The following is a 57671-nucleotide window of genomic DNA, read 5'->3' on the forward strand; positions in this document are numbered from 1 at the left end:
CAGTTCGCGCGCCCCGCTCAGCCGGTGCAGAGAAACAGGCTGCCGCCTGCGCAGTTCCGTTCGCTTCTCAAGCGGCAGTTTAACAAATAAAGACCATTCAATAAATCTAAATTATATATACAGTTAAAAATGAGGAGGAATTAACAATGGGAAGAGCATTGATCATCGGCTGCGGCGGTGTAGCCGGCGTAGTTATCCACAAGTGCTGCCAGAACAGCGACGTTTTTGAGGAAATTATGATCGCATCCCGCACCAAGAGCAAGTGCGACGCCATCAAGGAGAAGCTGGACGGTACGACTGCAACCAAGATCCGCACCGCCAAGGTGGACGCGGACAACGTGGACGAGCTGTGCGCGCTCATCGACGAGTACAAGCCGGACATCGTGATGAACATTGCGCTGCCGTATCAGGACCTGACCATCATGGATGCGTGCCTCAAGTGCGGCGTAAACTACATGGATACGGCAAACTACGAGCCGGAGGACACTGACGATCCGGAGTGGCGCGCCATTTACGAGAAGCGCTGCAAGGACGAGGGCTTTACCGCGTACTTTGACTACTCCTGGCAGTGGGCATACAAGAAAAAGTTTGAGGACGCCGGTCTGACCGCTCTGCTCGGCTCCGGCTTTGACCCGGGCGTAACGCAGGCGTACTGCGCTTACGCACAGAAGCACCTGTTCGATGAAATCGACACCATCGACATTCTGGACTGCAACGGCGGTGACCACGGCTATCCGTTTGCGACCAACTTCAACCCGGAGATCAATCTGCGTGAGGTATCCGCACCGGGTTCGTACTGGGAGAACGGTCACTGGGTTGAAATCCCGGCGATGAGCATCAAGCGCGAGTACGACTTCGATCAGGTCGGCCACAAGGACATGTACCTGCTCCACCACGAGGAGATCGAGTCTCTGGCGAAGAATATTCCGGGCGTGCAGCGCATCCGCTTCTTCATGACCTTCGGTCAGTCCTATCTGACCCACATGAAGTGTCTGGAGAACGTCGGCATGCTGTCCACCACCCCGATCGAGTTTGAGGGCCACCAGATCGTGCCGATCCAGTTCCTCAAGGCGCTGCTGCCCGATCCGGCAACGCTCGGTCCGCGCACCAAGGGCAAGACCAACATCGGCTGCATCTTCACCGGCAAGAAGGACGGCAAGGAAAAGACCGCCTATATTTACAACGTCTGCGACCACGAGGAGTGCTACCGTGAGGTCGGCTCGCAGGCCATCAGCTACACCACCGGCGTTCCGGCGATGATCGGCGCGGCGATGCTGCTGACCGGCAAGTGGAACAAGCCGGGCGTGTACACGGTGGAGGAGTTTGATCCCGATCCGTACATGGAGGCGCTGAACAAGTGGGGTCTGCCGTGGCAGATTAACGACAAGCCGGTGCTGGTGGACTGATATGAAATTTACTGAGCTTCCTACGCCCTGCTACCTGCTCGATGAAAACCGTCTGGTGCAGAATCTGGCCGTCCTGCGGGACGTTGCCAGACGCACCGGCGCGAAGATCCTGCTAGCGCAGAAGGCGTTCTCGATGTTTTCCGTGTACCCGCTGATTCGGGAGTATCTGGCGGGCACAACGGCCTCCGGTCTGTACGAGGCACGGCTCGGTCATGAGGAATTCGGCGGCGAGACCCATGTCTACGCGCCGGCCTACGCGGAGGGCGAGTTCCGCGAGATTCTGGAGTACGCCGACCACATTGTGTTCAACTCGTTCACGCAGTGGAAGGCCTACGGCAGCCTTGCCCGCGCGGCAGGGAAGAGCTGCGGCCTGCGGCTCAATCCGGAGTGCTCCACGCAGCCGAGCGACCACGCGATGTACGACCCGTGCGGTCCGGATTCGCGCCTCGGCATTACGATAGAGAATTTTCAGCCGGAGCTGCTCGACGGCATTGAGGGCTTCCATTTCCACACGCTCTGCGAGCAGAATTCGGACGATCTGGTGCGGACTGTCGCTGCATTTGAGCAGAATTTCGGTCAGTATATGGACGGCCTGAAATGGATCAACCTCGGCGGCGGCCACCATATCACCCGCGCGGATTACGATGTGGAAACACTGGTGCACTGCATTGATTATCTGCAGAAAAAGTACAAGGTGCAGGTTTATCTGGAGCCGGGCGAGGCCGTTGTGCTGAATGCGGGCTATCTGGTCGCCACCGTGCTTGAGGTGATGCACAACCATAAGGACATTGCGATTCTGGATACCTCGGCGGCGTGCCACATGCCGGACGTGCTCGAGGTGCCGTACCGTCCGCCGGTGTACCGCGGCGGCGAGCCGGGGAAAAAGGCGTTCACCTATCTGCTGACCGGCCGCTCCTGCCTCGCAGGCGATGTCATCGGCGAGTATTCGTTCGATGTGGCGCTCGGCGCCGGTGAGCAGGTCGTGTTCGAGGACATGGCGCTCTACACCATGGTCAAGACCAATACGTTTAACGGTATGCCGCTGCCGCTCATCGCGGTAAGACGCGCCGACGGCACGGATGAGGTCGTGCGGATGTTTGGGTATGAGGAGTTCAAGCGGAGACTTTCGTAAGTTCCTGCCGGGCGGGAGCCTGTTTCTCTGCACCGGCTGAGCGGGGCGCGCGAACTGCGTGAGCGTGTTCGCCCTTAACGGGCGGGGAGGGGTTCGTTGAACCTCAGCAGGGAGTGCGCCTACCCGGCGGGGGCACAAGAGGGTAGACACCTACGGTTTCCACCCTCTTGTGAATCACCCCTTTCCCTTGGAGGGTCTGGCGCAGATTGCCGACATGTGACCGCTGCGAAATAGGGGAACGGCAGTCGGGTTACCGAAGCGTGTCTTTCTCCGCCTTTTCGCAGTTCACAGACAACGTACTGCTACACATACGGTTTACTCTACGCAGGCGCGGCATAACCGTGCCGCGCAACTCTTTAACACGTTATACCGCATGGCACCTACGAATTAAGCGTTTGGTACAATTTATCTTCGCAGGCCCTGTCTATTATAACGTGCTGACGACTTGCGCGACACTGTTATGTCGCGCCTGCTTAGATGAAATCACATGTGTAGCAGTAATGTATCTGACACTGCGAATATGTTGAGAAAGACACGGAAGAAAAAATCCTCTGTCGTTCCCCTTTTCGAAGCGGTCACATATAGGAAATCTGCGCCAGATTAGGAAGCAAGGGAAAGGTAGGAGTTCAAAGAGGAAGGGAAACCGTAGGTGTCCCTTCCTTTTTGCCCCCGCGGCGGGCGCCGCAACGTCCCCGCCGTCCGCAGACGGCGAATCCCCTCACTGAGGTTCAGCGAAAAACCTGCCGCCCGGATAGGGCGAACACGCTCACGCAGTTCGTGTGCCCCAGTCAGCCGGTGCTGAAAAACCTGCCGCCCGGAAAGGGCGAACCCGCCTGCGGCAGTTCGTGTGCCCCAGTCAGCCGGTGCTGAAAAAAACTGCCGCCCGTTAGGGGCGAACCGCCCACGCGGTTCGCGTGCCCCAGAGGGTCGGTGCCGGAAAACAAGGGATATCCCTTGACAAACCCGGATTTAACAGCTATAATATTAAAGTTAATACACAAATGCAGTGAAAAAGAGGAGTATTTTTCCTTTGCGCGTTTAGAGAGGGTGCGGTCGGTGCAAGCACCTCGGCGGGGAAGAAGAAGGTCGCTTTGGAGCAGAACAGCCGAATGTTCGTTAAGCTGTTCCGTCTAACCCGCGTTACGGGGCAACGAGTGCGCGTCTTTACGCGAATTCAGGTGGTACCACGGAGCATACTTCGTCCTGTTGTCGGGATGAGTATGCTCTTTTTTGTTTACACAGAGGTATCCCGCATGTATATCGTAAATCAAATTGAAGGAGATAGATCAATGAGCGAACTGCCTAAGACCTACGACCCGAAATCGGTCGAGGACAAGCTGTACAAGTTCTGGGTCGATTCCGGCTTCTTCCACGCCGAGGTCAATCCGGACAAGAAACCGTACACCATCGTTATTCCGCCTCCGAATGTTACCGGCCAGCTGCACATGGGCCATGCATTCGACGAGACCCTGCAGGATATCCTCATCCGCACCAAGCGCATGCAGGGCTACGAGGCACTGTGGATGCCGGGCACCGACCACGCCGGTATCGCAACCCAGATCAAGGTAGAGGAGAACCTCCGCAAGGAGGAGGGTCTGACCCGTTACGACCTCGGCCGCGAGGAGTTCCTTAAGCGCGTCTGGGCGTGGAAGGACAAGTTCGGCAGCCGCATTATCAGCCAGCTCAAAAAGCTCGGCACCTCCTGCGACTGGGACCGCGAGCGCTTCACCATGGACGAGGGCTGCTCCAAGGCGGTCCGCGAGGTATTCGTAAACCTGTACAACAAGGGCCTGATCTACAAGGGCCACCGCATCATCAACTGGTGCCCGCACTGCGCGACTGCGCTGTCCGACGCCGAGGTTGAGTACGAAACCCAGCCGGGCAAGCTGTGGCACATCCGCTATCCGCTCGCGGACGGCTCGGGTGAGCTGGTGGTTGCGACCACCCGTCCGGAGACCTTCATGGGCGATACCGGCGTTGCTGTCAACCCGAACGACGAGCGCTACAAGCACCTCATCGGCAAGACCTGCATCCTCCCGATCATGAACCGCGAGATTCCGATTTTCGGTGACGAGTACGTTGATATGGAGTTCGGCACCGGCTGTGTTAAGGTTACGCCGTGCCACGACCCGAACGACTTCGAGATGGGCCAGCGCCACAACCTCGAGCAGATCCTCGTGTTCAACGAGGACGCGACCGTCAACGCAAACGGCGGCAAGTACGAGGGCATGGACCGCTACGAGTGCCGCAAGGCGGTTGTAAAGGACCTCGAGGAAGGCGGCTGGCTCGTCAAGATCGAGGACCACGAGCACAACGTAGGCACCTGCTACCGCTGCGGTACGACCGTTGAGCCGATGACCTCGGCACAGTGGTTCGTCAAGATGGCGCCGCTCGCCAAGCCCGCTATGGACGTAGTAAACGAGGGCAAGACCAAGTTTGTGCCCGACCGTTTCTCCAAGACCTACCTGCGCTGGATGGAAAACGTACACGATTGGTGTATCTCCCGTCAGCTGTGGTGGGGTCACCGCATTCCGGCGTTCTACTGTGAGGACTGCGGCGAAATGACCGTCTCCAAGACCGACGTATGCACCTGCCCGAAGTGCGGCGGCACGCATATCCATCAGGAGGAGGACGTACTGGATACCTGGTTCTCGTCCGCTCTGTGGCCGTTCTCCACGCTCGGCTGGCCGGACAAGACCAAGGAGCTTGACTATTTCTACCCGACCTCTACGCTCGTTACCGGCTACGACATTATCTTCTTCTGGGTTGCCCGCATGATCTTCTCCGGTGTGGAGCACATGGGCGAAACCCCGTTCGAGACGGTTTATATCCACGGTCTGGTGCGCGATGCACAGGGCCGCAAGATGTCCAAGTCGCTCGGCAACGGCATCGACCCGCTCGAGGTCATCGACCAGTACGGCGCGGATGCGTTGCGCTTTACCCTCGCAACCGGCAACAGCCCCGGAAACGATATGCGTTTCTCGGATGAGCGCGTGCAGGCGTCCCGCAACTTCTGCAACAAGATTTGGAACGCATCCCGCTTTATCCAGATGAACCTGACCATCGACAAGGATAAGGCAGTCCAGCTGCCCGCAGACCTTACCATCGAGGACAAGTGGATTCTCAGCAAGTTCAACACACTGGTTGCCGATGTTACCCGCAACATCGACCAGTACGAGCTGGGTCTGGCGGCTGCCAAGCTGAACGACTTCATCTGGGAGAACTTCTGCGACTGGTATATCGAGATTGCAAAGACCCGTCTGCAGACCGGCGACGAGAACGTACAGAAGGTGCTCTGCTATGTGCTGAGCGGCGCGATGCAGCTGCTGCACCCGTTCATGCCGTTCATCACCGAGACCATCTGGCAGGCGCTGCCGCATGAAGGCCCGTCCGTTATGGTATCCGCATGGCCGGAATACAAGGACGAGCTGCACTTTGCCGCGGAGGAGGCACAGATGGAGAGCCTGATGGACGCTGTCCGCGCCATCCGCAACCGCCGTGCCGAGATGAACGTACCGCCCTCCAAGAAGGCCAAGGTGCTCATCCTGACCGAGAAGAAGGATACGTTCTCCGCAGGCGCAGGCTTCTTCCCCAAGCTGGCATACGCTTCCGAGATTGAACTCATCGACGCCGTTCCGGCGGACGCTGCCAAGATGGCATCGGTTGTCACCGGCGACGCACAGATCTATATGCCGATGGGCGACCTCATCGACTTCGAGGCCGAGCGCGCACGCCTCGGCAAGGAGAAGAGCAAGGTCGAGGCGGATATCGACTTCGTTATGAAGAAGCTGAACAATCCGAAGTTTGTCGATAAGGCACCCGAGAAGGTTGTTGCAGCCGAGCGCGAAAAGGCCGAAAAGCTGCGCGAGCACCTCGCAAAGCTGGAAGAGTCGATTGCAGCGCTGAATTAAGCTGCATTAAGCTGAACTAAACATAAAAAGAGTGGAGTTTCTCCACTCTTTTTTCTTAACATTTTCCCCGAAAACACTTGACTGTAAACCCACTTTATCCCTTATAATGTAATCAATAGAAGGGAAGGTGATCGTATGAACATAGCGGAAGCAGAGCGCAGGACGGGATTATCCCGGGCGAACATCCGGTTTTACGAGAAGGAAGGCTTACTCAAGCCGACACGCGGCGAGAACGGCTACCGCGACTACACCGAGGACAATGTACAGACACTGCGGAAGATCATGCTGCTGCGGCGGCTGCGCCTGAGCGTGCCCGACATCCGCGCCATCGAGAGCGGCGAGAAAGCGCTGCCCGAGGCGGCGGCAGGCCAGCTCGACGTATTGCAGGGGGACATCCGCGAGAGCGAACTGGCGTATGCGATGTGCCGCGCCATCTGCGAGGACAGAGCGGAGTGGAACGGGCTGGATGTAGACCGGTACCAGTCCATCGTGCTGCCCGCAGACGACCCGCGCGAGAAAGACCGCATTCCGCCGGTCGGCTGTCCGTGGCGGCGCTTCTTTGCCCGCAATGTGGATGCCGGACTGTATGGGCTGCTGTGGTCGATGCTGGCACAGTGGGTGTTCCGCATCAATCCGGAGAATTTTATCCAGCTCACGGCGAGTCTGGCGTGGATGCTCGCGTGCGGGTATGTCAGCTGGCTGCTGACGTTCGTGTTCGAGCCGGTGCTGCTGCATTACTGGGGCACAACGCCCGGCAAGTGGATCTTCGGGCTGTCCGTCCGCGATGAGGACGGAGAAAAGCTGTCCATCCGCACCGCATATGCCCGTTTGTGGGGCGTGTTCGGCTACGGCAACTGCTATGCGCTGCCGGTCTTCGACTGGTACTACAAGTACAAGTGCTACCGCGCGTGCAAAGAAGAGGAGCTGCCGTGGGATTTGGAGAACGGGTGCAGCATCGTTGTCCGCGAGCGGGAGGTGCGCTGGTATCGCGTGGCGCTGTACCTGCTGGTGCTCGTGCTGCGAGCAGCCGCAGGTTACGGCATTGACCTGTACGCCAAGCTGCCGCCCAATCGCGGCGAGCTGACCCTTGCGGAGTATGTGGAGAACTGCAACGACTGCCTGCATTATAATCAAGGGATGGCAGCGTATGTCCGGCCGGACGGCAGCTGGAATAGCGACGTGGGAATGGGCGGCAGGTATTTCTTCTCGCTGGGCGATTCTGTATCCGATGTGACGGTCGAAACCGATGCGGACGGCTATGTGCAGTCTGTGACGGTGGTTTCGGATTCGCAGAACGGCTCGTGCGGCTATCAGGAGCGCATGACGGTGTATTACGCCTTTGCGGCCGCGTATGCCAAATGGAGCTGGCTGTATGCCGCCCACATGAGGGATGACATCATTGACGACGGCTGGGAATATGATGCACCGGATACGAAAAACGTCAAGGAGGCGCATCTCGACGGGCTGGATTTCCGGTACGAGTATGAATTCAGCGGCGCATCGCGCGATAACGCCGTGGACGGAAAGCCGATGCCGTATCATTCGGTGCTGACGATTGAGAAAGAGTGAGGAGTGGAGAGCGAAGTGCTCTCCACTCTCTGCTTTATTAGAAAATTGCTTTCTTATTTGCCCAAAGTGTGCTATACTAATCTCACAAAACCATATAGATAGAGGAATAGCCAATGAAAGGAATCATTCTTGCCGCCGGTAAGGGCTCGCGCCTGTACCCGATGACACGTCCGGTATGCAAACCGCTGCTGCCGGTATACGATAAACCGATGATCTACTATCCGCTGGCTGCGCTCCTGCAGGCCGGTATCCGCGATATTCTCATCATCATCCCGCCCGGAGAGGAAGGCCCGTTCTACCGTCTGCTCGGTTCCGGCGGCCGCTTCGGCGTCAACATCACCTACGAGGTGCAGGAGGTTGCACGCGGCATCGCGGACGCGCTGCTCATCGGCTCGCAGTTCATCGGGGATGACTCGGTTTGCCTTGTTCTGGGCGATAATATCTTCTATTCCCCCAATTTCCAGAGCTATCTGGACCGTGCCGTGCAGATGAAATCCGGCGCCTGCGTGTTCGGCTACTATGTCGATGACCCGCGTGCGTTCGGCGTTGTGGAGTTTGATGGTCAGGGCCGTGCTATTTCCATCGAGGAGAAGCCGCGCTATCCGAAGTCTAACTATATCATTCCGGGTCTGTATTTCTACGATAACTCGGTTATGGAGATTGCCCGCGGACTCAAGCCCTCGGCAAGAGGCGAGCTGGAGATTACGGATGTCAATATCGAGTACATGAAACGCGGTCAGCTGCACGTTGAAAAGCTCGAGCGGGATTTCGTCTGGCTGGATGCCGGTACCGCCGAGAATCTGCTCGAATCTGCACAGGTTGTCCGCCGCGTGCAGGATGAGAGCGGCCGCTACATCGCCTGTCTGGAGGAGATTGCGTACGCGCGCGGCTATATCAGCCGTCAGACGCTGCTCCGTCACGCCGCCGACCTCAGCAAAACGCTGTACGGCCGCTACTTAGAGTGCCTCTAAAGGAGAATCGCAAATGCCTGTTTATACCGAAACCAAAACCTACAAAACCAAGGCCCACATGGGCATGATCGACGTTACCGATGACTTCCGCGCAGCGGTGCAGAACGCCTGCCGCAAGACCGGCATGAAGTCCGGCACGATTACCGGCTTTACCACCGGCGGCGTTGCCGGTCTGACCACGCTCGAGTTTGAGCCGGGTATGGTCTACCATGACCTCAAGGCGGCGATGGACGTCTTTTCGCCCTACCGCGATGAGACCGGTGCGGTCATTCATTACCACCACCACGATACCTGGCACGATGATAACGGCTCGTCGCACATCAAGGCGGCGCTGCTCAGCCCGTTTATCGTTATCCCGTTCGTGAATGGCGAGATCACCATCGGCCCGTGGCAGAATCTGACCCTTGTGGAGTGCGATACCCGCAACCGCGTGCGGGATATTGTCTTTCAGGTGATGGGAGAATAAATCAAATTGAGAATGGAAAGTGGAGAACGGAAATGAGTTCCGTTCTCCATTTTTTGTGCAAAAAAATAAAAAAACGCCTGTAAAGGCGGTTGATTGACAGATTTCTGCAGGATATGCTATACTATAAGCGGATGTTGTTCCATTAGCGGTCAGATCTTCTTTCTTTCCTCAGTTCGAGGAGGAAAGGAGGTGGCGCGGATGCAGAAAAAGGCAGTACAGCTGTTGGTATGTGCAGTGATTTTGCTGTACATTTTCTGTATAAAAGCACGATGACCGCTCGGATTAGGGCCCGAACGGTCATCTTAGTTTAACTATGATACGGAAAGGTCTGGTTGCTTAGCAACATCCCTTGGGTATATTATACCCGCAGAACCTCGGTCTTGTCAAGCGACAGGGCCGGGGTTTTGTTGCGTCGCGGCTCTCAAACACGCCGCGCAGCCGGAAAGATTAGCGTCCGCTAACCAAATAGCTTTTCTTTTTTCGATAAATGTGGTATAATATAAGCGTTCGGAAAATTTAAGTACGGTTTGGGAATCCCTGTGCCGTGCATAGAAATGGAGCGACAAAGCATGACTAAAATTGATATTATTTCCGGTTTTCTGGGTGCCGGCAAGACGACTCTCATCAAGCGTCTGCTGGCCGATGCGCTCAAGGGTGAGCAGGTTGTTCTGATCGAGAACGAGTTCGGTGAGATCGGCATTGACGGCGGCTTCCTCAAGGATGCCGGCATTGTTGTAAACGAGATGAACGCAGGCTGCATCTGCTGCTCGCTGGTTGGCGACTTCGGCAAGGCGCTGCACGATGTTGTGGACCGGTACCATCCGGACCGCATCCTGATCGAGCCGTCCGGCGTCGGCAAACTGAGCGATGTTATCGCTGCGGTACAGAACGCGCACCTCGATGTACAGCTGAACAGCTTCGTCACGGTTGTTGACGCGCTCAAGGCCAAGATGTACCTCAAGAACTTCGGTGAGTTTTTCGAGAATCAGGTGGCGCATGCCGGTGCCATCCTGCTGTCCCGCACGGCTGAGTGCCCGGAGAAGCGCCTCGACGAGACCGTTGCCATGCTGCGCGGCTTGAATGAGCACGCCCGCATCGTTACCACCCCGTGGAAGGATTTGACCGGCGAGCAGCTGCTCTCCACCATGGAAGGCAGCCGCGACCTCGTTGCGGAGGTTCTCGAGGAGATCGCGCACGAGCCGCACCACGAGCATCATCATCACCACCATGACCACGAGCATGATGAGCACGAACATGAGCATGAGCATGACCACGAGCATGACCACGAGGAGCACGAGCATCATCACGAGCACGACGAGCACTGCACCTGCGGCTGCCACGATCACGACCATGAGCATGAGCATCACCACGATCATGACCACGAGCACCATCATCACGACCACGACGGTCACTGCTGCTGCGGTCACGACCACGATCACGATGCTGACGAGGTATTCACCTCCTGGGGCAAGGAAACGACCCGCAAGTACACCGAGGACGAGCTTAACGCGGCACTTACCGCGCTCGGTGATGTTACGCTCGGCACCGTACTGCGTGCAAAGGGCATCGTTCCGTGTGCAGACGGCGGCGAGTGGCTGCACTTTGACTACGTTCCGGGCGCACCCGAAATTCGCCGCGGCACTGCCGATTACACCGGCCGCCTGTGCGTCATCGGCTCCGAACTGGATGAGGAGCGTATCGCTGCTCTGTTCGGCGTAAACGAAAAGTGAGGTAACCAGATCATGGCTAACGAACCCATTCCGGTATACGTCTTTACCGGCTTTTTGGAGAGCGGCAAGACCAAGTTCATTCAGGATATTCTCGCGGACCCGAACTTTACCGAGAACGAGCGCACGGTGCTGCTGCTGTGCGAGGAGGGCATCGAGGAGTACGACGAGAAGTGGCTGCTGCACTACGGCACCGCGCTTGTGCCCATCGAGTCCGAGGACCGTCTGACGCCGAATATCCTCAAGCGCGTGGAGCAGAAATACCAGCCGGACCGCATTCTTGTTGAGTACAACGGCATGTGGAAGCTGGAAAAGCTGATGCAGGCGTTTCCTGCCCGCTGGGAGCTGTACCAGATTGTCACGACGGTCGATGCGACCACGTTTGAGCTGTATTCCAACAACATCGGCCCGATGATGTTCGAGCATATCACCACCGCTGACCTTGTTGTGTTCAACCGCTGCACGGACGAGCTGAAGGATATGCTGTACAAGAAGAACATCAAGGCGATGAACCCGCGTGCGGCAATCTATCTGGATGACGTGAACGGCAATTCCGAGGACTACGCCCGCAATATGCCGCTGCCGTTTGACGTGGATGCGGATATCATCGACATCCAGCCGGAGGACTACGGTCTCTGGTACATCGACGCCACCAGCGATCCGATGAAGTATGACGGCAAGACCGTCCGCTTTCTTGCCCAGGCCTACGTCGGCAAGGATGTGCCCGCCGGCAGCTTCGTGCCCGGCCGTTTCGGCATGGTCTGCTGCGCGGATGACGTCACCTTCCTCGGCTTCCTCTGCCGCTATCCCGACCGCGATCAGCTGCATAACCGCGACTGGGTCAAGGTAACGGCGTCCATCACCGTCGAGGAGCTGCCGCAGTACCGCGGTCCCGGTCCGGTGCTGCATGCCATCACGGTAGAACCCGCCGAAAAGGCGAAGGAAGATATCGTGTACTTTAACTGAATCTTCTCCATACAACGTAAAAAGAGACGAGCCTGCCTGGTTCGTCTCTTTTTCTGCTATAACAACAAAAACCGCCTGAAAGGACGGTTTATTGACAATATTCTGTCGTATATGCTATACTGTAAGCAGATGTTGTTCCGATAGCGGTCAGACCTTCTTTCTTTCCTCGGTTTGGGGAGGAAAGGAGGTGTCGCAAATGCAGAAGAAATTGCTTCGGCTTTTCGTATGTGCAGTAATCCTGCTGTACATTTTCTGTATAAAAGCGCACTGACCGCTCGATTAGGCCTCGAACGGTCAGTGACTAAAAATCCTGATTGAATAAGGTCTGACTGCCTGAACAGCATCCCTTGGGTATATTATACCCGAGCAGCCCCGGTTTTGTCAAGTGCGGCAAAGCCGGGGTTTTGCTTTGCATGCAGCGATTACTGCCTGCGGATTGCTAATTTCTAATTAGAAAAGCATGTCCCCCGCCACACAGCAGTGACGGGGGACAAAGACAAAAGGGGGGATACAGACGATTCATAAACCCATGAACGTCTAACGAAAGTCCAGTGGTTAGCTTGAGGGATTAGCCAATGCCACCGTACATAATGCCGAGGATCAGTGCAGCAATTGCACAGATAACGTATACCCACTTACCAAGCGGGAAGAACCAGCTGCCGATGGGCTTCTTAGCGCCTTCGTTAACAGCAGCAAGTGCCTTTTTCTTGCCGAGTACCCAGAAGAACATGATGCCGGCCAGAGCAGCGCCGAGCGGGCAGATGTAAATGGAAACAACGTCCATCCACTGAGAGGTCCACGGCTGGATTGCGATGGAAACGACCAGACCGATTACACCGATGGTGCCAACGGCTGCTGCGCGCTTGAACTTGAACTGCTCCTGCAGGAAGGCGATCGGTGCCTCGTACAGGTTTACGATGGAGGATACGCCTGCGAACAGTACGCAGATGTAGAAGATCGCGCCGATGATACGGCCGGCAGGCATTGCGTTGAATACGTTTACGAGGTAAACGAACATCAGGCCGGGGCCGCCCTTTACGTCGTTGATGCCTTCGCCCAGAACAACTGCCATTGCCGGAATGATAACGATTGCTGCCAGCAGAGCTGCGATGGTATCAAATACTGCAACGTTGCGTGCGGAGGACGGGATATCCTCGCTCTTGGACAGGTAGGAACCGTAGATTACAGAACCGTTGCCTGCAACGGACAGGGAGAAGAACGCCTGACCGAATGCAAATACCCACAGGTCGGGCTTAGCCAGACCGGCCGGATTCAGGGTCAGAATGTACTTATAGCCTGCGGATGCGCCGGGCAGAGTGCCGATGTAGATTGCCAGTACGAGGAACAGACCGAACAGAACAGGCATCATGACCTTGTTTGCCTTCTCAATGCCGCCTGCAACGCCCATTACCATGATGGCGAGGGAAACGACCAGTGCAACGATCTGCCATACGCCGTTGCCGATGCCGAAGAAGCCGGCCGACGCCATTGCCTTGAGGGCTTCGGGAAGCGTTTCTGCCTCCGGTGCGGTCATGCCGAAGGTGCCGCCGATTGCGCCCATATCCGTGCCGAGATTGAACAGGCTGCCGGAGAGGGACATGAAGGTGTACTTGAAGATCCAGCCGAGAACGACCGTGTAGCCGATTGCCAGCATCAATGCACCGATGATCGGGATTGCGCCGATCGCCTTACCGGATTTATCACTGCCGGTGCGCTCCTTGGTACACATGCCGAACGCACCAACCGGACCTGCAGCTGCACGGCGGCCGAGAGCGAACTCCTCGATAACGCCGGTACTGCCGATCAAAATTACAAAGATAAAATAGGGAAGCAGGAAGGTCATGCCGCCGTACTTCTGCACCATGATCGGGAAACGCCAGATGTTGCCCATACCAACCGCAGAACCGATACATGCCAGAATGAATCCCCACTTACTCTGGAAACCATCTCTCTGTTCTAAGTTTTTAGGCTCTTTACTCATTATCTTACACCCCTTTAATGTGTAAATGGATAGAAAAAGGGCGTTCTCTTTGACGCAGAAACTGTTTAGTTTTCTGGCAAAAAGAACGCCTTTGTTCTTTGCTTTCCTGTGCACTTTCCACGCGGCACAGGTTACGCCCTGATTATCAAGTTATAAAAAGGTCAGGAGAAATTCCTGTTATGCAATGCCGCAGCGCCTTTGCTGCAGCATTGGCGGAAATACCGCACAATTTATGCAATTATGCGGTATCGCCTTTGACGAAAGGATGGAACAGGGGATTATTTCTCTTCGTTAGCGTACGGCTCCAGGAATGCATGGAAGTGACGCATCGGCAGATTGTGACCCCAAACAATACGCATGTTCGGAATGTTCTCACGATCCTCGTACAGAGCCTTAACAGCTGCGATAACGTAGTCGAGGTGCTCCTTGGTCAGACGGCTGCGGTCGATTGCGAAGCGAACTACGTTACATACTTCAGCCTGCTGCTCCGGGGTCTTCAGGTCATACTCCATGGAGTAGTCGCCCAGCTCGGATACACGGATGCCGTAGCGGCGGATCAGCTCAAGGCTGAAGCCCTCACCAGCGAAGGTGTCGTGGCCGCGCTTGCCGTCGAAGAACTCATCCATGTTGATGTATACAGCGTGGCCGCCTGCCGGCAGTACAACGCCCTTAACGCCAGCGTCGTAGAAGCCTTCTGCCAGGTAGTTACACTGAGCAACACGCTCGTTCATGTAGTTAAAGTCGCAGGACTCGTACAGGCCAACTGCCAGAGCCATGATGTCACGGCCGGACATGCCGCCGTAGGAATCGTTGCCGTAGCAGGAGATCTGCTTAACCTTCAGCAGAACGCCAACGTCGGTCTTAACGGTGCCGTCTTCGTTGAAGTCGGAGAAGTTCTTCCAGAACAGGCCCTTATCGCGGAATGCCAGCATGCCGCCCATGTTAGCGTGGCCGTCCTTCTTAGCGGACATGGTGAATGCATCGCAGTAAGAGAACATCTCGGTAGCGATCTCAGCGATGGACTTGTCAGCGTAGCCTTCCTCATTCATCTTGATGAAGTAAGCGTTCTCAGCCCAGCGAGCGGTATCAAATACCAGCGGGATGTTGTACTTATGCGCAACGCGGTTGATTTCCTTCAGGTTGCCCATGGAAACGGCCTGGCCGCAAACCGGGTTGTTGGTGATGCAGGTGAAGATCAGCGGAACGTTCTCCGGACCAACAGAGGTGATCAGCTGCTCGAGCTTCTCGATATCCATGTTGCCCTTGAACGGGTTCTTCTCGTAACGGCCGCCTTCCGGTACTTCCCACAGCAGGGTCTTGTTGTACAGGTTACGCGGAATGGAACCCATCTGCTTGATGTTGCCTTCGGTGGTGTCGAAGTGACCATTCGACGGAATGGTGAACTTCTTGCCCGGGTGACGCTTAGCAAGGATGTTGCGAACGATTTCCATCAGAACGGACTCAGCTGCACGGCCCTGCTGGATGATAAATGCGTTCGGGCGCTCCATCTGAGCTGCGCCGCCATTGAACAGGCCGCCTTCGTACTCGCACAGATAAACTTCGTCCATCATCTTCTCAACGTCGCGGCAATCGGTGCGAACGAGGTCGATGATCTTCTTCCAGTTCTTCTCGCCGCCGCGCTCGAAGATGTCGCGGAAGGTGTCGAGCAGAACGTAATAACCGGTGTTGCGGCCGTAAGCCTCGTCGCCGAGGAACAGGCTTGCCCACTGATGATTGGTCATTGCAGTGGTACCGGAGTCGGACAGCATATCAACGGTCAGCATGCCGGACGGGAATGCGAACTCGTTGTAATGAGTAGCCTGAAGAGCGCGCTCACGCTGCTCAACGGTTACTTCCGGAAGATCACGGACTGCGTAAGTAAAATGATGCGGTGCGGGTACGTTCAGCGGATACTGCTTGCTCATAATAAAATTACCTCCATTTTTTTGGCGTTGTTGCCGTTTGTGTTTTGGAGGTACCCCGGTCGTCAAAGCCGGTTTTCCGGTTCCGGCTTTGCCTAGCGGACAGCACCTTTCTTTTGGTGTTACTGTTTTCTTTTCTTCTTCTTTTGGTTTGCCTTACGGCAGGAGAGCGGTTACCTCAATCTCGACGAGAGCGTCCTTGGGAAGTCTTGCAACCTCCACAGCGGAACGTGCCGGGTAGCTGCCTTCACCGAAGAAGGTGGCGTAAACCTCGTTCATCGCGCCGAAATTGTTCATGTCGCTCAGGAAGACGGTAGTCTTGATCACCTGATCCATACCGGTTCCTGCCTCAGCAAGGATTGCCTTTACATTGGTGAGCGACTGCTTGGTCTGTGCTGCGATCCCTTCCGGAAAAGCACCGGTTGCGGGATCAATCGGAAGCTGACCCGAAGTAAATACGATACCGTTTGCTGCAATTGCCTGTGCATACGGGCCGATGGCTGCGGGTGCGTGTTCCGAACAGATAACCTTTTTCATTTCCTGCTCAGCCTCCTTTCGTCCTTTCGTGAGATAAATTTATCACTTTTAAAATTCTTTGTCAAGATGTATTTGTGCAATTTGGATGAATGAATAAAAAAATCTCGCGTATTTATCAATATTATCAACAACTATTGTGAAAAATGATAATTTTGAACAGACTTTTTGTACAAAAATACTGCGTAAAATATTTACTTTTTTCACCTCGCACTTAGAAAAGTTTATTATTTTACAGAACATGGTAATCAAAGCACGAATTTATAAAAAAATTTTGTCATCCTACTAAAACAATGCGATGAAGAATTCGTGAAGAATCGCAGGGAGAGCGGCATTGCTGCGGAAAGTGATAAAAATTCCGACACCAGTCAACCGGGGGACTTGAACCGCCTGCGCGGTTCATTCTTTTCGGGCGGCAGCCTTTTTCAGCACCGGCTGACCGGGGCACACGAACTGCGTGAGCGTGTTCGCCCTTTCTGGGCGGCAGCCTGTTTCTCTGCACCGGCTGAGCGGGGGGCACGAACTGCCGCAGGCGTGTTCGCCCCTAACGGGCGGGGAGGTTTTCGCTGAACCTCAGCGGGGAGTGCGCTGACGCCGCGCGGGCGCACAAGAGGGTAGACACCTGCGGTTTCCACCCTCTGATTTTCACCCCTTTCCCTTGGAGGGCCTGGCGCAGATTGCCGACATGTGACCGTTGCGAAATAGGGGAACGGCAGAGGATTTTTTCTCTGCTGCGGACGAACTACCTTCGGAGTCCGTCCTCTTGAGCAACCTGTTCGCAGTGTCAGATACATTACTGCTACACAGGTCGGCTACTTCCAGCAGGCGCGGCATACCCGTGCCGCGCAACTCGTAAGTCTGGAGTTTGCGGACAGCACCTACGGATTAGGCGTTCGGTGCAATTTATCCTCGCAGGTGCCGTGCGTTATAACGTGCCAAGGATTTGCGCGGCACTGCTATGCCGCGCCTGCGTAGAGTAAACCGTCTGTGTAGCAGTAATCTATCTGTGAACTGCGAAAAGGCGGAGAAAGACACGCTGAGGTAACCCGACTGTCGCGTCCTTTTCCTGCTTACGCAGTCTACCGTCTGCACCCAAGCTATCCCAACAAGGGAAACGGGTGTTCAAAGAGGGTAGAAACCGTAGGTGTCTACCCTTTTTGCCCCCGCGGCGGGCGCCGCAACGTCCCCGCCGTCCGCAGACGGCGAATCCCCCCGCTGAGGTTCAGCGAAAAACTCTCCGCCCGTTAGGGGCGAACACGCCTGCGGCAGTTCGAGTACCCCGCTCAGCCGGTGCAGAGAAACAGGCTGCCGCCCGGATAGGGCGAACCCGCTGACGCAGTTCGCGCACCCCGCTCAGCCGGTGCTGAAAAAACTGCCGCCCGTTAGGGGCGAACCGCCTGCACGGTTCGTGTGCGCCCGCTCAACCGGTGCAGAGAAAAGACATCCCGCGTTTGCACTTCAAATAAAAGCCTGCGTATGCTATAATAAATTGGATTACATTTCACAGGGAGGTGCACCGCATGCCGGACGAAAAACTCATCACCAGCCGCGGCGGCAAAGCGCTTCGCCGCGGCTGGACAACCGGCTCGTGCGCGGCGGCGGCCTCGCAGGCGGCGGCTGTGCTGCTGCTGACCGGAATCGCGCCGCCGGAGATTCATCTGCACACGCCGGGCGGCATCACCTTCCGCCTGCCGGTCGAGAACGCACCCAGGAGCGGGAGCGCGGCTGTCTGCACCGTCCGCAAGGACGCGGGCGACGACCCGGACATTACAAACGGGGTCCGCATCACGGCTTCCGTGCGCCGAATCGAAAAGGGCGTTGCCATAGAGGGCGGCGCCGGCGTCGGTCGGATCACCCGCCCGGGACTGGCGATGCCGGTCGGAGAAGCGGCGATCAATCCCGGTCCGCGGCAGCAGATCACGGACGCGGTGCACCGAGCCGCGGAACAGAACGGATACGGCGGCGGCTTTTCTGTCACCATTTCGGTGGAGGACGGCGAGGCACTTGCCGCCCAGACCTACAATGGCCACCTCGGCATCGTCGGCGGCATCTCGATTCTCGGCACGAGCGGCATCGTTGAGCCGATGAGCGAAAAAGCGCTTGTGGACACCATCCGATTGGAGCTGGACAGCCTGTACGCGCAGGGACAGCGCATTGCGTTCCTGTGTCCGGGCAACTACGGCGCGGATTTCGCGCGGGACACGCTCGGCCTTGACCTCGAACGCGCGGTCAAGTGCTCCAACTTCATCGGTGAGGCGTTCGACCACGCAGCGTACCGCGGCTATCCGGAGATTCTGCTCGTCGGGCACGCCGGAAAGCTGGTCAAGATGGCCGCAGGCGTGATGAACACACATTCGTCGGTTGCAGACGCACGGCAGGAGATTTTCACCGCGCATGCGGCACTGTGCGGCGCACCGCGCGAGACACTCGAAGGACTGATGGCCGCCATCTCGGTGGACGCGTGCGTGGAGCTGCTGGACGAGGTGAATCTGCGCCGGTCCGTCCTGTCGCGCATCGGCAGGGAAATGGAAAACCGTATCGCCCTGCGCATGAAGGGGCAGGCACGCGTGGAATTTATCATGTTTACGGGAAAATACGGCGTGCTGGCCGAGTCGGCGGGCGCGCGCGCACTCTGTGAGAGGTTGAAACTGCAATGAAGGGTATTTTATATGGAGTCGGTGTCGGTCCGGGTGATCCGGAGCTGCTGACCGCCAAGGCGATTCGGCTGCTGCGCGAGTGCGATGCCATCGCCGCACCGAAGTCCGCCGACGGCAGACAGACCGCACTGGATATTGCTTCGCCGTACATCGGGCAGGACAAGACGATCCTGCTGTTCGATATGCCGATGACGCACGACAAGCAGGTGCGGAACGCCAGCCACGACGCGGCGGCAGACGCGCTCTGTGCGCTGCTCGACGAGGGCAAAACCGTGGTGTTTCTCACACTCGGTGACCCGACGGTGTATTCTACCTACTGGTATGTACACAGGCGCGTGGCCGCTCGCGGCTATGCTGCCGAGCTGGTGCCCGGCGTGCCGTCCTTCTGTGCCGCAGCTGCCGCCATGGGCCGCGCCCTGTGCGAGGACGGGGAAATGCTGCACGTCATTCCGGTCACGCACGGCAGGGCAGAGGAGGGACTTTCTCTCTCCGGCAGCAGGGTGCTGATGAAGACCGGAAAGAGTGTATTGGAGGTGCGCGAACTGCTCCGGCAGCGCGGCGAACTCGGCAGCGCGGTGCTGATCGAACGCGTTGGCATGGACGGTCAGCGGCTGATCGAAGATTTAGATGCGCTTGAACAGCCGAGCGGCTATTTCTCTATTATATTGGTAAAGGAGCAAAGCGAATGATCTATTTTGTGGGTGCAGGCTCGGGTGCGCCCGACCTGATCACGGTACGCGGCGCACGTCTGCTGAGCGAGGCAGATGTGATCGTTTACGCCGGTTCGCTGGTCAATCCGGCGCTTTTGGACTACAAAAAGGACGGATGCGAGGTATACAACAGCGCGAAGATGACGCTCGAGGAGGTCATCGCCGTGATGGCGCCTGCCGCGAAAGCGGGCAAAACGGTCGTGCGTCTGCACACCGGCGACCCGTGCGTGTACGGTGCGCATAGAGAGCAGATGGACGAGCTGGACAGGCTCGGTCTGGCGTATGAGGTCTGTCCGGGCGTGTCTTCGTTCTGCGGCGCGGCAGCGGCACTCAAAGCTGAGTACACACTGCCGAACGTGAGCCAGTCGGTCATCCTGACGCGCATGGAGGGCCGCACGCCCGTGCCCGAAAAGGAGCAGATCGAGGCGTTCGCGGCACACGGAGCCACCATGGTCATCTTCCTGTCGGCAGGTCAGCTGCCGCGCCTGTCCGAGCGGCTGATCGCGGGCGGCTACGCGCCGGACACGCCTGCGGCTATCGTGTACAAGGCCACCTGGCCGGACGAAAAGGTCGTGCGGACAACGGTCGGCGAACTCGCCGTGGCCGGTGCGCGGGAGGGCATCACCAAGACCGCGCTCATCACGGTGGGCGGGTTCCTCGGCACCGAGTACGAGCGCTCCAAGCTGTACGACCCGACCTTTACGACCGAATTTCGTGAGGCAAGCCGATGAAGCACGCAAAATTTGTATCCTTTACCCTGTGCGGCGCACAGACTGTGCAAAAGGCGGTAAAACTCCTGCCGGATTTCCGGTGTGAGCGGTACGCGCGGACGGTGGATGCGTCGCTCTCGGGCACGAGCCTGAAGCGCTTTGCGCAGCAGGCGATGGTCGATTGTGACCTGATCGTGTTCGTGGGCGCGACCGGAATCGCGGTACGCGCAGTGGCGCCGTATTTGATGGGAAAAGCCTATGATCCGGCGGTAATCGTCATTGACGAGCAGGGAAAGTTCGTGATTCCACTCCTGTCCGGACATCTGGGCGGTGCCAACAAGATTGCAGAAATACTTGCGCAAGGTCTGCAGGCTGTGCCGGTGCTCACCACCGCGACCGACGGTCGGCAGGTGTTCGCCGTGGACACCTGGGCAAAAGCACACAGCTGTGCAGTTCTGGAGCCGGAACATATTAAATATGTATCCGGTGCGCTGCTCAGGGGTGAAACCGTGGGCGTTCGCTCGGATTTTCCGGTAGACGGGCTGCTGCCCGCCCATATTGACCTTAAAAAAGACGCGGAAAGCGGGTTCACGATTGGATTCCGCACAGACGCACAGCCGTTTGCACACACGCTGCATCTCGTGCCGCGGATCGCGTATCTCGGCATTGGCTGCCGCAAGGGCACGAGCGCGGATGCCATCGATCAGACAGTTCAGGCGGCGCTTGCATCGGCAAAACTGCCCTGGCAGGCGATCTGCGGCGCGGCGAGCATTGATATCAAGCAGAATGAGCCGGGTTTGCTGCTGTTTTGCGAAAAACACGGACTGCCGTTCCGCACCTTTACGGCGGAGGAGCTGCAGAATGCCAAGGGTGAATTTGCACCGTCCGCGTTCGTGCAGCAGACCGTCGGCGTAGATAATGTGTGCGAACGCGCAGCTGTGTGCGCAGCACAGAACGGCACACTTATACTGCACAAATTCGCGCAGAACGGCGTGACGGCGGCTATCGCCGTGCCGGACTGGCGCGTGACGTTTGAAGAACAGGAGGGTGAAGCATGAAGCTGTATTGCATCGGCATCGGGCCGGGCGGCGAGGAGCAGATGACGCTGCGCGCGGTGCGTGCTCTGGAAAAATGTGACTGTGTGGCAGGCTACGGTCTGTACCTCGATTTGATCGAGAACCTCATTTCGGGCAAGGAACGCATCGAATCCAGCATGACGCGCGAGGTTTTGCGCTGCAAAGCGGCGGTTGAGGCGGCAAAACAGGGCAAAACGGTCGCGGTCGTGTCCTCGGGAGACGCCGGTGTGTACGGCATGGCCGGCCTGCTGCTCGAGCTTTGCGAGCACGAGCCGAACCTTGAGGTCGAGGTCATTCCGGGCATCACGGCGGCCTGCTCGGGCGGCGCCGTGCTCGGCTCGCCGCTGACGTGTGACTTTGCGTGCATCAGCCTGTCCGACCTGCTCACGCCGTGGGACAAGATCGAGCAGCGTCTGCGCGGCGCGGCGGCCGGCGATTTCTGCATCGCGCTGTACAATCCGTCGAGCAAAAAACGCACCGACCATCTGCACCGTGCCTGCGATATTCTGCTGGAGATTGTATCGCCGGAAACCATCTGCGGTCTGGTGCGCAGCATTGGCCGAGAAGGCGAAAGCTGCACGCTTACAACGCTCGGTGAGCTGCGTGATACACAGGTCGATATGCTGACCACCGTGTTTGTCGGAAACAGCCGCACGCGCGTGATGGACGGTCGTATGGTCACGCCGAGGGGGTATCGCGGCGTATGAAGCTGATGATTTTCTCCGGTACGACAGAAGGACACGATTTGTGCCGGTTTTTGTCGAAAAACAGCGTGCAGGCAGATGTTTTCGTTGCCACAGAGTATGGTGCGGCGGTGATGGAGCCGATGGCCGGAATCACGGTACACGAGGGCCGCTTGGATGAGCGGGAGATGGAAAAGCGATTGACCTCGGATACGCTGCTCATCGACGCAACGCATCCGTATGCAGCGGCTGTGACCGACAATCTGCGGGCGGCCTGCGCGAAATCGGGCGCACGCTACGAGCGTCTGCTGCGGCCTGCCCTGCCTTATCAGAACTGCGAAATCGTGCTGGACACAGCCGCCGCAGTGGACTGGCTGAACGCGCACGTGGGCGCGGTCCTGCTCACCACAGGAAGTAAAGAACTGGAAGCGTATACGGCGGTGCAGGACTTCCAAACGCGCCTGTTCCCGCGCGTGCTGCCGACCGCGTCGGTGCTTGAAAAGTGCGCTGCACTCGGCTTCTCGGGCGCGCACATCATCGCCATGCAAGGTCCGTTTTCGCAGGCGATGAACGCGGCGCTGCTGCGCGAGACCGGCGCAAAAATCCTCGTGACCAAGGATACCGGCGTGTCCGGCGGCTTTGCGGAGAAGGTCGCGGCAGCCGAGGAGGTCGGTGCAAAGGTACTGGTCATTGCGCGTCCGCGTATGGAAAACGGCAAAAATCAGGCGCAGATGCAGGCATTTTTGACGAAATTGCTCGGTTTACGGAACGAAAAGCAGCAGCGGGAATTTTTCATCATCGGCGCAGGCATGGGCACGGCGGACACGCTGACCGGCGAAGCCGTCCGCACGCTTGCAGCCGCAGAGGAAGTATTTGCCACAAAACGGCTCGCATCGCTGTCGCCCAAGGCAGAGGTCTGCGCGTTCTCAGAGCTGGCTGAGCGTGCAATTTCCGGTAATGCCCGGCACACGGCGCTGTTGGTTTCCGGCGACGTAGGATTCTTCAGCGCGGCCGGAAAGCTGCGCGAGCGGCTCCTGCCATACGGCGGGGTAACACTCGTGCCGGGATTGTCAAGCATGCAGTATATGTGCGCGAAATGCGGCATTTCCTACGAAAATCTGTGTTTTAAGAGTCTGCATGGTCGCACAGGAAATATTCTCGGTGCCGTAAGTTACCATGCGGCAACATTCGCGCTGACCGGCGGTGAAAACAACGCGCAGGCGGTTTGCAGCAGCCTTATGGACGCGGGATTGGGCGCGCTGCCCGTTCATCTCGGGGAAAATCTCGGCGCGGAAAATGAGCGGATTGTGCACGGCACAGCCGCGGAGATCGCGCAGCTTTCGTGCTCGGATTTAGCGGTTCTGCTGCTCGAAAACCCGCGTGCGGCGAACAAAAACGAACCGATTCGAGATGAAATGCTCACGCGCGGAAAGGTGCCGATGACCAAGGAAGAGGTCCGGTGGGTGTCGGTCAACCGCCTGACTGTCCGACCGACCGACACGGTTTGGGACGTGGGTGCGGGCACCGGTGCGGTCACGCTCGAGCTGGCGCGCAAGGCCGGTGACGGCACGGTTTATGCTATCGAGCGAAAGCCGGAAGCGGTCGCGCTCTTGCGCGAAAACCGCACAAAACTCGGCGGATATAATGTAAAAATCGTTGAAGGATTTGCGCCGGAGGCGCTGGAGGACCTTCCGGCACCGGACTGCGTGTTCGTCGGCGGGAGCGGCGGCAGAATGCGGGAGATTCTGGCACTCGCTAAGAAGAAAAATCCGGAAGTTCGCGTGGTCGTGAACGCGATTGCGCTCGAGACGTTGTTTGCGGCGCAGACGGCTTTGAAAGAATTGGGATTTAGTGACATCGAGGTCACGCAGTTGGCGGCCACACGCGGCAAGCCGGTCGGCGCGTATACCATGCTGACTGCGAACAATCCGGTGTTTATTCTGTCCGGGAGGGCCGAAAATGACACAAAATAATGCACCAAGACTGCTGCTTGCGGGCACCGGCAGCGGCTGCGGAAAGACGACGGTCACGACCGCGATTCTGCGGGCGCTGCAGCGCCGCGGCGTAACACTCAGCGCGTTCAAGTGCGGTCCGGACTACATCGATCCGATGTTCCACACGGCGGTTTTGGGCGTTCCGAGCCGCAATTTAGACCTTTTTTTCGAGGACGAGGCCGGTATTCGCAGTCAGCTTGCGCGGCATATCCGGCCGGACGGTTTCGGCGTGATCGAGGGCGTCATGGGCTTTTACGACGGCGTTTCCGGTACAACGGATACGGCTTCGGCGGCGCATCTGGCCCGCGCAACCGGCACGCCTGCGGTGCTGATCGTGCGGCCTAAGGGTCAGTCGCTGTCGCTTGCGGCACAGATTCACGGGTTCCGCACATTTGCGGAAAATACGCTTGCAGGAGTGATTCTAAACGGCGTTTCCGCAGGAATGTACTCGTTTTACAAACAAATCGCAGAGAAAGCGGGGCTGCCTGTGCTCGGCTTTTTGCCGCCGGTTCCGGAGGCCGAAATACCTGACCGCCACCTCGGTCTGGTGACGGCGGACGAGCTGTCCGACCTGCGTGAAAAAATTGATCGGCTCGCGGATGCTGCAGAGGAGGGCATTGACCTTCACGCATTGTGTGCATTAGCACAGACGGCGAAACCGCTGACCGATACGCACATGTCGCTCGCTCGTGTGACCGATTTTCCGGTGCGGATCGCGGTAGCGAAGGACCGCGCATTCTGCTTCTATTATGAGGATAACTTCGATGTGCTGCGCGAGCTGGGGGCAGAGCTTGTGCCGTTTTCGCCGCTCACAGACGAGCGGCTGCCGGAGCATATCGACGGTCTGTACCTTGGCGGCGGCTATCCGGAATTGTACGAAAAACAGCTTTCAGAGAATGAAATCATGCGAGATTCTATCAAAACAGCGATTCAAAACGGTTTGCCGACAGTTGCAGAATGCGGCGGATTTCTTTATCTGCTGCAGTCGCTCGACGGCGTGGCAATGGCAGGCGTGCTGCCGACTTCGGCGCACATGACGCACAGGCTGCAGCCGTTCGGCTATGTCATGCTCACGGCAAACAGCGATAACCTGCTGTGCGAAGCCGGTGGACAATTTCCTGTGCACGAGTTTCATTATGCACAGGCTGTGGATAATGGCACAGATTTTCGCGCGGTCAAGCCAAACGGGCGCGCGTGGGACTGCGGCTTTGCATCGGATACGCTCTATGCGGGATTTCCGCATTTGTATTTTCGTGCGAAAACTGAAATTGCAGCGAATTTTGTCCGAAAATGTGCAGAAAGGAGCGGAAAATGACACTTGAACAGACTATTTCTGCCATCCGGCCGCTAGATGAAAAAAGCATGACGGCGGCGCAAAACCGCTTTGCAAATATTGCCATGCCGCTCGGCGGACTGGGGCTTCTGCAGGACGCAATCGTGCAGCTTGCAGGTATTCTCGGTCAGCCGGTGCCTGATATTTCCAGACGCGCGGCGGTAGTTTTCTGCGCGGACAACGGCGTGGTCGCCGAGGGCGTGACGCAGTGCGGGCAGGAGGTGACAGCAATGGTCGCGGAAAATATGGGCCGCGGCGAGTCCACCGTGTGTCTGATGGCAAAACAGCTCGGAATGGACGTATTTCCGGTCGATATAGGTGTTGCACAGCCAATAAAGAGCGAAAAAGTGCTGCAATTTGCCGTTCGGCGCGGAACTGCAAACCTTGCGCATGAGCCTGCCATGACGCGGAAAGAGGCGCTCGAAGCGGTCGAAATCGGTATTAAAATGGCAGAAATGTGTGCCGAAAAGGGATATTCGCTGCTCATTGGCGGCGAAATGGGCATCGGAAACACGACTACGAGTGCGGCAGTTACGGCGGCGCTCACCGGCGCGGAGGCTGCGGCGGTCACAGGACGCGGAGCGGGTCTGTCAACGGCCGGTCTGGAGCGAAAAATCGCGGTAATCGAGGCGGCGCTGGCGCTTCACAAACCCGACCCGAATGACTCGATCGACGTGCTGCATAAGGTTGGCGGTTTGGATATCGCGGGTCTGTGCGGTCTGTATTTGGGTGCGGCGGCGCAGCGCATTCCGGTCGTGCTGGACGGCGTGATTTCGTGTGCGGCGGCGCTTCTCGCGGTGCGATTGTGCCCGCAGTCTGTGCATTTTATGGTCGCAGCGCACAGATCGGACGAACCGGCGAGCGTTCTGCTGCTCGATGCACTCGGCAAGCGGCCGTTCCTGACGGCGGGCATGCATCTCGGGGAGGGGACAGGCGCGGCGGCAGGCGTGGCACTTTTGGACCTGGCACTGGCGCCATATCGGGAAATGGTGAGCTTCGCGGACATTGGAATAGAGGCATATCAGCTGCAAAAGTAGTTGTTTGTCTGACAGATAGCACAAATTTTTATATAAATATTGTGTGTAACGCCGATAAATGCGATCTGCCCGCATTCTTTACAGGAATACTGCGTGCAGCAAAAAGCACCGAGCGTTAACTCGGTGCTTACGGTTCAAATTTTTAGCATTTCAGAGCTTCATCCGCGATATTTGCGGTGATTTTGTTGTAGAACTCCTGCTTCTGCGCATCGTTTTCAAACGCTGAGAACGGCACGATGACCGCGGAGAATTCATCAACAAAAATATAATAATGCTTGTCATCGGTTGCGGTGCGCTGAACGGCCGAATACTGGTAAACGGTATCTTCGTTCTCGCCGGACAGCTCGAATTCGCTTTCACGCAGCGTGAGCGTTTTCGGTCCGCAAAGCTGTTTATTCTTTGCGTTCTTGAGGATTTTCTCGATATTTTTGATCATTTTATGACGCATATAGCGCGGTGTGCCCCAGAAGCAGACGGCAGCGAGCGCAACGTAAACCGCGATGGAAACCGGCGTGAGCGTATGCAGCCAGTACATGAGCGCACTGCCGCCGAGAATGACAATAGCCGCGGTGGCGATTCTCATGGTGCGAATGCTGCGTTGAACAATCGCATTATTGTTGTAATAATTCAAATTAAAATCAATAAAATCCTGTTTGGTGATATCGTAATGCAACTCCATTTTTCCTTACCTCAACTTACTCGGATAAAGTTATTGTATCGAAAATCAGAGCGGATTGCAAGTCTAATTAAGAAAGGGGAGCGAAAATGCTGATTTTAGTGACCGGCGGAGCGGCTTCGGGCAAGTCGGAGCACGCGGAACGGCTGTTGTGTGAAAAAGCACAGAGTCGATTATATCTGGCGACCATGCAGCCGTTCGGCAAGTCTGCAGAGGCGCGGATTGCACGGCATCGGGCGCTTCGTGCGGGAAAGGGCTTTGCTACGGTGGAGAGAACACTTGATTTAGCGAATCTCAGGATCTCTCGGCGATACGACGGAATTTTGCTCGAGGATTTGGGCAATCTGCTGGCAAACGAGCTGTTTGCGCCGGAAGGCGCAGGCGCAGAATCGGCGTTCGACAGCATTGTTGCAGGCGTGGATAATCTGCAAAAATACTGTGAAACGCTGGTTATCGTTTCCAACGAAATCTTTGCGGACGGCGTGCCGTATCCGCCGGAGACCATGCAGTATATTCGGATTTTGGGAGAACTGCACCAGAAATTAACTGGGAAAGCAGACGCGGTATATGAATCGGTATGCGGAATTTTACTGCCGGTAAAGGAGGGAAAACAGCCGTGAAAAGTGTAATCAGCGGACTTTTGGTCGCGTTATCAATGTACTCTGCGATACCTGTTCCGCAGGTGAACTGGGAAAAACAGACCATGCGGTGGGCACTTGGCTTCCTGCCGCTCATCGGTGTGCTGATCGGTGCGATAGAGTGGTTCTGGTTCGCATTTTGCATGCATTTCGGCGCAGCAGGCGTGTTTTACGCTGTGATCGCAGCGCTGATTCCTCTGGCGGTGTCCGGCGGCATTCATCTGGACGGCCTGTGCGATACCTGCGACGCGCTGTGCTCGTTCGGTGACCGGGAAAAGCGGCTGGCCATCCTCAAGGACCCGCACGTTGGCGCGTTTGGGCCGCTCTGGCTGATGGCATTCCTGCTGGCCGAGGTCGGGTGTTTTGCCCAGATTTACGACCGGCCTGTGCTTCTTCCGCTGGCATGCACAGGATTTGCTTTCGCACGGGCAATGGGCGGCCACAAGGTGGTTGCGTCACCGTGCGCGAAAGACAGCGGACTTGCACATATCTTTGCGGAAAACAGCGATAAACGCGCGGTATCGCGCATGTTAGTTGCTGAATTCGTTCTGTTTGCGGTGCTTCTCGGATTGTGGATATACCGCGTGCCGCACGCGCTTGCTGCGGCGAAAGTGCTCGTTATCGTGCTCGTTGCGTGGTATGCTGTGCATGAGCACATAAGCCGCCGCGTGTTCGGCGGTGTAACCGGAGACCTGGCGGGATTCTGCATCTCGCTGTCGGAATTGATCACGCTTGCGGCAGCAGCGATTGGAGGACTGATTTTATGACCGTGCTCATCATTGGCGGCGCATATCAGGGGAAACGAAAAGTTGCCGAAAACCTGTATGCAGACCTGCCGAGAATTGAAAATCTGCACGAAATCGTGCGAAAAATGCTGAAGGAAGACAAAGACCCGCTGTCACTCGCAGATACGCTGTGCGGACACGTTATCACCTGCGATGAGATCGGCTGCGGCATCGTTCCCATCGACCGTGCGGACGAAAACTGGCGTGAAACGGTTGGTCGCCTGTGCTGTGCTTTAACACAGAAAGCAGACGCAGTCGTGCGCGTGACTGCAGGCGTGCCGCAATTCATCAAAGGAGAAAAACCATGACGATAACCTTTGCCGTGCTGCTCGGCTTCGCACTCGATTGGCTGCTCGGCGACCCGAAAAAATTGCCGCATCCGGTCTGCGCGGTCGGAAAACTCATTTCAACGACCGAAAAAGTGCTGCGGCGGATATTTCCCGCGACGCCTGCGGCATTGACATTCGCTGGAATTTTGCTGTGGCTCATCACCTGCGGCGTGAGCTTTTCTGTGCCGTTTTTTGTGCTGCGCTGGCTGCGCGGCGTGAACTTCTGGCTCGGATTTGCAGCCGAAACGCTGCTCTGTTGGCTGATTTTCGCACGAAAAAGCCTTGCAGATGCGGGATACCATGTCTACGGCGCGGTCAAACAGTCGCTTGCGGAGGGCCGCAAGGCCATCGCGTGGTACGTTGGCCGCGACACCGCAGAGCTGTCCGAGGAGGGCGTTATCAAGGCCGCTGTTGAGACCGTGGCTGAGAACCTGACGGACGGTGTGGTCTCGCCGCTCGTGTTCATGCTCATCGGCGGAGCGCCGCTCGGCATGCTGTACAAGGCGGTCAACACGCTGGATTCCATGGTCGGCTATCATAACGAAAAGTACGAGTATTTCGGCAAGTTTTCGGCAAAAATGGATGATTTATTCAACTTTATTCCTGCCAGACTGTCCGCGCTGTGCATGATCGCCGGTGCCGGAATGCTGCATCTCGATAACCGAAATGCGCTGCGGATCTACCGCCGAGACCGCAATAAGCACAAAAGTCCGAACGCCGGTCAGACCGAGTCCGCGTGCGCGGGCGCGCTGCACATCCAGCTCGGCGGCGATGCCAGCTACTTCGGCAAAGTCGTCAAAAAGGCCGCCTTCGGTGATCCGATGCGCCGTGTAGACCGCACGGATATTCTCGCAGCGGTCGATCTGATGACGGCGGCAAGCGTGTTTGCGCTGGTGCTGTGCTGTGCAATCCGCCTGATCGTAAAAAGTTAGGATGCTATGCGGGAGAGAAAATTCGTATTTGAAAGGGTGACAACATTGCCAATCTATGTCCACGGCGGCGACATCCAAACCTACATCGACCGCCACGGCTTCGCGCCGCTCGACCTGTCCGCGAACATCAATCCGTTCGGCATACCGGACGCGGTACGCGCGGCCATGCACAGGGCTGTGGATAACTGCACGCAGTATCCCGACCCGTTTTGCCGCGCCGCGCGGCAGGCGATTGGTGCGAGAGAAGGCGTCAATCCGGATTTTCTGTACTGCGGCAACGGTGCGGCGGATGTGCTCGACCGATTGGCGGCGGTGCTGAAACCGCGCAAGGTGCTGCTCACCGCACCGACCTTTGCGGAGTACGAGCGCACGCTCTCAGGTGCGGAGATTCGGGTGCATAATCTGCGGGAAACGGACGGTTTTGCGCTCACGGAGCGCATTTTGGACGAGATTTCACCGGATTTGGATGCGGTTTATCTCTGCAACCCGAACAATCCGACCGGGCGAACCGCCCAACCGGAACTTCTGCGGGAAATCGTTCGGAAATGTACAGAAAACGGCGTAAAACTGGTTGTGGATGAGTGTTTCAATGACTTTCTGGAGGACGCCGCGCAGCACACACGGAAAGACCTGCTGGAATCCAATCCCGGTCTGATCATCCTGCGCGCGTACACGAAAATGTACGCCGTACCCGGTGTGCGCTTCGGCTGGTGCATGACGGCGGACGCGGCGCTGATTGAGAAATTATACCATGCCGGACAGCCGTGGAACGTGTCGGTCATCGCGCAGGCGTGCGCCGTCGCGGCGGCAAACGAGCCGGACTGGGCCGCTGAAACCGCCAAACGCATTGCCGAGGAACGCAGGTTTTTATCCGACAATCTATCAGCTCACGGACTGAAAGTCTTTCCGGGCGAGGCCAACTTCCTGCTGTTCCGCTCAAACGATACCGGATTGCACAAGAAACTCGCTGAACACGGAATAATGATACGAAACTGCGATAATTATCGCGGACTTTCGGCGGGATACTATCGCGTTGCCGTAAAAACGAGAGAAGCGAGTGAGCGGTTACTGCAAATCATTACTAATTATACCCAATGTGAGGTGTAAAATGGCAAAGACAATCATGATACAGGGAACGTGCTCGAATGCAGGCAAAAGCCTTCTCTGCGCGGCTCTGTGCCGGATTTTCCGGCAGGACGGCTACCGCGTTGCGCCGTTCAAGTCACAGAACATGGCGCTCAACTCGTTCATCACGGCGGACGGCAGGGAGATGGGCCGCGCGCAGGTCGTGCAGGCCGAGGCGGCGGGCATCGCGCCCGATGTGCGTATGAACCCGATTTTGCTCAAGCCGACAAGCGATGTTGGCTCGCAGGTCATCATCATGGGCGAGGCGCAGGGAAACCGCACCGCGCGCGAATATTGGGGGCACAAAAAGGCGCTTTTGCCCATTATCAAGGACGCATTTGACAGCCTTGCCGCCGAGAATGACATTATCGTGATCGAGGGTGCGGGCAGTCCGGCGGAGATCAATCTCAAGCAGGATGATATTGTAAATATGGGTCTGGCGAAGCTGGTGGATGCGCCCGTTCTGCTGGTCGGTGATATAGACCGCGGCGGCGTGTTCGCGTCGCTGTACGGCACGGTCAAGCTGCTCGATGAGGACGAGCAGGCGCGCATTCACGGTCTCATCATCAACAAATTCCGCGGTGACGTGGAGATTCTGCGGCCGGGTCTGACGCAGCTCGAGGATTTGACCGGCAAGCCGGTCATCGGCGTGGTGCCGTACGGTCATTTTGACATCGACGATGAGGACAGCCTGTCCGAGCGTCTGGACGCAAAGGCTGCTCCTGCACTGGTGAACATTGCGGTGGTAAAGCTGCCGCGTCTTTCCAATTTCACGGATTTTTCCGCACTTTCTCGTATATCCGGCGTGGGCGTTGTCTACGCGGACAAACCGGCACAGCTTGCCGGAGCCGACCTGATTATCCTGCCGGGCACCAAGTCCACGCTGGCAGATCTGCGCTGGCTGCGCGAGAGCGGCATGGAGGCGCAGATTCTCAAGGCGCACGCGGCAGGCACACCGGTTTTCGGCATCTGCGGCGGTTACCAGATGATGGGACGCACGGTGTCCGACCCGGACAATACCGAGGGCGGCGGCAGTCTGCGCGGCATGAAGCTGCTGCCGATCGACACGGTGTTCCGCCCGAGCAAGACCACGACGCAGACGCGCGGCACGCTGCTGGAGATTGACGGCGTGCTGTCCGATTTGAGCGGTCTGGCGGTCGAGGGCTACGAGATTCACATGGGCGAAACCGTGCGCGACGCGAGTGCAAAGCCGCTCGTTCGATTGCTTCGCAGGGAAGGCGAAATCGAGGACGGCTGCCAGACGGAAAACGCCTTCGGCACTTATCTGCACGGCGTGTTCGATGCGCCGGAGGCGGCGCTGCGGACGGCGCAGGCACTGGCGAAAAAGAAGGGTGTGACGCTGACCGGCGAAGCGCTCGATACGCACGCCTACAAGGAGCAGCAGTATGACAAACTGGCGGATTCGGTGCGAAAATCGCTCGATATGGAGTGGATTTACCGCATAATGGAGGGAAAAGCATGACAGGACTCATTCATATTTACTGCGGCGACGGCAAGGGCAAGACTACGGCGTCGGTCGGTCTGGCGGTGCGCTGCGCGGGCCGCGGAAACAAGGTCGTGTTCACGCAGTTTCTCAAGGATGGTACCTCGGGTGAGTGCCGCGTGCTGGCGAAATTGCCCGAGGTGACCGTTATGGCGGCAAATCCGGTCGGCAAGTTCTCCTTCCGCATGACGGAGGCGGAAAAGCGGGAGACAGCGGACGCGCTCACCCGCACCTTCGATGCGGCAACCGGCTTTGCCGTGCGGGAGCACGCGCGGCTGCTCGTGCTGGATGAGGTCTGTGCGGCAATCTCGTGCGGCTTTCTGGATGAGAAAACGGTCGTAAAATTCCTTGAGACCAAGCCGGAAACGCTCGAGGTCGTACTGACCGGACGGGGTCCGTCCGAAGCGCTGCAGGCACACGCGGACTACATTACAGAAATGAAAATGCAGCGGCATCCGTTTGAAAAGGGCATCGCTGCGCGGGAGGGAATTGAATTTTGAACGGATACATGAAGCCGCAGGACATCGAAAAGCGGTCGTTTGAGATCATCACCGCCGAGCTGGGCGAGCGCACGTTTCCGGCGGGCATCGCCGAGGTAGTCAAGCGCGTGATTCACACCACGGCGGATTTTGACTACGCGGACAGTCTCGCGTTCTCGCCGGACGTGATCGAAAAGGCAAAAGCCGCGCTTGCGGCAGGGGCAACGGTGGTTACCGATACCAATATGGCGCTCTCCGGGGTGAGCAAGGCGACGCTGGCAAAGCTCGGCGGAAAGGCGGTCTGCCTGATGGCGGATGAGCAGGTGGCAAGCGAGGCCAAGGCGCGCGGTGTCACGCGGGCAGTCGTTTCGATGGAGCACGCCGCCCACTTTGAAGGCCCGCTCCTCTTCGCCATCGGCAATGCGCCGACCGCGCTTATCCGTCTGCATGAGTTGATTGAGGAAGGCATTGTTGCGCCTGCGCTCGTCATCGGTGTGCCGGTCGGATTTGTCAACGTGGTCGAGGCGAAGGAGCTGTTCATCGGCGGGGACACGCCGTATATCATCGCACGAGGCCGCAAGGGCGGCTCGAATGTAGCCGCGTCCATCGTCAATGCACTGCTGTATCAGATGGTACATCGAGAAGGCTTTTAAGCAGGAATTAGGAATTGCGTAATGGGTTGGCTGACCGGCGGCGGTTTTTCTCGGCACTCGCTTTCCGGTGCACACGTACCGTGCAGCGGTACGCTCTTTCCGGGCGGAGAGTATTGCCGCAGGCGCACAAAAAGGAGGAAACCAACGGTTTCCTCCTTTTTGTGAATCTTCCTCTTGCCCTTGGATAGCTTGGACGCAGATGGTAAACTGCGTAAGCATAGCAAAGGGGAACGACAGTGGGGTTGCATTTGCGTAGGGGCAGACCAATGTGTCTGCCCATTTCTCTGCCTATACGCAGTGTCAGATACCTTTGTGCTGCATATGTGGGTGAATCCACGCAAGCGCGGCACAAGGTGAATGGTTTGTGTAGCAGTACGTTATCCGAAATGCGAAAAGGTGTTATACCACGCGGAAGAAAAAATCCTCTGCCGTTCTCCTTTTCCACGCTTACGCAGTCTACCATCTGCACCCAAGCCCTCTAAGGGAAAGGTAGGAGTTCAAAGAGGAAGGAAAACCGTAGGTTGTCCTTCCTCTTTGTCCCCGCGTCGGACGCCGCAATGTTCTCGCCCGGAAATTGCAAACCGCTCACGCGGTTCGGGCACCCCGCAAAGCCGGTGCAGGAAATCTCCGTCACCGCGTCAATTAGGAATTACTCATTCCTAATTCCTAATTACTTGCTCAATCGCTGCTCCATATAATTGTGCGCGTTCAGCTCAAGAGTATCGTTGAGCGGCACGAGCGGCTCGGTCTTGCCGTAGCGGCGGTCGAGCGCGGTCTGCAGGATGAAGTCGCACAGCACGGGATTCTTCGGCAGCAGGGAGCCGTGCGAGTAGGTGGCGAACACATTGTTGTAGCGTGCGCCCTCGGTCTGATCCTCGCCGTTGTTGCCGTAGCCCTTGATCATCATGCCGAGCGGCGCGACGTCCTCGCCGAGATAGGTTTTGCCCGAGTGGTTCTCAAAGCCGACCACGATGGAGCCGCTGCTCTCGGGCGTTGTGCGGTACATGTAGTTGCCGATCATGCGCTCTTTCGCGCCGATGGTGTGCACGTTGATCGCGCCAATGAAGTCGAGCTGCACGCCGTCCCACGTTTTGTAATACTGGCCGAGCATCTGGTAGCCGCCGCAGATGGCGAGGAACACCTTCTCCTCCTCAACGGCGGTGCAGATGTCCTTGCCCTTGCCGGAGGCGAGGTCGCGCAGCAGCACCTCCTGCTCGAAGTCCTGTCCGCCGCCGATGAAGAAAATGTCGTACTTGTCCACATCGAGCGGCTGACCGATCGAGCACTCGTCCACATTGACGCTGATGCCGCGGCTCTCCAGACGGCGCTTCATCGTGATAATGTTGCCCCGGTCACCGTACAGATTGAGAATGTCGGGGTAAAGATGGCAGATATTCAGTTCCATTGCAGTTGCCCCCCTTATTCGTAGAACGCCTTGACGTCTGTGTGTTTGCTGATCTCACCGCGCAGGTCGAACATGGCGGTGTACGTCGGCATAAGGAACGCCGGTGTCTCATCCGAGCCGATCTCGGTCAGCAGCTTGTCGTACTCGCGGATAACCTCGATACGCTCGGGGGCAAAGCCTGCGTACTTGAGACGCAGCGCCATATCATCCGCACGCACGCCGGAAACCAGTACGCGTGTAAAGCGCACCTGCTGGTCAGCGAGTGCCTCAAAATCCACGTCCCAGATCCAGCTGATGTCCGTGCCGTCCGCGAAGCGGTCGTTGAGCAGGAACGCCAGCTTGTAATTGCCCTCGTCGTGCGCGATTAGGTTGATGACCTGATTGAAGCCGGCAGGATTCTTGACCAGCATCATGCGCGCCTGTGCCTGACCGAGCTTGAACTGCTCGGCACGGCCGAAGCCGCACTCAAACTGCGAAAGTGCGCTGACGGCGGTCTGCTCGTCGATGCCGACAACATGCGCGACAGCGGCTTCTGCGGCGGCGTTGTAGATGTTGTAGCCGCCCGGCAGGTTGACGTGTACCTCGTGCTCGTGACCGAAGATGTCCAGTATGATGTCGGACGAGTCCGCACCGGTGGCGAGCACCTTGGTAACAGCGACCTGCGGCGTCTGGCGGTGGTAGCCGCACTTCGGGCAGCGGAAGCCGCCGAGATGGCCGTAGGTGATGTAGTCGTACTCATATTCGGTCTTGCAGTGGATGCAGTACGGTGCGTCGGACAGCTCGTGAGCGGTCTCCTTGTAAATCGGGACATTCACGCCGAACCAGACGATCTTGTTCGGCACGCTGTCCGCAAGGGAAGCGGTGAGCGAGCAGTCCGCGTTCAGGCAGAGCGTTGCATTCGGCACATGCGTGATACCCTCGCGGATGGCGTTGAGCGTGTGCGTAATTTCGCCGTAGCGGTCAAGCTGGTCGCGGAAAATGTTGTTGACGACCAGACATTCGACCGGCAGGTATTCACTCGTTTTGCGGAAGGCCGCCTCGTCACATTCGATGAGCGCGTGCGTGTACGGGCATTTGCCGGACAGGGTGGCGTGCTGCGCGAATACCGCGATGATGCCGGTCAGCAGGTTCGCGCCCGACTTGTTGGAGAAATATTTGAGTCCCGCATCGGCAAACGCCTGCTCGATCATGCGGGAGGTGGTGGTCTTGCCGTTCGTGCCGGTCACGACCGTGACCTTTACGCCGCGCGACAGCTCACCCAGAATATTTTTATCAATTTTCAGTGCCAGCTTGCCCGGCAGGTTGGTGCCGCCGCGTCCCAGCTTGCGCAGAACAGCGCCCGATGCCTTGCACACCAGCACCGCCAGTCTGGTTTGGAGTTTCATTGTTGTAACCTCTTTTTTCAAGTCATATAAAATAAGTATAGCGCATTTTGCGGCATTGCACAAGGGAAAACGTCAGGAGAGCTGATCGGCGTGCACTTTTCGAGCGAAGATTTCTCGGCACAGACTTTCCGGTGTGCCCGAACCGTGTGAACGGTTCGCCGTTTCTGGGCGAAGAGTGCGCTGTGGCACAGCGGGGGACTGCGGCACTCGCCGCGGGAAATTGCGGCACTCGCCGCGGGAAATTGCGGCACTCGCCGCGGGAGCATAAGAGGGTAGACACCTGCGGTTTCCACCCTCTTATGAATCACCCCTTTCCCTTGGAGGGTCTGGCGCAGATTGCCGACATGTGACCGCTGCGAAAAAAGGGGAACGGCAGAGGATTTTTTCTTCCGCGCGGTATCCGCATATTCGCATTTCGGCTATGTTACTGCTACACAGGCGGTTTACTCCACGCAGGCGCGGCATATCCGTGCCGCGCAATTCGTTAGCGCGTTATGATGGACAGGGCCTGCGAGGATAAATTGCACCGAACGCCTAATCCGTAGGTGCTGTCCGCAAACTCCAGACTTACGAGTTGCGCGGCACGGGTATGCCGCGCCTGCGGAAAGTAGCCGGTATGTGTAGCAGTAATCTGTCTGTGAACTGCGAAAAGGCGGAGCAAGACACGCTGAGGTAACCCGACTGCCGCGTCCTTTTCCTGCTTACGCAGTCTACCGTCTGCACCCAAGGTAGTAGGGAAAAGGGGAGATTCACAAGAGGGTGGAAAACCGCAGGTTGTCTACCCTCTTGTGCGCCTGCCGCGCGTAGCGGCAATTCCCCGCTGTGGTTCACGGCAAAGCTCCCCGCCCGGACAGGGCGAACCGCCTGCGCGGTTCGGGCACACCGGACAGCCTGTGCCGCCGTTTCCGTATCGGCTTTTCGGTTTGCATAAGGCAACAATTTTGCCCGCATATTGACTTTCGGCTGCGCATATGCTATCATAAAGCGCAATAAGGGAGTAGTCGGCGCGGTTGTTCCGCCGCGCGGCAGAGCCAACATACTGGGGAGGACGCTCCTCTGGTTTTGCATGAAATGACGAGACTTATCTGTTCTACGCGGCAGATGGGTCTTTTTTTGTGCCTGTTTTCCGCCGGATAAACGACTGAGGAGGACAAGAAAATGGGTTTGCTGGAGTTGTTTTTGATCGCAGTCGGTCTGTCGATGGACGCGTTCGCGGTGTCTGTCTGCAAGGGACTGAGCGTGCGCACGCTCAAGGCTAAGCACGCGGTCATCTGCGGACTGTATTTCGGCGGTTTTCAGCTTTTAATGCCGCTCATCGGCTATGCACTCGGCGTGCGTTTTCAGTCGCTCATCACAAGCATTGATCACTGGATCGCCTTCGTGCTGCTGGGGCTTATCGGCGCAAACATGGTGCGCGAGTCGCGCGAGCACGATGACGAAAGCGTCAGCGATTCGTTCCGCTTTATGACCATGCTGCCGCTTGCGGTTGCCACGAGCATTGACGCGCTTGCGGTCGGCGTGACGTTTGCGTTCCTGCAGGTCGATATCGTTCCGGCGGTGTCGTTCATCGGTGCAACCACGTTTGTGCTGTCGTGCATCGGCGTGAAGATCGGCCATGTGTTCGGCACAAAGTACAAGTCCCGCGCAGAGCTGTTCGGCGGTATCGTGCTGATTTTGATGGGTCTCAAAATCCTGCTGGAGCATTTGGGTTTTCTGGGATAACAAAAGGCACCTCAATGAGGTGCCTTTTTACTGTCTCTATGCGTTTTCAGTCGAAAATCATTCGGCTGCAGCCTGTACGCCCGCCATATCCTGCACGGTCTTGCAGGTCAGCTCCTTGCTGATCTTGCCCGCAAAGCCGGTCAGCGTCTTGCCCGGACCGATCTCGCACGCCGAGGTCAGACCGGCAGCCATGCCGTTCTTCACCAGCTGCGTCCAGCGAACCGGAGAGATCATGTGCTGCTCGAGGTGTGCCGGCAGGTTGGAGCAGTCGTAAACCTTGCCGTCGAGGTTGGAGTAAATATCCATCTTCGGTGCGGAGAAGGTAAAGTCCGCAACGTAAGCGCGCAGCTCCGCGGCAGCCTTTGCCATCAGCGGGGTGTGGAATGCACCGGATACCGCAAGCGGGAGCGCACGGCGTGCGCCGGCAGCCTTGCAGTTTTCGATCGCCTCTGCGAGAGCCGCCTTTTCACCTGCGATAACGAGCTGACCCGGGCAGTTGTAGTTTACCGGACGAACCACGCCGGAGGTCACCTTCGCGCAGGCTTGTTCAATTACGCTGTCCTCCAGACCGAGGATAGCCGCCATGCCGCCGTCGATCGAGTCTGCTGCCTGCTGCATCAGCTTGCCGCGCATGGAAACGATCTTCACGCCGTCTGCGAGGGAAACAACGCCTGCAGCCGCCAGTGCGGTGTATTCACCGAGCGAGAAGCCTGCCGCTGCCTTGAATTCCACGCCTGCTTCCTTCAGTGCAGCCCAGGCTGCCATGGAATGGGTGAAAATTGCAATCTGGCTGTTCTCCGTGCGGGAGAGCGTTGCCTTGTCGCTCTCAAAGCACAGCTTGGCTACATCCAGACCGGCGCCTTCGCTTGCTTCCTCAAAAACCAGCTTGGCAGCCTGCGAGTTCTCATAAAGATCCTTGCCCATGCCGGGGGCCTGTGCGCCCTGACCCGGGAAAAATGCAAAACCGTAGTTCACGTTTCGTTCCTCCAAAATAATAATCAAACGCTGACAGCACCGTATTTTAATAGATATTTTCGCACAAAGTGTTGCTAAATAATAACGGTCTGTCTTGACAATCTACTGTGCTTTTATTATAATAGTCGGAGAATACTTTGTCAATCTAACTATTGTCGCTTTTCCACGCTTTTTGGGAGAGCGATTTGGACTTTTTAGGAGCGTGGAAATCATCAACAGTAAACTGATCGGCACGGGCGCCTGCATTCCGGATTTTGTCCTGACCAACGCCATGCTGGAAAAAATGGTAGATACCAGCGATGAGTGGATCGTGCAGCGCACCGGTGTGCGCGAACGCCGCATCGCAAAGAATACACATACATGGGAGCTGGCGCTCGGTGCCGCACAGGACGCACTCGCGGATGCAGGCATCACCGCAGAGGAGCTTGACCTCATTCTTGTCAGTACCTGCTCGCCGGATACCAACACGCCGAATACGGCGTCTATCCTGCAGGACAAGCTGGGGGCGCGTCAGGTCGGCGCGTTCGACATCAACAACGCCTGCACCGGCTTTGTCTCCGCGACCGACATTGCGGACAGCTACATTAAATCCGGCAAGGCAAAGACCGTGTTGGTTGTATCGGCGGAAACGCTTTCGCGCATCGTGGATTACACCGACCGCTCGACCTGCATTCTGTTCGGCGACGGTGCCGCTGCGGCCGTTTATCAGGCGACCGAGGACGAATCGGTCGGCATTCTGTCCACCTTCACCGCGGCAGACGGCTCGGGTGCAGAGTACCTGCACATGGAAGCCCTGCCGGTCGAGGATCCGCTTTCCGGCGACCGCACGGTGGACCCGAAGGCGCGTTTCCTGAAAATGCAGGGTGCACCGGTCGTGCGCTTCACCGCAAGAGCCGTACCGCTTGCGATCGACACCGCGCTCAAGCGGGCAGGCGTCACCGCAGAGGAAATCGACTGGGTGGTGCCGCATCAGGCGAATCTGCGTATTCTGGATGTTATTGCACGCAGATATCATCTGCCGAAGGAGAAGATCTACGTCAATATGGACCGTTTCGGCAATACCTCGTCGGCAAGCGTGCCGATCTGCCTGAACGAAATGCGTAAGAACGGCCTGCTGCACGAGGGACAGACCATTGTCTGCACCGGTTTCGGCGGAGGCTTGACTTATGGCGCATTTGTGATTAAACTATAATATTGGATAAATCCGGACGGTTCTTGCAGCCGTCCGGCATTATCTGTTAGACAAATTTAAGGTAAATTGTCTAAAATATGCACGCTGTCTATTATTTGCGTTAAAATATGTTATAATAATTTACTACCTATTAAAAAGGGGAGAACAAACCTATGAAAACCAAGATCACAGAACTTCTCGGTATCGAATATCCGATCGTGCAGGGCGCTATGGCGTGGATCGCGGAGCACCATCTGGCTGCTGCGGTTTCCAAGGCAGGCGGTCTGGGCATTATCGCGGGCGGCGCGGCTCCGGTCGATTACATCCGTGAGGAGATCCATAAGGCGCGTGCCATCACGGACAAGCCGCTCGGTATGAACATCATGCTGCTCTCCCCGAATGCGGACGATCTGGCACAGCTGGCCATCGACGAGAAGATCGAAGTGCTGACCACCGGCGCAGGTAATCCGGGCAAGTATATTGCGGACTGGAAGAACGCAGGCATTAAGGTTATGCCGGTCGTTGCTTCGGTTGCACTGGCAAAGCGCATGGAGCGCGCAGGTGCAGATGCGGTTATCGCAGAGGGTATGGAAGGCGGCGGCCACATCGGTGAGCTGACCACCATGCCGCTCGTTCCGCAGGTCGTAGACGCACTGAGCATTCCGGTCATCGCCGCAGGCGGCATTGCGGACGGCCGCGGCATGGCAGCTGCTATGATGCTCGGCGCCGAAGGTGTACAGTGCGGCACCGTGTTCCTCACCTCCAACGAATGTTATATCTCGGATAAGTACAAGGAGCTCGTCCTCAAGGCTACCGACATTTCGACCGTTGTTACCGGTCGTCCGTCCGGTCATCCGGTGCGTTCGCTCAAGACCCCGATGGCGCGCAAGTGCCTCGAGCTCGAGAAGCAGAACACCGATGCCTCTCTTGAGGAGCTTGAGAAGGCAACCGCCGGTTCGCTGCGCAAGGCCGTGCAGGACGGCAACTATGAGGAGGGCACCTTTATGTCCGGTCAGATTGCGGGTATGCTCAAGGAGCTGCATCCGTGCGAGGAGATCCTCAAGGGCATGACCGCGCAGGCAGAGGACCTTCTGAAGAACGCTTACAAGAGATTTGAATAAGAGCGGAGAGTGAAGAGATACGAAAACTCCTCACTCCTGCCTGTCTATAGAATGGAGTAAACAATGAGTTTAGCAATCGTAACCGGCGGTTCCCGCGGCATTGGCGCGGCAATCGCGGAAAAGCTGGCGCAGGACGGCTTCGACGTCCTCATCAACTGTGCGTCCTCGGTCGAAAAGGCTGAGGCTGTGGCGGAGAAGTGCCGCGCGCACGGCGTCAACGCTTATGTGAAGAAGTGGGATGTTGCGGACTATGACGCCTGCAGCACCGCGCTCAAGGAAATTAAGGAAGAGATCGGCGTACCGTTCGTTCTCGTCAACAATGCGGGCATCACCCGCGACGGTCTGATGGTTCGCATGAAGGAGGACCAGTTCGATGCCGTTATCCGCACCAACCTCAAGGGTGCCTTCAACATGCTCAGCCTGTGCGGTGCGATGATGATGCGTGCAAAGCAGGGCCGCATTATCAACATCACCTCGGTTTCGGCGTTCACCGGAAACTACGGCCAGATCAACTACACCGCTGCCAAGGCGGGTATGGTCGGCATGACCAAGACCGCCGCCAAGGAGCTGGGTGCGCGCGGCATTACGGTAAACGCGGTCGCTCCGGGCTGGATCGCCACCGAGATGAGCGACAAGGTGCCCGAGGATATCCGCGAGAACGCCAAGAAGCAGATCGCGCTCGGCCGTTTCGGCAAGCCGGAGGAAATTGCAGGCGTGGTTGCCTTTCTGGCCTCCGACGCTGCAAGCTATATTTCCGGCCAGACGATCATCGCTGACGGCGGACTTTATTAAGGCATCACCGGACAATTCGCCTGCGGCACTTTGCGGTAATTTTCCGCTCTGATGTCGTTCCGGATTTTTGCAATACACAAAGTATTGCTGCAAACCCGCGCCTAATCAGAACGCAAAATTCCTGCGCAAATTGCTCTTGCCGAATTATCCGGTGATACCTTTTTGCTGCGTGGAATAAAAATTGCGATTAGATAAATGCGTGATATTGGAATGAAGGAGCAAATATATGGAACGTGTAGTAATCACCGGCATGGGTGCTATCACTCCGGTCGGCAACGATGTGCCGTCGTTTTGGGAGTCGCTCAAGACCGGCAAGTGCGGCATCGGTCCCATCACCAAGTTTGATGTATCCGATTTTAAGGTAAAGCTGGGTGCAGAGGTCAAGGACTTCGACCCGACCCAGTATATGGAGAAGCGTGAGGCGCGCCGTGCAGACGCAAATGTGCATTACGCAATGGCGGCAGCGATTCAGGCTGTCGAGCAGGCAGGCCTCAAGGAAGGCAATTTCAATCCCTATCGCACGGGCGTTATCTTCGGCTCGGGCGTAGGCGGTCTGCACGTTGCCGAGCAGGAGGTCCCGAAGCTGCTCGAAAAGGGTCCCGGCCGCGTTTCGCCGTTCGCTATCCCGGAGATGATCGCCAACATCGCGGCGGCTTATATCTCCATGCACTTCGGCTTCAAGGGTGAGAATTTCTGCCCGGTTTCCGCGTGCGCGACCGGCAACCACTCGATCGGTGAGGCAATGCGCGCCATCCGCCACGGCTATCAGGACGTTGTTGTCTGCGGCGGCACGGAGAACGGCATTATCCCGATCTCGATGGCAGGCTTCCAGAACATGAAGGCGGTTCACATGGGCGAGGACCCGACGGCGGCTTCCATCCCGTTTGATGCACGCCGTTCCGGCTTTGTCATGGGCGAAGGCGCAGGCTGTCTCGTACTCGAGAGCCTGACGCACGCACAGCAGCGCGGCGCGACCATTCTGGCAGAGGTGGCAGGCTACGGTGCTTCCGGCGACGCTTACCACATCACCAGCCCGTCTCCGGACGGCGATGCGGCTGCACACGCTATCCGCGGTGCCATTGAGGATGCCGGTCTGACCCCGGCTGACGTTGACTATATCAACGCGCACGGCACCTCGACCCCGCTCAACGAGAAGTACGAAACCATCGCCATCAAAAAGGCGTTCGGCGACGAGGCTTACAACGTGAAGGTATCCTCCACCAAGTCCATGACCGGCCATCTGCTGGGCGGCGCGGCTGCGGTTGAGGCCATTGCCTGCGTTATGGCAATCCGCGAGGGCATTGTACCGCCGACTATCGGCTACAAGGAGCCGGATCCGGAGTGCGATCTGGATATCACTCCGAACAAGGCGGTTGAGATGCCGATCAATGTTGCCATCTCCAACTCGCTCGGCTTTGGCGGCCACAACGCCTGCATCCTGATCAAGAAGGTATAAAAATGGACATCAAAGAATTGAAAGACATCGCGCTTGAGCTGATGGACGCGCTGGCTGCAAAAAAGCTGGGCGAGGTCGAGCTCGAACTGGATGACGTAAAAATCAAGATCAAGGCAGCTGAACCGGCTCCCGTGATCGCTGCAGCATCGGTAGCAGCGGCGGCACCGGCAGCGGCGCCGGCGGCAGCACCCGCAGCGGAGAGCGCAGACGCGGCACCGGCGGCAGAGGAGCAGCTCCCGGCCGGCACGCAGGTGAAGAGCCCGCTGGTCGGCACGTTCTACTCTTCTCCCTCGCCGGACGAACCGCCGTTCGTGCTGGTCGGTCAGCAGGTGAAGGAGGGCGATACCCTCTGCATCATCGAGGCGATGAAGATCATGAACGAGATCAAGGCACCGTGCGACGGCAAGATCATCCGCATTATGGCACAGCCGGGCGATATGGTTGAATACAACCAGGTGCTCTGCGTAATCGAATGACGCTTATAGGGGGCTTCACAAGCCCCCTATATACGAAAACAGGTTCCGTGGAAACCAGTTTTCGATACCCGAATGTCGCCGCGCGCAGTGCGACCAAGAAGTCGCACAAGGATAGCGCCCAAGACGGCTGAGTCGGGGTGTAAAAACCCAGCGCTAACCTTGCGCGACGCCGTTCGCGCTGCGCCGCACATGTCGCGGGTTTTTACGAAGCGCAAGGCGCTTCTATTTCATGCGCAATGCAAAGCATTGCGGTTTTACCGCATAATTAGTGCTGTATTGCGTGTTTTACTTGCATTTTGTAAGGAGAGGGATTATAATATGCTGAACAAAGAACAGATCATGGAGATCCTTCCGCACCGTCCGCCGATGCTTCTGGTGGACGAGATTCTCGAAATGGACGAGAACCATGTAGTCGGTGCGCTGCACCTGACCGGTGACGAGTTCTTCTTCCAGGGCCACTTTCCGGGCAACCCGATCATGCCCGCGGTGTTCCGTCTGGAGGCGCTCGCGCAGGCAGGCGGCGTAGCGCTGCTGTCTCTGCCCGAATTCAAGGGCAAGACTGCGGTCTACACCGGCATTGACAAGGCGAAATTCCGCGCAATGGCAAAGCCGGGCGATACCCTTCGTCTGGAAGTTACCTTCACCAAGCGCCGCGGCCCGATGGCAGTAGCCGAGGGCGTTGCCTGGGTCGGTGACGAGAAGGCCGCCGAAGCGGAGATCAAATGCATGGTCATCAATGACTGAGGCGGGAGAGAGCTAATCGAATGTTTCAGAAGGTACTCATTGCGAACCGCGGCGAGATTGCGGTCCGCATTATTCAGGCCTGCCGTGATTTAGGCATTATCTCGGTGGCCGTTTACTCCGAGGCTGACCGCGAAGCGCTGCACGCGCAGATCGCGGACGAAGCGGTCTGCATCGGTCCGGCCCGTGCGGCGGACAGCTACCTGAATATGGATAATATCATTTCGGCGGCGTTGGCTTCCGGCTGTCAGGCCATTCATCCGGGCTTCGGCTTCCTGTCCGAGAATCCGGATTTTGCCGAGCGCATCACGCAGGCCGGTCTGGCGTTTATCGGCCCGACTGCGGCAACCATCCGCCTGATGGGCGACAAATCCGAGGCAAAGCGCAACGCGATCGCCGCAGGCGTTCCGGTCGCGCTCGGCACGGACGGCCCGCTGCGCGATTTTGACGAAGCCATCTCCGAGGCCGAGCGCATCGGCTATCCGGTCATGCTCAAGGCGGCATCCGGCGGCGGCGGCAAGGGCATACGCGTGGCCGAGAGCGTCAAGGACCTCAAGGACGCGTACGACAGCGCCGCTGCAGAGGCTATCGCCAACTTCGGTGACGGCCGCCTGTACATGGAAAAATATATTCACAATCCGCGCCATATCGAGGTGCAGATTCTGGGCGATAACTACGGTAACGTGGTGCACCTGTTCGAGCGTGAGTGCTCGGTGCAGCGCCGCCACCAGAAGCTGATCGAGGAAAGTCCGTCGGCTTTCGTCACGCCCGAGCTGCGCGAGAAGATGACCTCGGCGGCTGTTGCGCTGGCAAAGCGCGTCGGCTACCGAAACGCGGGTACGATCGAATTTCTGGTCGATAACGACCGCAATTTCTACTTCTGCGAGATGAACACCCGCATTCAGGTCGAGCACCCGGTCACCGAGGAGGTCACCGGCGTAGATCTGGTCTGCGAGCAGCTTCGCGTGGCGGCAGGCGAGCCGCTGTCCTTCCGGCAGGAGGATCTGACCATCCGCGGTCACGCCATCGAGTGCCGCATCAATGCGGAGGACCCGTCGAGAAACTTTGCACCCTGTCCGGGCACACTGGTGTCCTTGCATCTGCCGGGCGGTCCCGGCGTGCGCGTGGATTCCGCGGCTTATCAGGGATATAAGATTCCGCCGTTTTACGATTCCATGATCGGCAAGCTGATCGTCTATGGCGCCGACCGTGAGCAGGCTATCGTTCGTATGCGCCGCGCCCTCGCGGAGATGCTGTTTGAGGGTGTTGTGACCGCAACCGACTATCAGATGCACATCCTGTGCTCGAAGGCGTTTGTGGAAGCAAACTTTAATGTTAATTCCATCGCAAACGGCGATTTTGACTAAATCATTTATTATGGTATAATAGGTTTAGCACAGGAATAATTGAATCCGAAGATTTTGTACTACGGAGGATTTCAAAGGCGGTACCGTGCGGTACTGCCTCCACCAGAAAGGGGAGTTACGCATGGGTCTGATCGACCTGTTTCAAAAAACACGCGAGACCTCTATGGAAATGAAACCGCAGGAGGACGAAGCGGCCAAGGTCGTAACCTGCAAGGGCTGCGGCGCAGAACTGAAGGCGTATGCCTACGGCAAGAATCTGTATGTGTGCCCGCACTGTGGACGCTACGGACGACTGCTCGCGCGCACGCGCATCCGTCAGATCGCGGATAAGGACAGCTTTGAGGAGCTGTACGCCAATCTGGCACCGGCGGACCCGATCCACTTCCCGGGATACGCAGAGAAAACGGCAGTGCTGGCTGAAAAGGTCGGCATGCCGGACGCAGTCAAGACCGGCGTGTGTAAGATCGGCGGCGTGGAGACCGCGATCGGCGTCATGGACAGCCATTTCATGATGGCGTCTATGGGTTCGGTCGTCGGTGAAAAACTGACCCGCCTGTTCGAGTACGCGACCGAAAAGGGTCTGCCTGTCGTGCTGTTCACCTGCTCCGGCGGTGCGCGCATGCAGGAGGGCATGTTTTCGCTCCTGCAGATGGCAAAGGTGTCCGCGGCGGCGCGCCGTCACTCGGACGCCGGACTGCTGTATATCACCGTGCTGACCGACCCGACTACGGGCGGCGTTACCGCGTCGTTCGCCATGCTGGGCGATATTATCCTCGCGGAGCCGCGCACGACCATCGGCTTTGCCGGCCGCCGTGTTATCGAGGGAACCATCGGTCAGACCCTCCCGGACGATTTTCAGTCTTCGGAGTTCTTGCTATCGCACGGTTTCTGTGATAAAATAGTTCCGCGTAATCAACTCAGAGAAACGCTGGAAAAACTCTTGAAGCTGCACTGCGGCTCCAAGTCCAAGAAATGGCAGGTGTGGCGTCGTGATTAACAAACCCGCAAGTGAAAAAATGCGTATCATCCACGATACCAAGCGCCCGATGATCACGGACTATATCAATGAACTGTTCACTGACTTCACCGAGCTGCACGGCGACCGCTATTTTTCGGACGACCATGCCATCCTCGGCGGCGTTGGCTACTTCAACGGCACACCGGTGACGGTAATCGGCCACCGCAAGGGCCGCACCATTGAGCAGAATATGGACGCCAACTTCGGCATGGCGCACCCGGAGGGCTATCGAAAGGCCCTGCGTCTCGCACATCAGGCGGAGAAATTCCACCGCCCGGTCATCAACTTTGTTGACACCGGCGGCGCGTTCTGCGGCGTTGGCGCTGAGGAACGCGGTCAGGGCGAGGCCATTGCCCGCTGTTTGTATGAGTTTATCGAGCTGAAAACGCCTGTTATCTCTATCGTGACGGGTGAGGGCGGCTCCGGCGGCGCACTGGCGCTGGCGGTTGCGGACCGTGTGCTCATGCTCGAGAACGCCCTGTATTCGGTTATTTCGCCGCGTGGCTGCGCGTCCATTCTCTGGAAGGACCCCAAGCGCGAAGCGGAGGCAGCGGACACGCTGCATATCACCGCGCAGGACCTGTACAGCTTCGGTATGATCGAAGGCATCATTCAGGAGGGCACATCCTCCGCACAGCTTATCCGCAATGTGGCGCGCACGCTGCGCGACCAGCTTGCCGAACTGGATGCTGAGCCGGACATCGACACGATGCTGCAGAAACGGTATGAAAAATTCCGCAGAGTCGGAGTTTTCAGAACAATAAATCAAGAAAGTAATGAAGGAGTGTAAATCCCATGTTTGAAAAGGTATGTGAGATCCTGGCAGACAAGTTTGACGCTGACGCTTCCACCATGACCATGGACACCAAGGTCAAGGAGGATCTGAACGCAGATTCTCTGGACGTTGTAGAGCTGATGATGGACCTCGAGGAGAACTTCGGCGTAACGATTTCCGACGAGGAAGCTGCTAAGATGAGCACCATCGGTGACATCGTAAACTACATCGAAGCAAACCAGTAAGATTTCGTTTTGAGCATGAAAAAGCCACCGTTTCTTTGAAACGGTGGCTTTTTGCTGTGTGCAGCGTGTTTTTTATTTCACAGTCAGGATCATGGTCATGGTGTCCGCGTTCCAATCCACGGAAAAGCCGAGCGCGAAAACGAGGTCGCGCAGCTTGAAGTAGTTGTTGCCGCCGATGGAGTAGGCGGTGAGGGAAAGCGGGTTGCCGTCGAGGTAGACAGCGGCGCTCGTGAGCGAGGCGGCCTTATTGCCGGCGGGCAGGGCAGCCTGTTCGCCGCCGACCGGCGTGTATGCGGTCTTGCTCGTCAGGTCGATGCGCTGCTGGGCGGCGTTCCATGTTACCGCAAACTCGCTGTCCAGACCCTTGAGGGCAGCGGCGAGGTCGCGCAGCTTGAAATAGTTGCTGCCGTTGATGGTATAGGCTGCAAGATTGGCCTTTGCACCGTTGAGCTCGACCTTGTGCTTGGAAACATATGCAGTCGGATTGGTGAGCGTGCGAAGGGAAGTGATGGTGTCGGTCAGCGATGCGCGGGCAGAGCGCACCTCCGGCACATTGTATGGGCTTTCCCAGAAGGAGTAGTGCTCCCATGTCATACCCTTAGTGAAGGCAACCTGTGCGGCACTTAGCTCGTGATAGGTCACGCTTTCGCCGTTGAGCGTACAGATATGGTTACCAGTATCGTCGTCGATGGCATCGGTATAGGTCAGCGCAGTGACGATCTTGCGGCCCTGCTTGGTCAGGTATTTGACGGGGAAGCCGTTCATTATCTCATGGCCGTCCACGAGATAGGCTTTCGTGCCGCCAACATAGAAATCCGCGCACGGCGAAACGTCCGTGCCGAAGTTGCTCACGCCCTCCGGAATATCCAGCGCGTAGATTTTCCCATCCGCATACGAATACATATGCTGCCCGTCCAGACCTGCGCCGCAGTACAGCTCGGGCGTGCCGTCGCCGTCCATATCCACCAGCTTTGCCATTGAGAGGCCGGTCAGCAGTCCCTGAAAGCCGTCATCCGTGCGTGCGGCGGCCTTGCCGTACTTGTTCTGCAGGGTGGTGATCTGATTCAGATACGCCTTTGCGCCCTGCGGCGAAAGCGTGCCGAGGTCAGCCGCGCCTGCGGCGCCGACTGCCATCGCGCCGGTCAGTACGGTGCAGAGCATTGCCTTTCCGATTTTGTTCATAGAGATTCTCCTTCCTTTTATCAGACGCTTGCGTCTTTTCTTTATTGTACGGCAGGAGTAAGCCTGCGTCAACCGGAAAACATGGGGGGATTTCTCAGTCCGGTAAAATATTTTACAATTTAGAGCGGATATATCGCCGTAATTTTGACGATAAAATAGGTGGAAAATGAACGAAAAAACGGGTATAATAAATTCTGTACGAAAATAATCCCGCTGATGGAGGAATAGAATATATGATCCGTAACGATTTACGCAACATCGCCATCATTGCGCACGTTGACCATGGCAAGACTACTCTGGTCGATCAGATGCTCAAGCAGGCTGGCGCTTTCCGCGAAAATCAGGTGGTAGAGGAGCGTGTCATGGACTCGGGCGACATCGAGCGTGAGCGCGGCATTACCATTCTGGCAAAGAACACCTCTGTACATTACAAGGGCGTAAAGATCAACATCGTAGATACCCCGGGCCACGCCGACTTCTCCGGCGAGGTAGAGCGTATCCTCAAGATGGTAGACGGCGTTGTTCTGCTGGTTGACGCAGCAGAAGGCCCGATGCCGCAGACCCGCTTCGTGCTGCAGAAGGCACTGGAGTTCGGTCACAAGATCATCATTGCAATCAACAAGATCGACCGTCCGGACGCTCGTCTCAACGAGATCGGCGACGAGGTTCTCGAGCTGCTGCTCAACCTTGATGCGACCGACGAGCAGCTGGACAGCCCGATCGTTTACTGCTCCGGCCGTGCAGGCACCGCTTCCATGTCCCCGAACGTGGAGGGCAAGGACCTGACCCCGCTGTTCGAGCAGATCCTCGAGCACATTCCGGCGCCGCATGTTGATACCGAAGGCCCGACCCAGATGCTCGTTTCTTCTATTGACTACAACGAGTACGTTGGCCGTATCGGCATCGGCCGTATCGAGCGCGGCTCGATGAAGGTAGGTCAGCAGGTTACCGTCTGCGACTACCACGGCAACACCAAGCCGTACAACGCAAAGCTGGTTACCCTGTACTCCATCGAGGAGCTGGGCCGTCAGCCGATCGAGGAGGCACAGGCAGGCGAGATCGTTTGCTTCTCCGGCATCGAAGGCGTTACCATCGGTGAGACCCTGTGCGACCCCGAGCACGTTGAGGCTCTGCCGTTCGTTAAGATTTCCGAGCCGACCGTTGAGATGACCTTTATGGTCAACGACTCTCCGTTCGCCGGCAAGGAAGGCAAGTTTGTCACCTCCCGCCACCTGCGTGAGCGCCTGTTCCGTGAGCTGCTCAAGGACGTATCCCTGCGCGTAAACGAAACCGACACCACCGACGCATTCCGCGTTTGCGGCCGCGGTGAGATGCACCTGTCCATCCTGATCGAGAACCTGCGCCGTGAGGGCTACGAGTTCCAGGTTGGCGCACCGAAGGCGCTGCTCAAGGAGATCGACGGCAAGACCTGTGAGCCGATGGAGCGCATGATCGCAGACGTTCCGGCAGATGCTGTCGGCGCGATCATGGAGAAGATGGGCTCCCGCAAGGGCGAGCTCGTTTCCATGAACCCGAAGGGCACCGACCGTATGCGCCTCGAGTTCATCATCCCGGCACGCGGCCTGTTCGGCTACCGCACCGAGTTCCTGACCGATACCAAGGGCGAGGGCGTTATGTCCTCCGTATTCAACGGCTATCAGCCGTACAAGGGCGATATCCAGAAGCGCACCACCGGTTCTCTGATCGCGTTTGAGGCCGGCGAGGCTGTCGGCTACGGCCTGTTCAACGCACAGGATCGCGGCCCGCTGTTCATCGGCCCCGGCACGATGGTATACGAAGGCATGATCGTCGGCGAGAACCCGCGCGGCGAGGACATGGCTGTAAACGTCTGCAAGAAGAAGCAGCTGACCAACATGCGTGCATCCGGCTCGGATGATGCGCTGCGCCTGATTCCGCCGCGCCAGATGTCCATCGAGGCGGCACTCGAGTTCATCTCCGACGATGAGCTGCTCGAGATTACCCCGGAGAGCATCCGTATGCGCAAGCGCGTTCTGTCCAACACCGAGCGTCTGAAAAAGACCAAGGGCGGCAAGAAGTAATTGTGGCAACGCCACACGGTTGCATCTTCGGCGCTTTACGGAAATTTTGTGCCTTGATGTTGTTCCGGCTTTTTGCAATACACAAAGTATTGCTGCAAAGCCGCGCCTAATCAAGACGCAAAATTTGCTCGTAAATCGCTCTCGATGAACCGTGCGTCGTTACCACTGGCTACGCCACAATTGCGTTTCTGTGCGGATTTTATGCACAAAAGCACTTATTTCACCCTGTTATCAAAAAATAAAGATATATAAAGGAGAATTCCCACCATGGCTATCAAGGAAGTTCTGCACACTGATCTCGCACCGGCAGCCGTAGGCCCGTACTCTCAGGCAATCGCTGCAAACGGTTTCGTATTTACCTCCGGTCAGGTTCCGATCGACCCGAAGGAGGGCAAGATCGTAGCAACCACCATCGAGGAGCAGACCGAGCAGGTTATGAAGAACCTGCAGTGCGTTCTGGCACAGGGCGGCGTAGGCTTTGACCGTGTTGTCAAGACCACCTGCTTCCTGTCCGACATCAACGACTTTGCTGCATTCAACGGCGTGTACGCGAAGTACTTCCCGGAAGGCGCTCCGGCTCGTTCCTGTGTTGAAGTAGCTGCTCTGCCGCTCGGCGCTAAGGTTGAGGTAGAAGTAGTAGCTGTACAGGGCTAAAAGCCTGCGGCTTTTTCGATTCAAAGGACTTGTCCTTTGAATCGAGGGACGGTGTCGCCGCGCGTGTCCGTTTCACGGACAGGGCGGGAACACCTGTTGCAGCAAAACACCCCGAAAACTTTCCGGTTTTCGGGGTGTTTTACTGTTTGTTAAGGCAATACCGCATAATTGAACAAGAGTGATTTGCGAGTAAATTTTGCGTACTGACGAGGCACAGTTTTGCGGTAATACTTGATGTATTACCGTGAAACTGCAACAAAGTCAGGACACAAAATTTCCGCAAAGCACCGCAGTCTTAATTGTGCGGTGTTGCCTTAAAAATGGCAGGCGCATGTCCTGCCATTTTCGTTGCGCACGCGCTTCATTTTATGCCGCGAACGTGGTTCGCGGTTGGCGTGATCTTCACTCCCCACACGAATTCGCCATCCTCCATTCCGACTCGCTGAGAGCCGCCTGCGGCGGTGGGTATCTCAATTTTCCATTACTTGATTTCCCACCAAAACGCTTGCTTTGCGGCCTTTGTATGCAAACGGCGAAAAATATTATGCGGTGAGAAGAAATTTATCGAAAAATGATAATGCAATTTGCGGCATACTGTTGTATAATAAAGCTATATCGGAAAATCTGGTCGTATGACCCTTGAGAAACGAAAGGATTTCTGCGATGAATAAAGTAAATGCCGTCATGGTTGGCGGCCTGTTTGACGAAAGCGGCATTTCTGCCTTTGCGCGTCCGGTGCTGTTCGGCACTGCGGGTGATGCAATGCGGGATGCGCTGCCTGATGCGGTAGAGGCGTGCTTCTTTGCGCACGACGACAGAGAGCCTGCCGTTGCCGGCGCACAGGACATCGCGCTTGATGCCGCAAATCGTTTTGCCTCGCTGGCTGCGCTGCCGGAGAGCGAGCACGTTCTGGTGCTGGCGGCTCCGTTTGCACTGGCAGAGGAGGACGCGCTGTTCCATCTGGCTGAGACGCACCTGAACACCGGTTACGGCGTCAGCGTACTGTCTGCCGAGCAGCAGGGCTTTGACGCGGAAGGTCAGCCGCTGCCGAGAGACAGCCGCTGCTATGCCGCCATGTTCACTTGGGATATGCTGAAAAAGGCACTTGCGAGCGGCGCTGATACGCTCGACGGCCTGGTTGCTGCGGCTGTTGCAGCCGGTGCGCAGAAGGGCATTGCTATCACCAACAAGATTTACGTCATCTGTGACGGCACTGCCGCCTTTATGGCGCAGGTCGAGATGATGCAGCGTGTCAACTATAGCCTGATTAAAAAGGGTGTGCAGATCTTCGATCTGACCAGCACCTACATTGCGCCGGACGCTGATATTGCACCGGGCGCGACCATTCTGCCCGGCTGTCACATCCGTCCCGGCTGCAAAGTCGGCGCGGGCGCGGTCATCGGCCCGAACACCATCCTCGAAAAAGCCGAGATCGGCGCAGGCACCACGGTAAACAATTCGCAGGTTTATGAATCCACCGTCGGCAGCAATACCACGGTCGGTCCGTTTGCCTATATCCGCCCGCAGAGCGTGGTCGGTGACGGCTGCCGCATCGGCGACTTTGTAGAGCTGAAGAAGTCCACCATCGGCAACGGCACCAAGGTTTCGCACCTGACCTATATCGGCGACGCGACCGTTGGTGAGCGCGTCAACTTCGGCTGCGGCACGGTCGTTGTCAACTACGACGGCTATCACAAGTACCGCACCGAGATCGGTGACGACTGCTTCATCGGCTGCAATACCAACCTCGTTTCGCCTGTCAAGCTGGGCGACCGTGCGTTTACGGCTGCCGGTACGACTGTCACCAAGGACGTTCCTGCCGGTGCGCTGAGCGTTGCGCGCGCCCGCCAGACCAATCTTGAGGGCTGGAACGACCGCCGCCGCGCCGCACACGAGAAGGACAAGAAGTAAATCTATAAAACGTATATAAATCCACACGGAACAAAAAATATATTTATATGACGGAGGCAAATCAATGATTTCTCACGGAAAAAACATCAAAATTTTCTCCGGCAACTCCCATCCCGCACTGGCGATGCAGATCGCTTCTGCGCTCGGACTGCCGATCGGCAAGGCTGCCATCTCTACCTTCGCTGACGGCGAAATCTCGGTTTCCATGTCGGAATCCGTTCGCGGCTCGGACGTGTTCCTCGTACAGTCCACCTGCGGTCCGGTAAACAACAACCTGATGGAGCTGCTCATCATGATCGACTCCTGCAAGCGTGCATCGGCAGGCCGTATCACGGCTGTAATCCCGTATTTCGGCTACGCTCGTCAGGACCGCAAGAGCAAGGCACGTGACCCGATCTCCGCAAAGCTGGTCGCAAACCTTATTACCGCTGCAGGCGCTGACCGCGTGCTGACTATGGACCTGCACGCTGCACAGATCCAGGGTTTCTTTGACATTCCGGTGGATAATATGCTCGGTTCTTCCGTTCTGATCCCGTACATTGCGGGCAAGTTCGGCGTCGGCACCGATGATACCGTTATCGTTTCTCCTGATTTGGGCTCGGTTACCCGTGCCCGCAAGTTCACCCAGAAGCTGGATATGCCGCTTGCCATCATTGACAAGCGCCGTCCGAAGGCCAACGTATCCGAGGTTATGAACATCATCGGCAACGTAGAGGGCAAGAAGTGCATTCTGGTTGACGACCTGATCGACACCGCAGGCACGCTCGTGCACGCAGCGGACGCTCTGGTAGAGCGCGGCGGCGCAACCGAGGTTTACGCCTGTGCAAGCCACGGTGTACTGTCCGGTCCGGCGATCGAGCGCATCCAGAACAGCCCGATCAAGGAGCTGACCATCCTCGATACCATCCCGCTGACCAACGACAAGAAGCTGGATAAGATCAACGTTCTGCCGGTTGCACCGGTGTTCACCGAGGCGATCGCGCGTATCTACGAGGAGACGTCCGTATCTACTCTGTTCGATTAAGTTTTTGCATGGAAAAGAGCTGCTGCATGGGTGCAGCGGCTCTTTTTTGTATATATTTTCTGCACCGACCAGCTGGGGGACACGAACTGTCGCAGGCGTGTTCGCCCCTGACAGGGCGGCAGCTTTTTCAGCACCGGCTGAGCGGGGGACTTGAACCGCGCAGGCGGTTCACCCTATCCGGGCGGAGAGTTTTTCGCTGAACCTCAGCGGGGGTGCGCCTACCCGGCGGGCGCACAAGAGGGTAGACACCTGCGGTTTCCACCCTCTTGTGAATCTCCCCTTTCCCTTGGAGAGTCTGGCGCAGATTGCCGACATGTGACCGCTGCGAAATAGGGAACGGCAGAGGTTTTTTTCTTCCGTAGGGGAGCACAGTGTGCTCCCATGTCGAGACATATTCGCAGTGTCAGATACCATTCTGCTACACATGTGGTTTCATCTCCGCAGGCGCGACATACCCGTGTCGCGCAACTCGTTAGTCTGGAGATTACGGAAGGCACCTACGATTTAGGTATTTGGTACAGTTTATCTTCGTAGGCCCTGTCTATTATAACGTGCGAACAAGTTGCGCAACACTGTTATGTTGCGCCTGCGGAGACCCTCCGACCTGTGTAGCAGTACGCTATCTGTGAACTGCGAATATTTCACGAAAGACACGCGACGGTAACCCGACTGTCGTTCCCCCCTGCTTCGCAGCGGTCACATGTAGGCAATCTGCGCCAGACTCGGAAACAAAGGGAAACGGGAGTTAAGAGGGTAGAAACCGTAGGTGTCTACCCTCTTGCCCCTCACCGTGGGTACGGTGCCCACGCTGAGGTTCAGCGGAACCAATCAACGGCTTGCAGCAATGATAGAAAGAGGTAATTCATGAAACTATTAGTCATCGGCGATGTGGTCGGTGAGGCGGGTATCGACGCGCTTCACGGCCTGCTCCGCCGCATCAAGCGCGACACCGGCGCAGATTTCGTCATCGTAAACGGCGAAAATGCAGCCGGAAACGGTGTTCTCCCGCGTCAGGCAGATGACATTTTTGCCGCCGGCGCGGACGTGATCACGCTCGGCAACCATGTGTTCGGCAAGCAGCAGATCGTGCCGTATCTGGACAGCCGTTCGGATGTTCTCCGTCCGGCCAATCTTGCGCCGCAAAGCCCCGGTCGGGGCTGGGGCATTTATGACGGCCCGCAGGGCATGCGCCTGCTCGTCATGAACCTGATCGGCCGCTGCGACATGAAATTCGGCCCGGATAATCCGTTCCTGTGTGCAGACCGCATCCTCAAGGAAAACGAGGGCATGTACGACGTGGCGCTTGCCGAAATCCACGCGAACGCCACGAGCGAAAAGCTGGCCATGGGCTATTACCTCGATGGCCGCGCGGCGGCTGTCTGGGGCACGCACACGCATGTGCAGACCGCGGATGAGCGCGTCAATCCCAAGGGCACCGGCTACATCACGGATATCGGCATGACCGGCCCGATCGTGTCCGTGCTCGGCGTGCGCGTGGAGCAGTCCATCGCCATGTTTCGCGGTGACCTGACCGAGTATTTCAAGACAGCTGAGGGCGACTGTGCAGTTTCCGGTGCGCTGTTCGATATTACAAGAAACGGAAAATGCAATTCCGTCACCCGCGTGTGGGAGCGCTGGAATGTGAGATAAAGTGTACGCAGATGCACAGTATCGCACTTTTGATACACGATTGCGCATTGTGAAACGGATTTTGCCATGCGGAAACGTTTTCGCAAAAAAGTCCTATCGGCGGACAAGTGACCGTGTCGGGAAAACAGTGAGAAATCCCTCAGGTTTTGTACATTTTGCAAGAACTTGTAATTCAACTTGCAAAAAAAGCAAAATCACAGTTGACGAGAGGGTGGGTTTTGCGGTATGCTATAATCGAAAGACAATGGGGCAAAGGTTAAGAAATTTAACCGGCCCGGTTAGCATGCCGTGGCGAGGGACTCCGCGGTGCTTAAGGAGGAAATGATACAGATGAACTCATTGCTCACCAAATTCACCTTTACCGATGAATTGACCGATGTCATCGAGAACTGCAAGGGCGTATTTGTTCCCACCAGCAAGGCGGAACTGTACGACATGGTATTCGGTCCGGAACATGCCGACGTGTACGACGTTGTGTTCGATGTACCGGGCAAGGGTCTGGTAAAAGAAGCTGATGTTGTCCGCTGCAAGAACGGCGCATCCGTTAACTTTGCAGAGGATTACATGCGCCGCCGCGAGCCGGACTGCATGCGCATCGCAGACGACAAGCCGACCGATAAGAAGCGCTTTGCGGA

Annotated in this window: 49 protein-coding genes and 1 other annotated feature (1 of these 50 only partly in view); of the genes, 41 read left to right on the plus strand and 8 right to left on the minus strand. The window is 57.2% G+C overall.

Translation table 11 applies throughout. From position 1 onward, the window contains the following. The first annotated feature begins 146 nt into the window (after positions 1-146). The 8 genes from PGS25_RS08900 to PGS25_RS08935 all read left to right on the plus strand — a co-directional run bounded on the left by PGS25_RS08900 (position 147) and on the right by PGS25_RS08935 (position 12148). Positions 147-1406: a saccharopine dehydrogenase family protein gene (locus PGS25_RS08900; protein ID WP_117751462.1), complete on the plus strand. Its 1260-nt coding sequence runs from the start codon at positions 147-149 to the stop codon at positions 1404-1406. A gap of 1 nt (position 1407) precedes the next feature. Continuing rightward, on the plus strand, positions 1408-2538 hold the full coding sequence (gene nspC, locus PGS25_RS08905) for a carboxynorspermidine decarboxylase (protein ID WP_118647888.1): 1131 nt from the start codon (positions 1408-1410) through the stop codon (positions 2536-2538). Between the two features lie 997 nt (positions 2539-3535). Next, positions 3536-3747: a binding site (T-box leader), on the plus strand. 80 nt (positions 3748-3827) lie between these two features. Next, the gene (locus tag PGS25_RS08910) at positions 3828-6449 is read left to right on the plus strand and encodes a valine--tRNA ligase (protein WP_270418338.1); all 2622 of its coding nucleotides are present in this window, start codon (positions 3828-3830) and stop codon (positions 6447-6449) included. A gap of 135 nt (positions 6450-6584) precedes the next feature. Beyond that, a complete protein-coding gene (locus tag PGS25_RS08915) occupies positions 6585-8018 on the plus strand; it encodes a MerR family transcriptional regulator (RefSeq protein ID WP_270418340.1) in 1434 nt (477 codons plus the stop codon). Positions 8019-8131: 113 nt separating this feature from the next. Next, positions 8132-8989, plus strand: coding sequence for a glucose-1-phosphate thymidylyltransferase RfbA (gene rfbA / locus PGS25_RS08920; RefSeq protein ID WP_270383616.1), 858 nt, complete (start codon positions 8132-8134; stop codon positions 8987-8989). Positions 8990-9002: 13 nt separating this feature from the next. Continuing rightward, positions 9003-9455: a YjbQ family protein gene (locus PGS25_RS08925; protein WP_117488921.1), complete on the plus strand. Its 453-nt coding sequence runs from the start codon at positions 9003-9005 to the stop codon at positions 9453-9455. A gap of 569 nt (positions 9456-10024) precedes the next feature. Continuing rightward, a complete protein-coding gene (locus PGS25_RS08930; protein ID WP_270418342.1) occupies positions 10025-11185 on the plus strand; it encodes a CobW family GTP-binding protein in 1161 nt (386 codons plus the stop codon). Between the two features lie 12 nt (positions 11186-11197). Then, positions 11198-12148: a TIGR03943 family putative permease subunit gene (locus PGS25_RS08935; RefSeq protein ID WP_118478320.1), complete on the plus strand. Its 951-nt coding sequence runs from the start codon at positions 11198-11200 to the stop codon at positions 12146-12148. Positions 12149-12716: 568 nt separating this feature from the next. Here the strand turns inward: PGS25_RS08935 and PGS25_RS08940 are convergent. The 3 genes from PGS25_RS08940 to PGS25_RS08950 all read right to left on the minus strand — a co-directional run bounded on the left by PGS25_RS08940 (position 12717) and on the right by PGS25_RS08950 (position 16588). Beyond that, positions 12717-14129, minus strand: a complete 1413-nt coding sequence (locus tag PGS25_RS08940; RefSeq protein WP_270418343.1) for a sodium-dependent transporter — start codon at positions 14127-14129, stop codon at positions 12717-12719. Between the two features lie 278 nt (positions 14130-14407). Beyond that, a complete protein-coding gene (locus tag PGS25_RS08945) occupies positions 14408-16054 on the minus strand; it encodes a tryptophanase (RefSeq protein WP_117488913.1) in 1647 nt (548 codons plus the stop codon). Positions 16055-16207: 153 nt separating this feature from the next. After that, positions 16208-16588, minus strand: a complete 381-nt coding sequence (locus PGS25_RS08950; RefSeq protein WP_110435180.1) for a RidA family protein — start codon at positions 16586-16588, stop codon at positions 16208-16210. A gap of 1517 nt (positions 16589-18105) precedes the next feature. On the opposite strand from PGS25_RS08950, the gene cbiD reads away from it, so the two are divergent. From cbiD to cobT, 8 genes are read left to right on the plus strand one after another with little or no spacing between them, the layout of a single operon-like run. Further along, positions 18106-19242, plus strand: coding sequence for a cobalt-precorrin-5B (C(1))-methyltransferase CbiD (gene cbiD / locus PGS25_RS08955; protein WP_270418344.1), 1137 nt, complete (start codon positions 18106-18108; stop codon positions 19240-19242). Beyond that, positions 19239-19931 carry a precorrin-2 C(20)-methyltransferase gene (gene cobI / locus PGS25_RS08960; RefSeq protein WP_270418345.1) on the plus strand — a complete coding sequence of 231 codons (693 nt, stop codon included), beginning with the start codon at positions 19239-19241 and terminating at the stop codon, positions 19929-19931. Before cbiD ends, cobI begins: the two co-directional genes overlap by 4 nt. Next, positions 19928-20683 carry a precorrin-4 C(11)-methyltransferase gene (gene cobM, locus PGS25_RS08965; protein ID WP_270418346.1) on the plus strand — a complete coding sequence of 252 codons (756 nt, stop codon included), beginning with the start codon at positions 19928-19930 and terminating at the stop codon, positions 20681-20683. The genes cobI and cobM overlap by 4 nt, the downstream gene beginning before the upstream one ends. After that, on the plus strand, positions 20680-21720 hold the full coding sequence (locus tag PGS25_RS08970; RefSeq protein ID WP_270418347.1) for a cobalt-precorrin 5A hydrolase: 1041 nt from the start codon (positions 20680-20682) through the stop codon (positions 21718-21720). Before cobM ends, PGS25_RS08970 begins: the two co-directional genes overlap by 4 nt. Next, on the plus strand, positions 21717-22445 hold the full coding sequence (gene cobJ, locus PGS25_RS08975) for a precorrin-3B C(17)-methyltransferase (RefSeq protein ID WP_270418348.1): 729 nt from the start codon (positions 21717-21719) through the stop codon (positions 22443-22445). Before PGS25_RS08970 ends, cobJ begins: the two co-directional genes overlap by 4 nt. Then, positions 22442-24394, plus strand: a complete 1953-nt coding sequence (gene cobK, locus PGS25_RS08980; RefSeq protein WP_270418349.1) for a precorrin-6A reductase — start codon at positions 22442-22444, stop codon at positions 24392-24394. The genes cobJ and cobK overlap by 4 nt, the downstream gene beginning before the upstream one ends. Continuing rightward, positions 24381-25730: a cobyrinate a,c-diamide synthase gene (locus PGS25_RS08985; protein ID WP_270418350.1), complete on the plus strand. Its 1350-nt coding sequence runs from the start codon at positions 24381-24383 to the stop codon at positions 25728-25730. The genes cobK and PGS25_RS08985 overlap by 14 nt, the downstream gene beginning before the upstream one ends. Then, positions 25727-26785 carry a nicotinate-nucleotide--dimethylbenzimidazole phosphoribosyltransferase gene (gene cobT, locus PGS25_RS08990; protein WP_270418353.1) on the plus strand — a complete coding sequence of 353 codons (1059 nt, stop codon included), beginning with the start codon at positions 25727-25729 and terminating at the stop codon, positions 26783-26785. Before PGS25_RS08985 ends, cobT begins: the two co-directional genes overlap by 4 nt. A gap of 142 nt (positions 26786-26927) precedes the next feature. Here cobT and PGS25_RS08995 read toward each other — a convergent pair whose 3' ends face one another. Further along, positions 26928-27368, minus strand: a complete 441-nt coding sequence (locus PGS25_RS08995) for a YcxB family protein (RefSeq protein WP_158578261.1) — start codon at positions 27366-27368, stop codon at positions 26928-26930. A 182-nt stretch (positions 27369-27550) separates the two neighbouring features. Here PGS25_RS08995 and PGS25_RS09000 point away from each other — a divergent pair, with 182 nt between their 5' ends. Genes PGS25_RS09000 through PGS25_RS09035 form a run of 8 tightly spaced genes read left to right on the plus strand, consistent with a single transcriptional unit; the run spans position 27551 to position 33906 of the window. Further along, the gene (locus PGS25_RS09000) at positions 27551-28081 is read left to right on the plus strand and encodes a bifunctional adenosylcobinamide kinase/adenosylcobinamide-phosphate guanylyltransferase (RefSeq protein ID WP_270418354.1); all 531 of its coding nucleotides are present in this window, start codon (positions 27551-27553) and stop codon (positions 28079-28081) included. Then, positions 28078-28866 (plus strand): adenosylcobinamide-GDP ribazoletransferase, encoded by a 789-nt coding sequence (locus PGS25_RS09005; RefSeq protein ID WP_270418356.1) that lies wholly within the window; start codon positions 28078-28080, stop codon positions 28864-28866. Before PGS25_RS09000 ends, PGS25_RS09005 begins: the two co-directional genes overlap by 4 nt. After that, positions 28863-29192: a bifunctional adenosylcobinamide kinase/adenosylcobinamide-phosphate guanylyltransferase gene (locus PGS25_RS09010; RefSeq protein WP_270418357.1), complete on the plus strand. Its 330-nt coding sequence runs from the start codon at positions 28863-28865 to the stop codon at positions 29190-29192. The genes PGS25_RS09005 and PGS25_RS09010 overlap by 4 nt, the downstream gene beginning before the upstream one ends. Next, positions 29189-30145, plus strand: coding sequence for an adenosylcobinamide-phosphate synthase CbiB (gene cbiB, locus PGS25_RS09015; protein ID WP_270418359.1), 957 nt, complete (start codon positions 29189-29191; stop codon positions 30143-30145). The genes PGS25_RS09010 and cbiB overlap by 4 nt, the downstream gene beginning before the upstream one ends. 6 nt (positions 30146-30151) lie before the next feature. Continuing rightward, positions 30152-31252, plus strand: a complete 1101-nt coding sequence (gene cobD, locus PGS25_RS09020) for a threonine-phosphate decarboxylase CobD (protein ID WP_270418360.1) — start codon at positions 30152-30154, stop codon at positions 31250-31252. 1 nt (position 31253) lies between these two features. Further along, positions 31254-32753 (plus strand): cobyric acid synthase, encoded by a 1500-nt coding sequence (locus tag PGS25_RS09025; RefSeq protein WP_270418362.1) that lies wholly within the window; start codon positions 31254-31256, stop codon positions 32751-32753. Next, positions 32750-33274, plus strand: a complete 525-nt coding sequence (locus PGS25_RS09030) for a cob(I)yrinic acid a,c-diamide adenosyltransferase (RefSeq protein ID WP_270418363.1) — start codon at positions 32750-32752, stop codon at positions 33272-33274. The genes PGS25_RS09025 and PGS25_RS09030 overlap by 4 nt, the downstream gene beginning before the upstream one ends. Before the next feature lie 8 nt (positions 33275-33282). After that, positions 33283-33906, plus strand: a complete 624-nt coding sequence (locus PGS25_RS09035) for a precorrin-8X methylmutase (RefSeq protein ID WP_270418441.1) — start codon at positions 33283-33285, stop codon at positions 33904-33906. A gap of 670 nt (positions 33907-34576) precedes the next feature. On the opposite strand, the gene PGS25_RS09040 is transcribed toward PGS25_RS09035, so the two are convergent. Together PGS25_RS09040 and PGS25_RS09045 are read right to left on the minus strand one after the other, a co-directional pair. Then, positions 34577-35311 (minus strand): type 1 glutamine amidotransferase, encoded by a 735-nt coding sequence (locus tag PGS25_RS09040; protein WP_117488874.1) that lies wholly within the window; start codon positions 35309-35311, stop codon positions 34577-34579. A gap of 14 nt (positions 35312-35325) precedes the next feature. Continuing rightward, complete coding sequence (locus PGS25_RS09045; protein ID WP_270383585.1) at positions 35326-36696, minus strand: Mur ligase family protein; 1371 nt, start codon at positions 36694-36696, stop codon at positions 35326-35328. A gap of 1158 nt (positions 36697-37854) precedes the next feature. Here PGS25_RS09045 and PGS25_RS09050 point away from each other — a divergent pair. Further along, positions 37855-38418, plus strand: a complete 564-nt coding sequence (locus PGS25_RS09050; RefSeq protein WP_118360852.1) for a manganese efflux pump MntP — start codon at positions 37855-37857, stop codon at positions 38416-38418. A gap of 57 nt (positions 38419-38475) precedes the next feature. Here the strand turns inward: PGS25_RS09050 and fabD are convergent, their stop codons facing one another. Beyond that, positions 38476-39393, minus strand: coding sequence for an ACP S-malonyltransferase (fabD, locus tag PGS25_RS09055; RefSeq protein ID WP_270383583.1), 918 nt, complete (start codon positions 39391-39393; stop codon positions 38476-38478). Positions 39394-39595: 202 nt separating this feature from the next. Between fabD and PGS25_RS09060 the strand changes: the two genes are divergently transcribed. The 10 genes from PGS25_RS09060 to acpP all read left to right on the plus strand — a co-directional run bounded on the left by PGS25_RS09060 (position 39596) and on the right by acpP (position 48555). Beyond that, positions 39596-40585 carry a beta-ketoacyl-ACP synthase III gene (locus PGS25_RS09060; RefSeq protein WP_270418364.1) on the plus strand — a complete coding sequence of 330 codons (990 nt, stop codon included), beginning with the start codon at positions 39596-39598 and terminating at the stop codon, positions 40583-40585. A 152-nt stretch (positions 40586-40737) separates the two neighbouring features. Beyond that, positions 40738-41685, plus strand: coding sequence for an enoyl-[acyl-carrier-protein] reductase FabK (fabK, locus tag PGS25_RS09065; RefSeq protein ID WP_270418365.1), 948 nt, complete (start codon positions 40738-40740; stop codon positions 41683-41685). A 63-nt stretch (positions 41686-41748) separates the two neighbouring features. Beyond that, positions 41749-42477 (plus strand): 3-oxoacyl-[acyl-carrier-protein] reductase, encoded by a 729-nt coding sequence (gene fabG / locus PGS25_RS09070; RefSeq protein ID WP_195386230.1) that lies wholly within the window; start codon positions 41749-41751, stop codon positions 42475-42477. 226 nt (positions 42478-42703) lie between these two features. Further along, positions 42704-43933 (plus strand): beta-ketoacyl-ACP synthase II, encoded by a 1230-nt coding sequence (fabF, locus tag PGS25_RS09075; RefSeq protein ID WP_270418367.1) that lies wholly within the window; start codon positions 42704-42706, stop codon positions 43931-43933. A 2-nt stretch (positions 43934-43935) separates the two neighbouring features. Further along, positions 43936-44409, plus strand: a complete 474-nt coding sequence (accB, locus tag PGS25_RS09080; RefSeq protein ID WP_118728946.1) for an acetyl-CoA carboxylase biotin carboxyl carrier protein — start codon at positions 43936-43938, stop codon at positions 44407-44409. Positions 44410-44727: 318 nt separating this feature from the next. Then, positions 44728-45153 (plus strand): 3-hydroxyacyl-ACP dehydratase FabZ, encoded by a 426-nt coding sequence (gene fabZ, locus PGS25_RS09085; RefSeq protein WP_199667351.1) that lies wholly within the window; start codon positions 44728-44730, stop codon positions 45151-45153. Positions 45154-45173: 20 nt separating this feature from the next. Next, on the plus strand, positions 45174-46517 hold the full coding sequence (gene accC / locus PGS25_RS09090) for an acetyl-CoA carboxylase biotin carboxylase subunit (RefSeq protein ID WP_270418368.1): 1344 nt from the start codon (positions 45174-45176) through the stop codon (positions 46515-46517). Positions 46518-46638: 121 nt separating this feature from the next. Next, positions 46639-47514 (plus strand): acetyl-CoA carboxylase, carboxyltransferase subunit beta, encoded by an 876-nt coding sequence (gene accD / locus PGS25_RS09095; protein WP_117488860.1) that lies wholly within the window; start codon positions 46639-46641, stop codon positions 47512-47514. 19 nt (positions 47515-47533) lie between these two features. Continuing rightward, positions 47534-48325 (plus strand): acetyl-CoA carboxylase carboxyltransferase subunit alpha, encoded by a 792-nt coding sequence (locus tag PGS25_RS09100; RefSeq protein ID WP_117751498.1) that lies wholly within the window; start codon positions 47534-47536, stop codon positions 48323-48325. 5 nt (positions 48326-48330) lie between these two features. After that, the gene (acpP, locus tag PGS25_RS09105) at positions 48331-48555 is read left to right on the plus strand and encodes an acyl carrier protein (protein ID WP_110435152.1); all 225 of its coding nucleotides are present in this window, start codon (positions 48331-48333) and stop codon (positions 48553-48555) included. Positions 48556-48627: 72 nt separating this feature from the next. Here the strand turns inward: acpP and PGS25_RS09110 are convergent, their stop codons facing one another. Next, positions 48628-49737, minus strand: coding sequence for a stalk domain-containing protein (locus tag PGS25_RS09110; protein ID WP_270418369.1), 1110 nt, complete (start codon positions 49735-49737; stop codon positions 48628-48630). Between the two features lie 233 nt (positions 49738-49970). Here PGS25_RS09110 and typA point away from each other — a divergent pair, with 233 nt between their 5' ends. From typA to PGS25_RS09140, 6 genes are all read left to right on the plus strand, one after another. Next, entirely contained in the window at positions 49971-51797 is a 1827-nt protein-coding gene (typA, locus tag PGS25_RS09115) for a translational GTPase TypA (protein WP_118285709.1), read from the plus strand. A 267-nt stretch (positions 51798-52064) separates the two neighbouring features. Further along, positions 52065-52451 (plus strand): RidA family protein, encoded by a 387-nt coding sequence (locus tag PGS25_RS09120; protein ID WP_118478380.1) that lies wholly within the window; start codon positions 52065-52067, stop codon positions 52449-52451. A gap of 663 nt (positions 52452-53114) precedes the next feature. Further along, positions 53115-54362, plus strand: a complete 1248-nt coding sequence (locus PGS25_RS09125) for a DapH/DapD/GlmU-related protein (RefSeq protein WP_270418370.1) — start codon at positions 53115-53117, stop codon at positions 54360-54362. A 64-nt stretch (positions 54363-54426) separates the two neighbouring features. Further along, complete coding sequence (locus tag PGS25_RS09130) at positions 54427-55386, plus strand: ribose-phosphate pyrophosphokinase (protein WP_117488850.1); 960 nt, start codon at positions 54427-54429, stop codon at positions 55384-55386. Positions 55387-56250: 864 nt separating this feature from the next. Then, positions 56251-57036, plus strand: a complete 786-nt coding sequence (locus tag PGS25_RS09135; protein WP_118285707.1) for a TIGR00282 family metallophosphoesterase — start codon at positions 56251-56253, stop codon at positions 57034-57036. Positions 57037-57366: 330 nt separating this feature from the next. Beyond that, positions 57367-57671: the 5' portion of a DUF4914 family protein gene (locus PGS25_RS09140; RefSeq protein ID WP_270418371.1), read on the plus strand. 1570 nt of this gene lie beyond the right edge of the window; the window shows 305 of its 1875 coding nt (coding positions 1-305); it begins with the start codon at positions 57367-57369; its stop codon lies beyond the right edge, outside the window.

The organism is Butyricicoccus sp. AM78-15b2TA (assembly GCF_027665985.1).
Lineage (GTDB): Bacteria > Bacillota > Clostridia > Oscillospirales > Butyricicoccaceae > Agathobaculum > Agathobaculum butyriciproducens.

Bases quoted from the DNA above. Each gene is read 5' to 3' on its own strand.
- PGS25_RS08900 (WP_117751462.1), top strand. From the start codon at position 147: ATGGGAAGAGCATTGATCATCGGCTGCGGCGGTGTAGCCGGCGTAGTT.
- nspC (WP_118647888.1), top strand. From the start codon at position 1,408: ATGAAATTTACTGAGCTTCCTACGCCCTGCTACCTGCTCGATGAAAAC.
- PGS25_RS08910 (WP_270418338.1), top strand. From the start codon at position 3,828: ATGAGCGAACTGCCTAAGACCTACGACCCGAAATCGGTCGAGGACAAG.
- PGS25_RS08915 (WP_270418340.1), top strand. From the start codon at position 6,585: ATGAACATAGCGGAAGCAGAGCGCAGGACGGGATTATCCCGGGCGAAC.
- rfbA (WP_270383616.1), top strand. From the start codon at position 8,132: ATGAAAGGAATCATTCTTGCCGCCGGTAAGGGCTCGCGCCTGTACCCG.
- PGS25_RS08925 (WP_117488921.1), top strand. From the start codon at position 9,003: ATGCCTGTTTATACCGAAACCAAAACCTACAAAACCAAGGCCCACATG.
- PGS25_RS08930 (WP_270418342.1), top strand. From the start codon at position 10,025: ATGACTAAAATTGATATTATTTCCGGTTTTCTGGGTGCCGGCAAGACG.
- PGS25_RS08935 (WP_118478320.1), top strand. From the start codon at position 11,198: ATGGCTAACGAACCCATTCCGGTATACGTCTTTACCGGCTTTTTGGAG.
- PGS25_RS08940 (WP_270418343.1), bottom strand. From the start codon at position 14,129: ATGAGTAAAGAGCCTAAAAACTTAGAACAGAGAGATGGTTTCCAGAGT.
- PGS25_RS08945 (WP_117488913.1), bottom strand. From the start codon at position 16,054: ATGAGCAAGCAGTATCCGCTGAACGTACCCGCACCGCATCATTTTACT.
- PGS25_RS08950 (WP_110435180.1), bottom strand. From the start codon at position 16,588: ATGAAAAAGGTTATCTGTTCGGAACACGCACCCGCAGCCATCGGCCCG.
- cbiD (WP_270418344.1), top strand. From the start codon at position 18,106: ATGCCGGACGAAAAACTCATCACCAGCCGCGGCGGCAAAGCGCTTCGC.
- cobI (WP_270418345.1), top strand. From the start codon at position 19,239: ATGAAGGGTATTTTATATGGAGTCGGTGTCGGTCCGGGTGATCCGGAG.
- cobM (WP_270418346.1), top strand. From the start codon at position 19,928: ATGATCTATTTTGTGGGTGCAGGCTCGGGTGCGCCCGACCTGATCACG.
- PGS25_RS08970 (WP_270418347.1), top strand. From the start codon at position 20,680: ATGAAGCACGCAAAATTTGTATCCTTTACCCTGTGCGGCGCACAGACT.
- cobJ (WP_270418348.1), top strand. From the start codon at position 21,717: ATGAAGCTGTATTGCATCGGCATCGGGCCGGGCGGCGAGGAGCAGATG.
- cobK (WP_270418349.1), top strand. From the start codon at position 22,442: ATGAAGCTGATGATTTTCTCCGGTACGACAGAAGGACACGATTTGTGC.
- PGS25_RS08985 (WP_270418350.1), top strand. From the start codon at position 24,381: ATGACACAAAATAATGCACCAAGACTGCTGCTTGCGGGCACCGGCAGC.
- cobT (WP_270418353.1), top strand. From the start codon at position 25,727: ATGACACTTGAACAGACTATTTCTGCCATCCGGCCGCTAGATGAAAAA.
- PGS25_RS08995 (WP_158578261.1), bottom strand. From the start codon at position 27,368: ATGAGAATCGCCACCGCGGCTATTGTCATTCTCGGCGGCAGTGCGCTC.
- PGS25_RS09000 (WP_270418354.1), top strand. From the start codon at position 27,551: ATGCTGATTTTAGTGACCGGCGGAGCGGCTTCGGGCAAGTCGGAGCAC.
- PGS25_RS09010 (WP_270418357.1), top strand. From the start codon at position 28,863: ATGACCGTGCTCATCATTGGCGGCGCATATCAGGGGAAACGAAAAGTT.
- cbiB (WP_270418359.1), top strand. From the start codon at position 29,189: ATGACGATAACCTTTGCCGTGCTGCTCGGCTTCGCACTCGATTGGCTG.
- cobD (WP_270418360.1), top strand. From the start codon at position 30,152: ATGCGGGAGAGAAAATTCGTATTTGAAAGGGTGACAACATTGCCAATC.
- PGS25_RS09025 (WP_270418362.1), top strand. From the start codon at position 31,254: ATGGCAAAGACAATCATGATACAGGGAACGTGCTCGAATGCAGGCAAA.
- PGS25_RS09030 (WP_270418363.1), top strand. From the start codon at position 32,750: ATGACAGGACTCATTCATATTTACTGCGGCGACGGCAAGGGCAAGACT.
- PGS25_RS09035 (WP_270418441.1), top strand. From the start codon at position 33,283: ATGAAGCCGCAGGACATCGAAAAGCGGTCGTTTGAGATCATCACCGCC.
- PGS25_RS09040 (WP_117488874.1), bottom strand. From the start codon at position 35,311: ATGGAACTGAATATCTGCCATCTTTACCCCGACATTCTCAATCTGTAC.
- PGS25_RS09045 (WP_270383585.1), bottom strand. From the start codon at position 36,696: ATGAAACTCCAAACCAGACTGGCGGTGCTGGTGTGCAAGGCATCGGGC.
- PGS25_RS09050 (WP_118360852.1), top strand. From the start codon at position 37,855: ATGGGTTTGCTGGAGTTGTTTTTGATCGCAGTCGGTCTGTCGATGGAC.
- fabK (WP_270418365.1), top strand. From the start codon at position 40,738: ATGAAAACCAAGATCACAGAACTTCTCGGTATCGAATATCCGATCGTG.
- fabG (WP_195386230.1), top strand. From the start codon at position 41,749: ATGAGTTTAGCAATCGTAACCGGCGGTTCCCGCGGCATTGGCGCGGCA.
- fabF (WP_270418367.1), top strand. From the start codon at position 42,704: ATGGAACGTGTAGTAATCACCGGCATGGGTGCTATCACTCCGGTCGGC.
- accB (WP_118728946.1), top strand. From the start codon at position 43,936: ATGGACATCAAAGAATTGAAAGACATCGCGCTTGAGCTGATGGACGCG.
- fabZ (WP_199667351.1), top strand. From the start codon at position 44,728: ATGCTGAACAAAGAACAGATCATGGAGATCCTTCCGCACCGTCCGCCG.
- accC (WP_270418368.1), top strand. From the start codon at position 45,174: ATGTTTCAGAAGGTACTCATTGCGAACCGCGGCGAGATTGCGGTCCGC.
- accD (WP_117488860.1), top strand. From the start codon at position 46,639: ATGGGTCTGATCGACCTGTTTCAAAAAACACGCGAGACCTCTATGGAA.
- PGS25_RS09100 (WP_117751498.1), top strand. From the start codon at position 47,534: ATGCGTATCATCCACGATACCAAGCGCCCGATGATCACGGACTATATC.
- acpP (WP_110435152.1), top strand. From the start codon at position 48,331: ATGTTTGAAAAGGTATGTGAGATCCTGGCAGACAAGTTTGACGCTGAC.
- PGS25_RS09110 (WP_270418369.1), bottom strand. From the start codon at position 49,737: ATGAACAAAATCGGAAAGGCAATGCTCTGCACCGTACTGACCGGCGCG.
- typA (WP_118285709.1), top strand. From the start codon at position 49,971: ATGATCCGTAACGATTTACGCAACATCGCCATCATTGCGCACGTTGAC.
- PGS25_RS09120 (WP_118478380.1), top strand. From the start codon at position 52,065: ATGGCTATCAAGGAAGTTCTGCACACTGATCTCGCACCGGCAGCCGTA.
- PGS25_RS09125 (WP_270418370.1), top strand. From the start codon at position 53,115: ATGAATAAAGTAAATGCCGTCATGGTTGGCGGCCTGTTTGACGAAAGC.
- PGS25_RS09130 (WP_117488850.1), top strand. From the start codon at position 54,427: ATGATTTCTCACGGAAAAAACATCAAAATTTTCTCCGGCAACTCCCAT.
- PGS25_RS09135 (WP_118285707.1), top strand. From the start codon at position 56,251: ATGAAACTATTAGTCATCGGCGATGTGGTCGGTGAGGCGGGTATCGAC.